This is a genomic window from Nocardioides sp. SYSU D00038 (assembly GCF_016924665.1).
GTDB lineage: Bacteria > Actinomycetota > Actinomycetes > Propionibacteriales > Nocardioidaceae > Nocardioides.
On sequence record NZ_JAFFJT010000016.1, the window covers coordinates 171,695 to 228,650 of the forward strand.

At 74.2% G+C, this 56,956-nt stretch carries 50 protein-coding genes (2 of these 50 cut by a window edge); 22 read left to right on the forward strand and 28 right to left on the reverse strand.

Going from position 1 to position 56,956, the window contains the following annotated elements; translation table 11 throughout:
- Together JT721_RS09405 and JT721_RS09410 are read right to left on the reverse strand one after the other, a co-directional pair.
- A protein-coding gene (locus JT721_RS09405; RefSeq protein WP_205472792.1) for a circularly permuted type 2 ATP-grasp protein crosses the window boundary here: on the reverse strand, window positions 1-728 show its start. Its footprint begins 1,765 nt before the window's first position; 728 of the gene's 2,493 nt are visible here — the first part of the coding sequence; the start codon lies at window positions 726-728; its stop codon lies beyond the left edge, outside the window.
- Between the two features lie 48 nt (window positions 729-776).
- Window positions 777-1,064 (reverse strand): DUF1330 domain-containing protein, encoded by a 288-nt coding sequence (locus JT721_RS09410; RefSeq protein ID WP_205472794.1) that lies wholly within the window; start codon window positions 1,062-1,064, stop codon window positions 777-779.
- Between the two features lie 83 nt (window positions 1,065-1,147).
- Here JT721_RS09410 and JT721_RS09415 point away from each other — a divergent pair, with 83 nt between their 5' ends.
- Window positions 1,148-2,725 (forward strand): adenylate/guanylate cyclase domain-containing protein, encoded by a 1,578-nt coding sequence (locus JT721_RS09415; RefSeq protein WP_205472795.1) that lies wholly within the window; start codon window positions 1,148-1,150, stop codon window positions 2,723-2,725.
- Here JT721_RS09415 and JT721_RS09420 read toward each other — a convergent pair.
- The gene (locus JT721_RS09420; RefSeq protein ID WP_205472796.1) at window positions 2,719-3,699 is read right to left on the reverse strand and encodes an aldo/keto reductase; all 981 of its coding nucleotides are present in this window, start codon (window positions 3,697-3,699) and stop codon (window positions 2,719-2,721) included. The two genes, JT721_RS09415 and JT721_RS09420, sit on opposite strands and share 7 nt — an antisense overlap.
- A gap of 9 nt (window positions 3,700-3,708) precedes the next feature.
- A complete protein-coding gene (locus tag JT721_RS09425) occupies window positions 3,709-5,121 on the reverse strand; it encodes an MFS transporter (RefSeq protein WP_205472797.1) in 1,413 nt (470 codons plus the stop codon).
- A 59-nt stretch (window positions 5,122-5,180) separates the two neighbouring features.
- Between JT721_RS09425 and JT721_RS09430 the strand changes: the two genes are divergently transcribed.
- A complete protein-coding gene (locus JT721_RS09430) occupies window positions 5,181-5,642 on the forward strand; it encodes a helix-turn-helix domain-containing protein (RefSeq protein WP_205472798.1) in 462 nt (153 codons plus the stop codon).
- Window positions 5,643-5,665: 23 nt separating this feature from the next.
- Here JT721_RS09430 and hisC read toward each other — a convergent pair whose 3' ends face one another.
- From hisC to JT721_RS09445, 3 genes are read right to left on the reverse strand one after another with little or no spacing between them, the layout of a single operon-like run.
- On the reverse strand, window positions 5,666-6,742 hold the full coding sequence (hisC, locus tag JT721_RS09435) for a histidinol-phosphate transaminase (protein WP_205472799.1): 1,077 nt from the start codon (window positions 6,740-6,742) through the stop codon (window positions 5,666-5,668).
- Window positions 6,739-7,299: a VanZ family protein gene (locus tag JT721_RS09440; RefSeq protein ID WP_205472800.1), complete on the reverse strand. Its 561-nt coding sequence runs from the start codon at window positions 7,297-7,299 to the stop codon at window positions 6,739-6,741. Before JT721_RS09440 ends, hisC begins: the two co-directional genes overlap by 4 nt.
- A gap of 60 nt (window positions 7,300-7,359) precedes the next feature.
- Window positions 7,360-8,262 (reverse strand): dimethylarginine dimethylaminohydrolase family protein, encoded by a 903-nt coding sequence (locus JT721_RS09445; protein ID WP_240340417.1) that lies wholly within the window; start codon window positions 8,260-8,262, stop codon window positions 7,360-7,362.
- A gap of 98 nt (window positions 8,263-8,360) precedes the next feature.
- Between JT721_RS09445 and JT721_RS09450 the strand changes: the two genes are divergently transcribed.
- The 9 genes from JT721_RS09450 to JT721_RS09490 all read left to right on the forward strand — a co-directional run bounded on the left by JT721_RS09450 (window position 8,361) and on the right by JT721_RS09490 (window position 16,627).
- Entirely contained in the window at window positions 8,361-9,044 is a 684-nt protein-coding gene (locus JT721_RS09450; protein ID WP_205472802.1) for a GntR family transcriptional regulator, read from the forward strand.
- Window positions 9,045-9,068: 24 nt separating this feature from the next.
- A complete protein-coding gene (locus JT721_RS09455; RefSeq protein ID WP_205472804.1) occupies window positions 9,069-9,464 on the forward strand; it encodes a phage holin family protein in 396 nt (131 codons plus the stop codon).
- A gap of 44 nt (window positions 9,465-9,508) precedes the next feature.
- Window positions 9,509-9,964, forward strand: a complete 456-nt coding sequence (locus tag JT721_RS09460) for a low molecular weight protein-tyrosine-phosphatase (protein WP_307827972.1) — start codon at window positions 9,509-9,511, stop codon at window positions 9,962-9,964.
- 10 nt (window positions 9,965-9,974) lie between these two features.
- Window positions 9,975-10,844: a fructosamine kinase family protein gene (locus JT721_RS09465; RefSeq protein ID WP_205472805.1), complete on the forward strand. Its 870-nt coding sequence runs from the start codon at window positions 9,975-9,977 to the stop codon at window positions 10,842-10,844.
- A gap of 1,833 nt (window positions 10,845-12,677) precedes the next feature.
- Window positions 12,678-13,379: a response regulator transcription factor gene (locus JT721_RS09470; protein ID WP_205472806.1), complete on the forward strand. Its 702-nt coding sequence runs from the start codon at window positions 12,678-12,680 to the stop codon at window positions 13,377-13,379.
- A 10-nt stretch (window positions 13,380-13,389) separates the two neighbouring features.
- A complete protein-coding gene (locus JT721_RS09475) occupies window positions 13,390-14,793 on the forward strand; it encodes a HAMP domain-containing sensor histidine kinase (RefSeq protein WP_307827973.1) in 1,404 nt (467 codons plus the stop codon).
- Window positions 14,790-15,341, forward strand: a complete 552-nt coding sequence (locus tag JT721_RS21700) for a hypothetical protein (RefSeq protein WP_205472807.1) — start codon at window positions 14,790-14,792, stop codon at window positions 15,339-15,341. Before JT721_RS09475 ends, JT721_RS21700 begins: the two co-directional genes overlap by 4 nt.
- The gene (locus tag JT721_RS21705; protein ID WP_205472808.1) at window positions 15,338-15,733 is read left to right on the forward strand and encodes a DUF6314 family protein; all 396 of its coding nucleotides are present in this window, start codon (window positions 15,338-15,340) and stop codon (window positions 15,731-15,733) included. The genes JT721_RS21700 and JT721_RS21705 overlap by 4 nt, the downstream gene beginning before the upstream one ends.
- A gap of 33 nt (window positions 15,734-15,766) precedes the next feature.
- Window positions 15,767-16,627 carry an acyl-CoA thioesterase domain-containing protein gene (locus JT721_RS09490; protein ID WP_307827974.1) on the forward strand — a complete coding sequence of 287 codons (861 nt, stop codon included), beginning with the start codon at window positions 15,767-15,769 and terminating at the stop codon, window positions 16,625-16,627.
- An 18-nt stretch (window positions 16,628-16,645) separates the two neighbouring features.
- On the opposite strand, the gene zwf is transcribed toward JT721_RS09490, so the two are convergent.
- The 3 genes from zwf to JT721_RS09505 form a co-directional block, all read right to left on the reverse strand.
- Window positions 16,646-18,112, reverse strand: a complete 1,467-nt coding sequence (gene zwf / locus JT721_RS09495; RefSeq protein ID WP_240340419.1) for a glucose-6-phosphate dehydrogenase — start codon at window positions 18,110-18,112, stop codon at window positions 16,646-16,648.
- A gap of 760 nt (window positions 18,113-18,872) precedes the next feature.
- Window positions 18,873-20,150 (reverse strand): anthranilate synthase component I family protein, encoded by a 1,278-nt coding sequence (locus tag JT721_RS09500; protein WP_205472809.1) that lies wholly within the window; start codon window positions 20,148-20,150, stop codon window positions 18,873-18,875.
- A complete protein-coding gene (locus JT721_RS09505; protein ID WP_205472811.1) occupies window positions 20,147-20,734 on the reverse strand; it encodes an aminodeoxychorismate/anthranilate synthase component II in 588 nt (195 codons plus the stop codon). The genes JT721_RS09500 and JT721_RS09505 overlap by 4 nt, the downstream gene beginning before the upstream one ends.
- Window positions 20,735-20,847: 113 nt before the next feature.
- Here JT721_RS09505 and JT721_RS09510 point away from each other — a divergent pair, with 113 nt between their 5' ends.
- Window positions 20,848-25,257: a lamin tail domain-containing protein gene (locus JT721_RS09510; RefSeq protein WP_205472812.1), complete on the forward strand. Its 4,410-nt coding sequence runs from the start codon at window positions 20,848-20,850 to the stop codon at window positions 25,255-25,257.
- Window positions 25,258-25,446: 189 nt separating this feature from the next.
- Here the strand turns inward: JT721_RS09510 and JT721_RS09515 are convergent, their stop codons facing one another.
- The 4 genes from JT721_RS09515 to JT721_RS09530 form a co-directional block, all read right to left on the reverse strand.
- Window positions 25,447-27,363: an anthranilate synthase family protein gene (locus JT721_RS09515; protein WP_205472813.1), complete on the reverse strand. Its 1,917-nt coding sequence runs from the start codon at window positions 27,361-27,363 to the stop codon at window positions 25,447-25,449.
- 198 nt (window positions 27,364-27,561) lie between these two features.
- Window positions 27,562-28,854 (reverse strand): hypothetical protein, encoded by a 1,293-nt coding sequence (locus JT721_RS09520; RefSeq protein ID WP_205472814.1) that lies wholly within the window; start codon window positions 28,852-28,854, stop codon window positions 27,562-27,564.
- Window positions 28,855-28,998: 144 nt separating this feature from the next.
- A complete protein-coding gene (locus tag JT721_RS09525; protein WP_205472815.1) occupies window positions 28,999-31,203 on the reverse strand; it encodes a UvrD-helicase domain-containing protein in 2,205 nt (734 codons plus the stop codon).
- Between the two features lie 136 nt (window positions 31,204-31,339).
- A complete protein-coding gene (locus JT721_RS09530) occupies window positions 31,340-31,792 on the reverse strand; it encodes a nuclear transport factor 2 family protein (protein ID WP_205472816.1) in 453 nt (150 codons plus the stop codon).
- 136 nt (window positions 31,793-31,928) lie between these two features.
- On the opposite strand from JT721_RS09530, the gene JT721_RS09535 reads away from it, so the two are divergent.
- The 3 genes from JT721_RS09535 (at window position 31,929) to JT721_RS09545 (ending at window position 35,753) form a co-directional block, all read left to right on the forward strand.
- Entirely contained in the window at window positions 31,929-32,852 is a 924-nt protein-coding gene (locus tag JT721_RS09535) for a hypothetical protein (protein WP_205472817.1), read from the forward strand.
- A gap of 76 nt (window positions 32,853-32,928) precedes the next feature.
- Window positions 32,929-33,387, forward strand: a complete 459-nt coding sequence (locus JT721_RS09540) for an Rrf2 family transcriptional regulator (RefSeq protein WP_205472820.1) — start codon at window positions 32,929-32,931, stop codon at window positions 33,385-33,387.
- Between the two features lie 479 nt (window positions 33,388-33,866).
- Entirely contained in the window at window positions 33,867-35,753 is a 1,887-nt protein-coding gene (locus tag JT721_RS09545) for an acyl-CoA dehydrogenase (RefSeq protein ID WP_205472822.1), read from the forward strand.
- A gap of 69 nt (window positions 35,754-35,822) precedes the next feature.
- Here the strand turns inward: JT721_RS09545 and JT721_RS09550 are convergent, their stop codons facing one another.
- The gene (locus tag JT721_RS09550; protein WP_205472825.1) at window positions 35,823-36,713 is read right to left on the reverse strand and encodes a LysR family transcriptional regulator ArgP; all 891 of its coding nucleotides are present in this window, start codon (window positions 36,711-36,713) and stop codon (window positions 35,823-35,825) included.
- Window positions 36,714-36,803: 90 nt separating this feature from the next.
- Between JT721_RS09550 and JT721_RS09555 the strand changes: the two genes are divergently transcribed.
- The 4 genes from JT721_RS09555 (at window position 36,804) to JT721_RS09570 (ending at window position 40,128) form a co-directional block, all read left to right on the forward strand.
- Window positions 36,804-37,409 (forward strand): LysE/ArgO family amino acid transporter, encoded by a 606-nt coding sequence (locus JT721_RS09555; RefSeq protein ID WP_205472827.1) that lies wholly within the window; start codon window positions 36,804-36,806, stop codon window positions 37,407-37,409.
- Window positions 37,410-37,456: 47 nt separating this feature from the next.
- Window positions 37,457-38,272 carry a maleylpyruvate isomerase family mycothiol-dependent enzyme gene (locus JT721_RS09560; RefSeq protein ID WP_205472829.1) on the forward strand — a complete coding sequence of 272 codons (816 nt, stop codon included), beginning with the start codon at window positions 37,457-37,459 and terminating at the stop codon, window positions 38,270-38,272.
- Complete coding sequence (locus JT721_RS09565; protein WP_205472830.1) at window positions 38,272-39,216, forward strand: oxidoreductase; 945 nt, start codon at window positions 38,272-38,274, stop codon at window positions 39,214-39,216. Before JT721_RS09560 ends, JT721_RS09565 begins: the two co-directional genes overlap by 1 nt.
- Window positions 39,217-39,390: 174 nt before the next feature.
- Window positions 39,391-40,128, forward strand: a complete 738-nt coding sequence (locus tag JT721_RS09570) for a hypothetical protein (RefSeq protein ID WP_205472832.1) — start codon at window positions 39,391-39,393, stop codon at window positions 40,126-40,128.
- Window positions 40,129-40,131: 3 nt separating this feature from the next.
- On the opposite strand, the gene JT721_RS09575 is transcribed toward JT721_RS09570, so the two are convergent.
- Window positions 40,132-40,926: a crotonase/enoyl-CoA hydratase family protein gene (locus JT721_RS09575; RefSeq protein ID WP_205472834.1), complete on the reverse strand. Its 795-nt coding sequence runs from the start codon at window positions 40,924-40,926 to the stop codon at window positions 40,132-40,134.
- Window positions 40,927-40,935: 9 nt separating this feature from the next.
- Entirely contained in the window at window positions 40,936-41,643 is a 708-nt protein-coding gene (locus JT721_RS09580) for a VC0807 family protein (protein WP_205472836.1), read from the reverse strand.
- 128 nt (window positions 41,644-41,771) lie between these two features.
- Here JT721_RS09580 and pgm point away from each other — a divergent pair, with 128 nt between their 5' ends.
- Window positions 41,772-43,412 carry a phosphoglucomutase (alpha-D-glucose-1,6-bisphosphate-dependent) gene (gene pgm, locus JT721_RS09585; protein WP_205472837.1) on the forward strand — a complete coding sequence of 547 codons (1,641 nt, stop codon included), beginning with the start codon at window positions 41,772-41,774 and terminating at the stop codon, window positions 43,410-43,412.
- Between the two features lie 7 nt (window positions 43,413-43,419).
- On the opposite strand, the gene JT721_RS09590 is transcribed toward pgm, so the two are convergent.
- The 4 genes from JT721_RS09590 to JT721_RS09605 all read right to left on the reverse strand — a co-directional run bounded on the left by JT721_RS09590 (window position 43,420) and on the right by JT721_RS09605 (window position 48,186).
- Window positions 43,420-43,815, reverse strand: coding sequence for a hypothetical protein (locus JT721_RS09590; RefSeq protein ID WP_205472838.1), 396 nt, complete (start codon window positions 43,813-43,815; stop codon window positions 43,420-43,422).
- A gap of 155 nt (window positions 43,816-43,970) precedes the next feature.
- Window positions 43,971-45,191 (reverse strand): HNH endonuclease signature motif containing protein, encoded by a 1,221-nt coding sequence (locus JT721_RS09595; RefSeq protein WP_205472839.1) that lies wholly within the window; start codon window positions 45,189-45,191, stop codon window positions 43,971-43,973.
- Between the two features lie 606 nt (window positions 45,192-45,797).
- Window positions 45,798-47,039, reverse strand: a complete 1,242-nt coding sequence (locus JT721_RS09600; RefSeq protein ID WP_205472840.1) for an acyl-CoA desaturase — start codon at window positions 47,037-47,039, stop codon at window positions 45,798-45,800.
- Window positions 47,040-47,070: 31 nt separating this feature from the next.
- Window positions 47,071-48,186, reverse strand: a complete 1,116-nt coding sequence (locus JT721_RS09605; RefSeq protein WP_205472841.1) for a ferredoxin reductase — start codon at window positions 48,184-48,186, stop codon at window positions 47,071-47,073.
- A gap of 95 nt (window positions 48,187-48,281) precedes the next feature.
- Here JT721_RS09605 and JT721_RS09610 point away from each other — a divergent pair, with 95 nt between their 5' ends.
- Both JT721_RS09610 and JT721_RS09615 read left to right on the forward strand, forming a co-directional pair.
- Window positions 48,282-49,484: a CdaR family transcriptional regulator gene (locus tag JT721_RS09610; protein ID WP_205472842.1), complete on the forward strand. Its 1,203-nt coding sequence runs from the start codon at window positions 48,282-48,284 to the stop codon at window positions 49,482-49,484.
- Entirely contained in the window at window positions 49,481-50,425 is a 945-nt protein-coding gene (locus JT721_RS09615; protein ID WP_205472844.1) for an SGNH/GDSL hydrolase family protein, read from the forward strand. The genes JT721_RS09610 and JT721_RS09615 overlap by 4 nt, the downstream gene beginning before the upstream one ends.
- A 25-nt stretch (window positions 50,426-50,450) precedes the next feature.
- Here JT721_RS09615 and JT721_RS09620 read toward each other — a convergent pair whose 3' ends face one another.
- From JT721_RS09620 to JT721_RS09650, 7 genes are all read right to left on the reverse strand, one after another.
- Entirely contained in the window at window positions 50,451-51,230 is a 780-nt protein-coding gene (locus JT721_RS09620; RefSeq protein WP_205472846.1) for a glucosamine-6-phosphate deaminase, read from the reverse strand.
- Entirely contained in the window at window positions 51,230-52,360 is a 1,131-nt protein-coding gene (gene nagA / locus JT721_RS09625; protein WP_205472848.1) for an N-acetylglucosamine-6-phosphate deacetylase, read from the reverse strand. The genes JT721_RS09620 and nagA overlap by 1 nt, the downstream gene beginning before the upstream one ends.
- A complete protein-coding gene (locus tag JT721_RS09630) occupies window positions 52,357-53,289 on the reverse strand; it encodes an ROK family protein (RefSeq protein WP_205472850.1) in 933 nt (310 codons plus the stop codon). Before JT721_RS09630 ends, nagA begins: the two co-directional genes overlap by 4 nt.
- On the reverse strand, window positions 53,277-54,701 hold the full coding sequence (locus JT721_RS09635) for a glycoside hydrolase family 3 protein (RefSeq protein ID WP_205472852.1): 1,425 nt from the start codon (window positions 54,699-54,701) through the stop codon (window positions 53,277-53,279). Before JT721_RS09635 ends, JT721_RS09630 begins: the two co-directional genes overlap by 13 nt.
- On the reverse strand, window positions 54,698-55,537 hold the full coding sequence (locus JT721_RS09640; protein WP_205472854.1) for a carbohydrate ABC transporter permease: 840 nt from the start codon (window positions 55,535-55,537) through the stop codon (window positions 54,698-54,700). Before JT721_RS09640 ends, JT721_RS09635 begins: the two co-directional genes overlap by 4 nt.
- A complete protein-coding gene (locus tag JT721_RS21710; RefSeq protein WP_205472856.1) occupies window positions 55,537-56,526 on the reverse strand; it encodes a carbohydrate ABC transporter permease in 990 nt (329 codons plus the stop codon). Before JT721_RS21710 ends, JT721_RS09640 begins: the two co-directional genes overlap by 1 nt.
- Before the next feature lie 149 nt (window positions 56,527-56,675).
- Window positions 56,676-56,956, reverse strand: partial view of an extracellular solute-binding protein gene (locus JT721_RS09650; protein ID WP_205472857.1) — the 3' end only. It continues 1,006 nt past the right edge of the window; the window shows 281 of its 1,287 coding nt (coding positions 1,007-1,287); its start codon lies off the right edge, out of view; the stop codon is at window positions 56,676-56,678.

Here is a 56,956-nt window from a genome sequence, read left to right on the forward strand (position 1 = left end):
GAGTGGGTGCCCGGGGTCAGCACCACGACCCGCGGGTCGGCGAGGTCGGCGGGTGCCGACTGCAGCAGGGCCGAGCGCAGCGCCCACAGGTACGGCTCCGCCCGGTGCAGCCCCGCGCGGCGGTAGAGCTCGGGCAGCACCCGGCTGACCACCCGGCGGTTCTCCACCGCCCAGCCCAGCCCCGACGGGGCCTGGGCCCGGTCGCCCAGCACCCGCCAGGCCCCGTCGTGGTCACGGCCCAGGTCGGTCGCGGTCAGCAGCAGCGGGCGCGGGTCGACGGCGCTGGCGCGGGCGACCACCCGGGTGAAGCCGGGGTGCGCCAGCACGACGGGCGCCGGGACCACGCCCTCGGCGAGCAGCCGCTGCTCGCCGTAGAGGTCGACCAGGAGGGCGTTGAGCAGCTCGGCCCGCTGGGCGAGGCCGACCTCGAGCGGCGCCCACGACTCGGCGTCGACCACCAGCGGCACCGGGTCGAGGCGCCACGGCTCGACCCGCCCGCCGGGGAGGGTGCGGGTCACGCCGTCGTCGGCGAGGAGGGAGGTGATGTCGCCGTCGACCCGGCGCAGGTCGGCGGCGGTCAGCGCCACCGCGGTCTCGGCCAGCCCGCGCCAGGCCGGCCGCAGCGAGCCGTCGGGGCCGACCACCTCGTCGTGGCGCTGCACCTCCGGCGCCCCGCCCGGTAGCGGCGGCTGGCTCAGCGTCGCGACGTAGTCGCGCAGCACGGTCACGACTCGGCGCTCCGGGTCTGCTTCGGGTCCGGGGGGGCGCGGGGCGGGTCAGGCCCCGGGCACGATCCGCAGGTCGCGCACCGCCCCGCCGTCGAGCGCGGCGAGCGCGGCGGCGTAGGCCTCGCCGTCGTGGGCGGCGACCGCGGCCTCGACCGAGGGGAACTCGATCACCACGGTGCGGGTGGCCCGGCCGGCCTCGTAGACCTGCTCCGGCAGCCCGCGGGCGAGGAAGCGGCCGCCGGCCCCGGTGAGCGCGGGGGCGGCCAGCTCGGCGTAGGCGCGGAGCTTCTCCTCGTCGGTGACCTCGACGTAGGTGCTGATCCAGTAGGCAGGCATGGGCACATCGTGCCGCACCCGGCCCGGTCGCGGAGGGGCGGTTCGCGATAGGTTCGCGCTGCCCCGCCGAAGGAGCCCGCCCGATGCTGCCCACCCCCGAACAGCGCGTCTTCGGGTCGTGGCTGCTCGGGCCGGCCGACCAGACCGGGCAGCGGCTGCGGGTGCGCGTGCAGACGCTGCTGACGGTGATGATCACGCTCACCAACATCATCGGCGCGGTCGTGGTGCTGCTGATCTCGCTGTTCGTCGACCCCAACCCGATCGCCGACGACGACCTCGAGCTGGCGCTGGCGATCTCGGTGCCGGTCTACGTCGTGGTGGCGGTCGTCGTCGGCACGGTGTGGGGCACCACCACCTCGCTGCGGGCGATGCGCTGGGCGGTCGACGGCAGCGAGCCCACCGACGAGGAGCGGCGCACGGTGCTGCGGGTGCCGTGGCGGCTGACCCGGATCTCGGCCGGCTTCTGGTTCCTCGCGGCCGCGATCTTCGGGACCCTGAGCCTGGTCTTCCAGCCGGAGCGCGCGATCCCGAGCGCCTACACGGTCGCCCTCGCCGGTGTGGTGGTGGGCGGGATCGCCTACCTGCTCTCGGAGTTCGCGCTCCGCCCGATCGCTGCCCGGGCGCTGGCCGGCGGCACCCCCGACCAGACCGACGGCTTTGGCCTGCGCCCGCGGATGGTCCTCTTCTGGGTAGTCGGCACCGCCGTCCCCGTGCTCGGCCTGATGACCTCGGCGCTCTTCGCGCTCACCGTCCGCGACGTCAGCTCCACCCGGCTCGCCGTGGTGATGCTGACCATCGGCGGGATCGTGCTGCTCTTCGGCTGGTTCATCACCTGGCTCAACGCCCGCGCGGTCGTGGCGCCCATCGAGTCGGTGCGCGACGCGCTGCAGAAGGTGCAGGACGGCGACTACGGCGTCACCGTGCCCGTCTACGACGGCACCGAGCTCGGCATGCTCCAGGCCGGGTTCAACGACATGTCCACCGGGCTGGCCGAGCGCGAGCGGCTGCGCGACCTGTTCGGCCGCCACGTCGGCCACGAGGTAGCTGCCGCGGCGGCCGACAGCGACGTCCGGCTCGGGGGCGAGGCCCGCGAGGTCAGCGTGCTGTTCGTCGACATCGTCGGCTCCACCGGCTACGCCGCCCACCACGACCCCGCCAAGGTCGTCTCGGTGCTCAACGAGTTCTTCGCGGTGGTGGTCGACGCGGTCGACGAGCAGCACGGGCTGGTCAACAAGTTCGTCGGCGACGCCGCGCTCGCGATCTTCGGCGCGCCCGTCGAGCAGCCCGACCACGCCACCCGCGCACTGGCCGCGGCCCGCGTCATGGCCCGCAACCTGGCCGAGCAGGTGCCCGACGTCGCCGCCGGCATCGGCGTCGCCACCGGCTGGGCGGTGGCGGGCTACGTCGGCGACGAGTCGCGCTACGAGTACACCGTGATCGGCGACGCGGTGAACTCCGCCTCCCGCCTCACCGACCTGGCGAAGGAGGCTCCCGGCCGGGTGCTGGTCGCGGCCACCACGGTCGAGGCCGCCGACGCCGAGCAGGCCCGGCACTGGCGCGCCCACGACGACGTGGTGCTGCGCGGCCGGGACGAGGCCACCCGCACCTGCGTGCTCGCCGAGCTCCCCGCCGAGCCGGCCACCAGCGAGCCGGGTCAGTAGCGGGCGCCGGCCACCTGGGCCGCCAGCGTGTCGAGCCGGGACAGCTCGGCCTGGTCGAGCACCAGCCCGACGGCACCGGCGTTCTGCTCCAGGTACGAGGGGCGCTTGGTGCCCGGGATCGGCACGACCGCGAGCCCGTCGTCGGCCTGCGCGTGCACCCAGGCCAGCGCGACCTGGCCGGGCAGCGCGCCGCGGGCGGCGGCGACGTCGCGGACCTCGTCGACCAAGGCCTGGTTGACCGCCAGGTTGGCCGCGGAGAAGCGGGGCAGCCGGGTGCGGGAGTCGCCCGCGCCGAAGGTCTGGCTCGACACCGTGCCGGTGAGGAAGCCGCGGCCCAGTGGCGAGAACGGCACCAGGCCGACGCCGAGGCGGCGCGCGGCCGGCACGACCGACTCCTCCACGCCGCGCTCCCACAGCGACCACTCGCTCTGCACCGCGGTGATCGGGTGCACGGCGCAGGCCCGCTCGAGCTCGTCGGCGGTCACCTCCGAGAGGCCGAGGTGGCGCACCTTGCCGGCCGCGACCAGCTCGGCCATCGCACCCACCGTCTCCTCGACCGGCACCTCGGGGTCGACCCGGTGGAGGTAGTAGAGGTCGACGTGGTCGACGCCGAGCCGCTGCAGCGAGGCGTCGCAGGCCGACCGCACGTACGCCGGCGACCCGTCGAGCTCGAAGCGGATCGCCCCCTCGCGCGCGATGCCCCTGATGCCGACCTTGGTGGCCAGCTGCACCCGGTCGCGGCGGCCCACGAGCGCCTTCGCGAGCAGCCGCTCGTTGGCGCCGAAGCCGCCCGGGCCGGCGTCGCCGTAGACGTCGGCGGTGTCCCAGAACGTGACGCCGAGGTCGAGCGCGCGGTCGAGGGTGGCGTAGGAGGTGGCGTCGTCGGCGACGCCGTAGGACTGGCTCATCCCCATGCACCCCAGCCCCTGGGCCGAGACGACGAGACCCTGGCTGCCGAGGGCGACGGTGTGCATGCCCCGAAACTAGCCGACCGGCACGGCTCCCGGCCGGGTCGCGCGGGTGCGCATCCCGGTCGCGGCCGCGGCCGCCGCCACCAGCACCACCGCTGCGACCACCCAGGTCTGCCGGAACCCGTCGACGGCAGGCACACCCACCGCGTCGCCCACGAGCGCGAACAGCACGCTGACGCCGACCACGAATCCGAGCTGGCGGGCCATCGTCACCACGCCGCTGCCGGTGGCGGCCATCGACGGCGGCAGGTCGTGGGTCGAGCCGGCCATCAGGTTCGGCAGCGCGAGGCCGACACCGATCCCGCCGACCACCCAGGCGGGCAGGTACGCCGTGGCGTACGCCGGCGACTCGCCCATGCCGGCCGCGGCCACCAGGCAGCCCAGCGCGCAGACCAGCGACCCGGCCGTGACCAGCCGGCTCGGCGAGGCGGTGGGCAGCACCCGCTGCACCACGGCAGCGGTCAGCGGCACCAGGAGCGGGCCGACCGCGACCGCGAGCCCGGCGCGGAGCACGCCGTAGCCCCACACCTGCTGGAGCCACAGCACGCCCACGAGCAGGTTCGCGGCGAAGCTGACGTTGAACAGCAGCATCGCCAGCACCGACCAGCGGAAGGTGCGCACCCGCAGCAGCGCCGGGTCGATCACCGGGGTGTGGTGGCGCGCCGAGCGCCGGGCGAACGCCAGCGCCAGCACGACGGCACCGGCCAGGGCTGCCCAGGTGGCGCCCGCCGACCAGCCCCACTCGTGGCTCTTGACCAGGCCCAGGGCGAGCAGGCCGGCCGACCCGGCCACCAGGGCGGCGCCCACCAGATCCGGGGTCGGGGCGTCGTCGGCCACCCGGTCGTCGGCGACCGCGCGCACGGCGACGAGCAGCATCGCGACCCCCACGGGCACGTTGATGAGGAAGACCCAGCGCCACGACAGCTCGGTGAGCAGGCCCCCGACGGTGGGCCCGATGGCGGCCGCGACGGCGCCGACGGCCGCCCACACCCGGACGCCGACCAGGCGCCGCTCGGGCGGCAGGGCGGCCAGCAGGATGCCGAGGCTGGTCGGGGTCATCGCCGCCGCGCCGACCGCCTGCGCGGCCCGGAACCCGACGAGCACCCACACGTCGCCGCTCAGCGCGCAGGCCGCGCTCGCGAGGGTGAAGACGGCGACGCCGAGCAGGAAGAGCCGCCGGCGGCCGTAGCGGTCGGCGAGCCGGCCGAACGGGACCAGCAGCGCCGCGACCACGACGGCGTAGGCGTTGAGCACCCAGCTGAGGTCGCCGGCGGTCGGGCCGCCCGGGCTGCCAACCCCCAGGTCGCGACCGATCTCGTCGAAGGCGACGTTGACCACGAACAGGTCGAGGCTGGAGAGGAACGCGGCGCCGACGGTGACGAGGAGAACCGCCCGCACCGCCGCCGGCTGGCTCTGGGTTGGCATAGCCAGGCAGGCTAGCGTCTGGCTATGGGATCGGCAAGCCAGGGGCGTAGACTGGCGCCATGCCCCTGCGCCTCGCCGGACGTCTCCCCCGCCGCCGCGGACCCGTCGGCGACGCCTGCCCGATCGACCGCACCCTCCAGGTGGTCGGCACCCGGTCGGCGTTCCTGCTGCTGCGCGAGGCGTTCTACGGCGCCACCCGGTTCGACGACCTGGTGCGGCTGACCGGGTTCACCGAGGCGGTTGCGGCCTCCCGGCTCAAGGAGCTGGTTGGCGCCGGGCTGCTGGAGCGCCGGCCCTACCGCGAGCCGGGCCAGCGCACCCGCCAGGAGTACGTGCTCACCGACCGCGGCCGCGACCTGCTGCCGGTGCTCGTCGCGCTGGGCGAGTGGAGCCGCACCCACTCCCCCGAGCTGGGCGGGCCCACGCTGAGCCACGACGGCTGCGAGGCCGACGTGCGGCTGACCCTGCGTTGCGCCGCCGGCCACGACGTCACCGAGGACGAGCTGGTCGTCACCGGCTGACCGCGCGGCCGCCCGCGACCGGGTCAGCGCCCGGGCGGAAACCACGCCGCGAGCCCGAGCAGCCGGTCGTTGGCCTCGGGCTCTCCGATCGAGACCCGCGCGCCCTCGCCGGCGAACGGCCGCACCACGATGCCGAGCTCGTCCGCGGCGGCTGCGAGCTCGCCGGTGCGCTCGCCGACCTCGAGCCAGACGAAGTTGCCCTGCGGGTCGGGCACCCGCCAGCCCGCGGCGGCCAGGCCGAGGACCACCCGGTCACGCTCGGCGACCAGCGCGTCGACCCGCTCCAGCAGCTCGGCCTCGGCGGCGAGCGAGGCGACCGCCGCCGCCTGGGCGACCGCCGAGACGCCGAACGGCAGCGAGACCGCGCGCAGCGCCGCGGCGACCGGCGCCTGCGCGACGGCGTACCCCACCCGGAAGCCGGCCAGCCCGTAGGCCTTGGAGAAGGTGCGGAAGAGCACCACGTTGGGGTGGCGCCGGTAGGTCGCCAGGCCGTCGACGGGATCCGCCATCCGCACGAACTCCAGGTAGGCCTCGTCGACGACCACCACCACGTGCTCCGGCACCCGGGCCAGGAACCCGTCGAGCTCGGCCTGCGTCACCGCCGGCCCGGTGGGGTTGTTGGGCGTGCAGACCAGCACCACCCGGGTGCGGTCGGTGACGGCCGCGGCCATCGCCATCAGGTCGTGGCGACCGTCGGCCAGCACCGGCACCGGCACCGAGGTCGCGGCCGCGGTCGTGACCGCGATGGGGTAGGCCTCGAACGAGCGCCAGGCGTGCACCACCTCATCGCCCGGCTCGCACCAGGCCGCGAGCAGCTGGTAGATCAGCGCGACCGATCCGGTGGCCACCGCCAGGTCGTCTCGGGGCACGCCGAGGCGCGCGGCGAGGGCGTCGTAGAGGGCCGCGCTGCCCATGTCGGGGTAGCGGTTCATCGCCTCGACCGCGCGGGTCGCGGCGGCCACCACGCCGGGCAGCGGCGGGTAGGGGTTCTCGTTCGACGACAGCTTGTACGACGTGGTGCCCGGCCGCACCGTCGGCGGCTTCCCCGGCACGTAGGCGGGGATCGCGGCGACGTTGGGACGGGGCGTGGGCGACGTCATGGCCTCACGCTACGACGGCGCCAGGGCCGCACCAGCGGCAGCAGCGCCACCCCGAGGCCGACGCCGAGCACCGCCCCCGCGACGTTGTCGACGACGTCGGTGACGTCGCAGGCCCGGTCGAGGCGGGCCAGCTCGAGCTGGGTCACCTCGATGCCGAGCGAGTACGCCGCGAGCAGGGCCAGCCCCAGCGGTACCAGCCACCAGCCGGCGCGCCACCGCGCGGCGACCAGCACCAGCAGCGCGCCGGAGGGCACGAAGACCACCAGGTTGAGCAGCCGCTGGGTGCCGGGCAGGATCCAGAACCCGTCGGGCGCGGGGCCGCCGATGTCCCACGAGCAGCTGGTCAGGCGACCCTCGGCCGACACCACGCCCGGCGCGCCGTTGGCGGGGATGAGCGTCAGCACGCCGATGCACACCAGCGACCAGGCGAGGCCGGCCACGCACACCGCCCAGACCGCGCCGTGCCGGGGCGCGAGCACGCTCGCCAGGGCCACCGCCAGCCCCGCGGAGACCAGGACCAGCAGCAGCATCACCTCGACGCCACCGACCGGGAACACCCCGTCGAAACTACCGAGGCGAAACCACCCGGCCGAGACCACCCGGCGAGTTGGGGGCGGTCAGCCCCGGGGCAGCAGCACCTCGCCACCCGGCACGATGGGGAGATCGCGGCCGAGCACCACGTCGACGGGGTTGGTCAGGCAGCGCACCGACCCGCCGCCCTTGTGCAGCTCCGATACGTCGACCACCACGACGTCGAAGCCCCACGCCTCGAGCCGGCCCCGCACCCGGTCGGGGCAGGCCGGCATCACCACGGTCGAGCCGACCACCACCGAGTTGGCGCAGAACGTCGTGAGCGCCTCCTCCTCGGTGAGGACCAGCGGCTCGGGCACCAGCGCGAGCAGCGCCGCCGCCGAGGGGTCGTCGAGCGCCGCCGGGCAGACCAGGGCCCGGCGGTCGTCGAGCGGGCAGAACGCCAGGTCGAGGTGGTACATGCCCGGGTGGGTGATCCGCAGCCCCCGCACCCGCACGCCCAGCTCCACGGCCAGGTGCTTGAGGGCGAGCTCGTCGGTGCGCGGGCCGTGCCCGACCACCAGCGCGTCGCCGAACGCGAACGCGTCGCCGGCCTCGAGGTGCGCGCCGACGCCGTCGCGGCCGACGTATGTCGTCGCCCAGCCGCGCTCGGCGAACCACGCCGCCGCGGTGGGCGTCTCCATCCGCCGCTGGGGGTGGCGCATGTGCGAGAGCACCACCCGGCGGTCACCGCCGGGGCCGGCGACGGCGAGGCCGAGGTTCATCGCGTACACCATGTCGGGGGCATCCGGTCGCTGCGGCAGCACGTCGACGGTGGCGCCGAGCCCGCGCAGCGTCGCAACCAGGTGGTGCCACTGGTCGAGCGCCCGCCGCGGATCGGGCTGGTCGGCGACGTCCATGAACGGGTTGATCTCGTAGTCGACCCGGAAGTGGGTCGGCTCGACCGCGACGTAGTGACGGCCCCAGCTCAACGACCTGCCCAGCATCATGGCACCTCCTCGATGATTGTCAGACAATCTGACGATCCGCAGTGTGGGGCACGAGCGGGCCGCGGGGCAAGCCGGCGGCCGTACCGCAGAATGGACCCATGGCCCAGCCCTACGACTCGCTGACGCTCGAGCACTCCTCGACCGTCGACCGGGTCGTCGACGAGCTGCGCCGGGCGGTGTTCGCCGGCGAGCTCGAGTCGGGCACGCCGCTGCGGGAGGTCGCGCTCGCCGGCTCGCTGGGGGTCAGCCGGCCCACGGTGCGCGAGGCGCTCACCGTGCTGGTGGCCGAGGGCCTGGCCACCCGCGAGCCGCACCGCGGGGTGTCGGTGACCAGCCCCGAGGCCGGCTCGGTGCGCGACGTGTGCCGGGCGCGGCTGGTGCTCGAGGGCGCCGGGGTGCTGGAGTGGTCGAGCGCCACCGATGCTCAGCGCGACCGGGTGCGGGAGACGTTGACGGCGTACATCGGGGCGATCCGGACCGACGGGCCCTACCGGCTCCTCAACGAGCTCCACCTCGACTTCCACGTCTCGCTGGTCGGCCTCACCGGGTCGCCGAGGCTGGTCGCGATGGCCGAGAACCTGGTGCTCGAGCTCAAGCTCGCGCTGGCCCAGGTCGAGCGGATCCGGCGCAACGCCCACGACCAGGCCGAGACCCACGCCCAGCTGGTGGGCCTGCTCGAGGCCGGCGACACCGTGGCCGCCCACGCGTTCCTGCGCCGCCACCTCGACGACGCCGCCGCCGAGATCGTCGAGGCACTCGGACTCGAGGTCGACGGCCGGTAGGCCCGACCTGCCACCATGTGACCCATGCGGTTCGTCACCTGGCTCGTCACCACCGCCCTCGGCGTCGCCGCGGCCGCGTGGCTGGTCGAGGGCATCGCCTTCTCCGGCCCCTCCTCGGGCCGCGCCGAGATCGAGGAGAAGATCCTCCCGCTGCTGCTGGTGGCGGTGATCCTGGGCGTCGTCACCTCGCTGGTGAAGCCGGTGCTCACGGTCCTGTCGTTCCCGCTGATCATCGTGACCCTGGGCCTGTTCCTCGTCGTGATCAACGCCGCGATGCTGCGGCTGACCGCGTGGCTCGCCGACGAGCTGGGCGTCGGGTTCCGCGTCGACGGCTGGTGGCCGGCGATCTTCGGTGCCGTGGTGGTCACGCTCACCACCTGGGTGGTCGACTCGCTGATCGGCCCGGAGAAGCGGCGCTGACCGCGCCCGAGCTGCCCGAGCCGCGCACCCCCGGCCGCTACGCCGTGGGGCTCGTCTGCCTGGGCAACATCTGCCGGTCGCCGATGGCGGACGTCGTGCTCGCCCAACGGGTCGACGACGCCGGTCTCGCGGGCGTGATCGAGGTCGCCAGCTGCGGCACCGGCGGCTGGCACGTCGGCCAACCGATGGACCCGCGGGCCGCCGCCACCCTGGCCGCGGAGGGCTACGACCCCGAGCGGCACCGCGCCCAGCAGTACGACGCCACCTGGCCCGACCGCTTCGACCTGCTGCTCGCGATGGACGACGACAACCTCGCCGACATCGGCGGGCCGGGCGAGCGGGTGCGGCTGTTCCGCGACTTCGACCCGGTCGGTCCCGGCCCGGTGCCCGACCCCTACTACGGCGGCCCCTCCGGCTTCGACGAGGTGCTGCAGATGGTGGAGCGCACGGCGGCCGCGCTGGTCACCGCTCTGGCCGCCAGGCTGGCGCCGCCGTACTAACGTGGGCGCCGTGACCCGTCAGCCGGTGGTGGCCCGCCACGCCGAGGACCTCCTCGGCTCCGCCGTGGTCGCCACGGCGCCGGTCGCCGGCGGTGACACCGCGACCGCCACCAAGCTGCGGCTGAGCAACGGCACCACCGCACTGATGAAGACGCTCACCAACGCGCCGGAGGGCTTCTTCGAGGCCGAGGCCCGGGGGCTGCGCTGGCTCGGCGAGGTCGAGGGCGTGCACGTGCCGCCGGTGCTGGCAGTCGACCAGGGCTGCCTGATCGTGGGCTGGGTCGAGTCGGGCCGGACCACCCCCGACGCCGCCGTCGAGCTCGGCCGCTCGCTCGCCGCCCTCCACACGGCCGGCGCCCCCGCCTACGGCGCCGAGCAGGACGGCTTCATCGGCCGGCTCCCGCTCCCCAACCGCACCGCCGCCACCTGGGCGGAGTTCTACGCCGTCCGCCGGGTGCTGCCGTACCTCAAGCTGGCCCGCGACCGCGGCCACGTCAGCGACACCGACGCCGCCACCATCGAGTCGATCATCGGCCGGCTGCCTGACCTGCTCCCCGAGGAGGGCCCCGCCCGCCTGCACGGCGACCTCTGGAACGGCAACGTGCTCTGGGGCCAGGACGGCCACGCCTGGCTGATCGACCCGGCGGCGTACGGCGGCCACCGCGAGGCCGACCTCGCCATGCTCGCCCTCTTCGGCAGCCCCCACCTCCCCCGCGTCATCGAGGCCTACTGCGAGGTGACCCCCCTCGCCGACGACTGGGAGGACCGGGTGCCCCTCCTCCAGCTCTTCCCCCTCCTCGTCCACGCCGCCCTCTTCGGCGGCGGCTACGGCCCCCGCGCGGCCGAGGCCGCCTCCCGCTTCACCGGCGGCGCTGGCTGAACAAGTTGCCCTGGCGACTGTCTCGAAACCCCCGCCGACCAACGGTGGTTGAGGAAGTCGCGCTGGCGACTGTCTCGAAACCCCAGACGGCCGAACGACCTGCGGTGCCCGCCGTTGGTTGAGGTGCGAGCGGAGCGAGCCTCGAAACCCCCGCCGGCCGAACGCCCTCCGGTGGGAACGGGAGGGCTTCCGCCTCACCGGGTCTCGAGGCTCGTCGCCAGGGCTCCTCGCACCTCGACCGGCGCCACCCACCGCTGGTTGAGGTGCGAGCGAAGCGAGCCTCGAAACCCCCGCGCCCCGAACGCCCTCCGGTGGGAACGGGAGGGCTTCCGTCTCACCGGGTCTCGAGGCTCAGGCCTAGCGGCCTTCGCACCTCGACCAGCGCGCAAGCCGGCGTGCCGCGCCGCGCGGCGCGGAGGCGGCGGAGCGACGGGCGGCGTTCGGCACGTCAACGCCCGATGTGGCGCCGACACGAACACCGGGGAACAGCAGGGCAGAGTCCGGCGACACGGCAACGAGTGCCGAACGACGTCCGGCGCGCAGCAGCCGCAGTGCCCCACCCGCGCGGCACCCCACACCCACCCCCACCCACAGTCAGCCCCATCCGAGCCTCATCCCCGGAGTCGCCACGCACGGGAGGGCGTTCGGCTCACCGGGTTTCGAGACAGGACTTCGTCCTTCCTCAACCAGCGAACTGCCGCGCCGCCGGCACGGAGGCGGCGGAGCGACGGGCGGCGTTCGGCACGTCAACGGCGGCGTGGCGCCGCAGCGAACACCGGGGAACAGCAGGACAGAGCCCGGCGACACGGCAACGAGTGCCGAACGACGTCCGGCGCGCAGCAGCCGCAGTGCCCCACCCGCGCGGCACCGCGCACCCCCCGGCAGTCAGCAACCACCCGAGCCCCATCCCCGGAGTCGCCACGCACGGGAGGGCGTTCGCCTCACCGGGTTTCGAGACAGGACTTCGTCCTTCCTCAACCAGCGGTGGCCGCAGGGACTCGCTGCTCGACCAAACGGTGCCCGCCCCGACCAACCCCCGGGATGCCGCGCCGCACGGCACGGAGGCGGCGGAGCGACGGGCGGCGTTCGGCACGTCAACGGCGGCGTGGCGCCGCAGCGAACACCGGGGAACAGCAGGACAGAGCCCGGCGACACGGCAACGAGTGCCGAACGACGTCCGGCGCGCAGCAGCCGCAGTGCCCCACCCGCGCGGCACCGCGCACCCCCCGGCAGTCAGCAACCACCCGAGCCCCGTCCGCGGAGTCGCCACGCACGGGAGGGCGTTCGCCTCACCGGTTTCGAGACAGGACTTCGTCCTTCCTCAACCAGCGGTGGCCGCTGGGGCTCGCTGCTCGACCAAACGGTGCCCGCCCCAACCAACCCCCGGGATGCCGCGCCGCACGGCACGGAGGCGGCGGAGCGACGGGCGACGTTCGGCACGTAGACGGCGGCGTGGCGCCGACGCGAACGCCGGGGGACCGCAGGGCAGAGTCCGGCGACACGGCAACGAGTGCCGAACGACGTCCGGCGCGCAGCCGCCGCAGTGCCCACCCACGCGCGGCACCCCGCACCCACCCACCCACAGTCACCACCCGCACGGAGCACGCAAGCCGGAGTCAGCACCCTGCCCGAGCCCCCTCCGCGGGGTCGCCACGTACGGGAGGGCGTTCGGCTCACCGGGTCTCGAGGCTCAGGCCTAGCGGCCTTCGCACCTCGACCAACGCCGGCGTTCGGCTCACCGGGTCTCGACGACGCTCGCTGGCGCTCGCTGCTCCACCAGCGGTTGGCGCGCGCTCTCAGCGGCGACTCAGGGGCTGCTGGCAACATGGGGCGGTGACCTCCGTCAGCCCGAAGCCTCGCGTGCTGGTCGTCGACGACGACAAGGCGGTGCGCGAGTCGCTGCGCCGGTCGCTCGAGTTCAACGGCTACGACGTCGCGCTGGCCGGCGACGGCGCGGAGGCGCTGGCCGGGATCGGGGCGGTCGGGCCGGACGTCGTCGTGATGGACGTGATGATGCCGCGGCTCGACGGCATCGAGGCGACCAAGGCGCTGCGGGCGGCCGGCAACGACGTGCCGATCCTGGTGCTGACCGCGCGCGACGCGGTGGGCGACCGGGTCGAGGGGCTCGACGCCGGCGCCGACGACTACCTCACCAAGCCGTTCGCACTCCAGGAGCTGCTGGCCCGGCTGCGGGCGCTGCTGCGACGGGCGGTGCCCAGCGACGACGAGGCCGAGGAGGTGCTGGCCTTCGGCGACCTCACCATGAACACGGCGACCCGCGAGGTCGTGCGCGGCGGGCGCCGGATCGAGCTGACCCGCACCGAGTTCACGCTGCTGGAGATGTTCCTGCGCCGACCGCGACGGGTGCTGGAGCGGGCGTTCATCCTCGAGGAGGTGTGGGGCTACGACTTCCCCACGACCGCCAACTCCCTCGAGGTCTACGTCGGCTACCTGCGCCGCAAGACCGAGGCCGAGGGCGAGTCGCGGCTGATCCACACCGTGCGCGGCGTCGGCTACGTGCTGAAGTCCGAGTAGGCCCGGCTGCGTGAAGCTCAACCCACCCACCGCCGAGACCCCCGTCGACAGCCGCTGGCACTACCGCCGCTCGCTGGCCAGCCGGGTCACGCTGCTGACCACGATGGCGGTCGGCTTATCGGTGGCGTTCGTGGCGATCGGCGCCTACGTCACCGTGCGGATGCAGCTGAGCAGCACCCTCGACGAGACGCTGCTCGACCGCGCCCACCAGACCGCCAAGGCGCCGACCCTGGTCAACCTCCCCACCGGAGACGAGGTGCCAGCGTGGGCGCTGGTCGCCACCGACCTGCGGATCGCGCTGGTCTTCTCCGACGGGCGGGTCTACGAGCCGGGCCAGACCAAGGGGGTGCCGCGGATGAGTGGCACCGAGCTCGAGGTCGCGGCCGGCAAGGCGCCGCAGAGCCTGCGCACGGTGCGCACGGCCGGGTACGACTACCGGGTCGTCGCGGTGCCGTACGGCGACGACCAGGCGCTCGTGATCGCCCAGTCGCTGGAGTCGCAGGAGAAGGTGCTGACCCGCCTCGGGCTGGTGACGCTGCTGTTCGGGCTGGCCGGCATCATCGCCGCGGGCGTGGCCGGCTGGGGCGTGGCCCGCAACGGCCTGCGCCCCGTGCGCAAGCTGAGCAGCGCGGTCGAGGAGATCGCGCGCACCGAGGACCTGCGCCCGCTGCCGGTCGAGGGCGACGACGAGATCGCGCGGCTCGCGACGGCGTTCAACCAGATGCTCACCTCGCTGGCGGCCTCCCGCGACCGGCAGCGCCGGCTGGTCGCCGACGCCGGCCACGAGCTGCGCACCCCGCTGACGTCGCTGCGCACCAACATCGACCTGCTCACCATGGCCAGCCCGGAGAACGCGCTGCCGCCGGAGGCCCACGACGAGCTGCTCGCCGACGTCCGCGCCCAGATCGAGGAGCTCACCACCCTGGTCGGCGACCTGGTGGAGCTGGCGCGCGACGAGCCGCTGACCCACGTGGTCGGCCAGGTCGAGGTGCACGAGGCGCTCGAGCAGGCCGTGGCGCGCGTACGCCGCCGCGCGGGCGACGTGCGGATCGCGCTCGACAACGCCTCCTGGTTCGTGGTCGGCGAGGCCGGCTCGATCGAGCGGGCGCTGACGAACCTGCTCGACAACGCGGTCAAGTGGAGCCCGCCCGGTGCGGAGGTGCGGGTGCGGATGGACTCCGGCGTGGTGACCGTCGACGACGACGGGCCCGGCATCCCCGACGAGGACCTGCCCCACGTGTTCGAGCGCTTCTACCGGTCGGAGGCGTCGCGCTCGATGCCCGGCTCCGGCCTCGGCCTCTCGATCGTCCACCAGATCGTGGAGCGGCACGCCGGCACCGTCGAGGCGCAGCGCCGCCCCGAGGGCGGCACCCGGATGGTGCTGCGCCTGCCCGGCTCGGCGGTGCGGCCGTGAGGCGGCCGGTGCGGGCGGCCGCCGTGCTGGCGCTGCTGGCCGCGGCCGCGCTGGCCGGGTGCTCCGACGACGAGCCCGGCGCCACCACGCCGGAGCACACCCTGCCCAGCACGCCGGCCGAGCCGGCGTGGAACCCGTGCGACGCCCTCGACCCCGCGCCGGTCTCGCGCGCGCTCGGCGCGGAGGTGACGCTCGAGGCCGGCACCCCGGAGGCCCCGCGCTGCAGCCTGCTCCCGGTCGAGCCCGGCGGCCCCACCCTCAACGTCACCTACGCCTGGACCCAGGTGGGCCTCGCCGAGACCATCGACCAGCTGCAGCTGCCCGAGGGCGTCGACGTCCGCACCCCCGAGGTGGCCGGGGCCGACGACGCCCGGCTGGTCGTCAACGTCCGGGACGACGCTGCCGCGGTCACCGGCTTCGTCGACGACGGCGACCTGGTGCAGACCGTCAACGCGCTCGACCTCGCGCCCCACGACGCCGCCACGCTGGTCGCCGCCACCACCGAGGTGGTGCGGCAGCTGTCGGCGGCCGCCCCGGAGGAGCCGTGACCCCGCCCGACCTCCTCGGCACCTGGCGGATGGAGCGCACCGTCGACGACCGGGTCGCCGGGCGGCGGCTCGCGCTCACCGCGACGCTGACGCTCACCGACGAGCCCGACGGCCGGGTGCGCTGGCACGAGGCGGGCACGGTCGACTGGTGGGGCGACCCGGCACCGTTCACCCGCACGCTCTTCGCCGAGCAGCGACCCGACGGCTGGTGGCTGACCTTCGACGACGGCCGCGACTTCGTGCCGTGGGTGCCGGGAGAGCGGGTCGACCACCCGTGCGGCGCCGACCACTACGCCGGCCTGCTCGAGCCGCTGGCCGACGGCTGGTCGGTGCGGTGGGAGGTTGCCGGGCCCGCCAAGGACTACACGATGGTGAGCCGGCTGACCCGCTGAGCCGGCGGCCCGCCTGGCCGGGAGAATGGCCGGGTGGCCGACGACCTCTCCTTCTTCACCGCGCAGCCCGACGACGCCGACACCCTGGTGCCCACCCACATGGCCGCGAGCATGTGGAACGACGACCAGATGCACGGCGTCGCGCTGAGCGGGGCGCTGGCCCGGGCCGCCGAGCGGCGGCTGGCCGCGCTCGGCCGCGACGACCTGCGCGGCGCGCGCTTCGACGTCGACCTCTTCAAGCAGGGCCGGATGCAGCCCACCCGGTTCGAGACCACGGTGGTGCGCGAGGGCCGGCGGATCTGCCTGGTCGACGTGGTCGCCGTCCAGGTCGACGGCCCGGTCGCGCGCGGCACGGCGACGTTCGTCAAGCCCACCGAGAGTGCCCCCGGGGAGGCGTGGTCGCCGGCCGAGCGGTTCGCGCCCCCGCCGCCCGAGGTCGCCCCGGAGAGCGACGAGCCGCGGGTGCCGTTCGTGCGCAGCGACGTCGCCTGGTCGCAGAACTTCCTCGAGCACCAGAACGCCGGACGCAAGCAGACCTGGACGACCGCGATCCCCGTGGTGCCGGGCGACCCGGGCGGGCCGTTCGCGTGGGCGGCCTCCGTCGCCGACGGCGCCAGCATGGTCGCGAACTGGGGCACCCGGGGCGTGCAGTACATCAACACCGACATCATGGTCGGCCTGGCCCGGCTCCCGGTGAGCCAGGAGATCGGGCTGGGGGCGCTCGACCGGGTCGAGGCCGACGGCATCGCGGTCGGCACCGCCGCGATCTACGACCGGCAGGGCCCGCTCGGCTCGGTCGTGGTCACCGGCATCAGCAACTCCCGGCGCACCGTCGACTTCGCCACGGTCGAGTACGACGACGACGGGACCCGCCGCGCGGTCCCGCGGGCCTGATCGCTCCGGGCCTGACCGCTACGGCCGGGACGGCTGGGCGGGGTCGCGCCAGACCCGCTCGAACGGCAGCCGCCAGGCGTGCGGGGCGATCAGCTGGTGGATCGCGTTGGGTCCCCAGCTGCCCGGCGCGTAGCTGCGCACCGGCGGCGGGTCGTCGAGCAGGCGCTGGGACTTCTCCCAGAGGGTCTCGATGCCGTCGGCGGTCGTGAACAGCGTGTGGTCGCCGCGCATCGCGTCGTGGATCAGCCGCTGGTAGGCCTCGAGCACCGCCTCCGAGCCGCCGGTCTCGTGGGTCGCGAACTGCATCGACAGCTTCTCGAGCTTCATCCCGGGCCCCGGTCGCTTGCCGTAGAACGACAGCGACATCCGCGACTGGTCGGCGAGGTCGAAGGTCAGGTGGTCGGGCCCCTGGGTGCCGGCGTTGCTGCCGGCCGGGAACATCGAGAGCGGCGGCTCCTTGAACGCGATCGAGATGATCCGCGCCCCCTCCGCGAGCTTCTTGCCGGTGCGCAGGAAGAACGGCACCCCCGCCCAGCGCCAGTTGTCGATCTCCACCTTGAGCGCCACGAAGGTCTCGGTGTCGGAGGAGTCGGAGACCTCCTCCTTGCCGCGGTAGCCCGTGTACTGGCCGCGCACGACGTCGTGCGGCTCCAACGGCCGCATCGACCGGAACACCTTGAGCTTCTCGTCGCTGATCGGTCCCGGCGTCAGCGAGGTGGGCGGCTCCATCGCCATGAACGCCAGCACCTGCATCAGGTGGGTGACCACCATGTCGCGGTAGGCCCCGGTGGTCTCGTAGAACGCCGTGCGCCCCTCGAGCCCGAGCGTCTCGGGCACGTCGATCTGCACGTGGTCGATGAAGTTGCGGTTCCAGATCGGCTCGAACAGGCCGTTGGCGAAGCGGAACGCCAGGATGTTCTGCGCCGCCTCCTTGCCGAGGAAGTGGTCGATGCGGAAGACCTGCTCCTCGTCGAAGACCGCGTGCACCCGGGCGTTGAGCTTCTTGGCCGAGGCGAGGTCGGTGCCGAACGGCTTCTCCATCACCACCCGCGACCGCTCCACCAGCCCCGCCTCGTCGAGCTGGTGGATCACGTCGAGGGCGGCCTTGGGCGGGACGCTCAGGTAGTGCAGGCGGCGTACGTCGGCCGGGTCGACCCCGAGCGACGCCTCCGCCTCGCGCACCGCCTCGGCGAGCGCGTGCGGCCCGGCGGTCTGCGGGACGTAGCGGAGCATGGCCCCGAACGGCGCCCACCGCTCGTCGTCGAGCCCCTTCGGCCCGAACTCCTCGCACGCGTCGCGGGCCAGCTTGGCGAACCGCTCGTCGTCGAGGTCCTCCAGCGAGGTGCCGACGATCCGCGACTCCTCGAGGAGCCCCGCCTCGAACAGCCGCAGCAGCCCGGGCAGCAGCTTGCGCCGGGCCAGGTCGCCCGTGGCCCCGAACAGCACGATGACGTGCGCGTGCTCCATGTCGTCGACGGTACTCATGATGGATTGCCACGGTATTACGGGAACCCTGACGGCACGAGACCAGCGCGGCACCGCTGGTTGAGGAAGTCGCGCTGGCGACTGTCTCGAAAACCCCAGACGGCCGAACACCCTCCGGTGGGAACGGGAGCGCTTCCGTCTCGCCGGGTCTCGACGACGCTCGCTGGCGCGCGCGGGGGGGGCCCCGCGGGCCCCCCGGGGGGGCCCCCACCCAGCCCCCCCGCGGGGCGCCGCCCCGCCCGGGGGGCGGCGGCTCGCCCCCCCCCCCCCGGGGGGCCCCCCCGCGACGAGCCCCAGCGAGGCGCGCCCGTCGAGACCCCCGCCGGCCAAGCGCCCTCCGATGGGAACGGGACAGCTCTCGTCGTACTGGGTTTCGAGACGGGACTTCGTCCCTCCTCAACCAGCGCACGCCGGCGTGCCGCGCCGCCGGCACGGAGGCGGCGGAGCGACGGGCGGCGTTCGGCACGTCAACGGCGGCGTGGCGCCGAAGACCACGCCGGGGCACCGCAGGGCAGGGTCCGGCGACACGGCAACGAGTGCCGAACGACGTCCGGCGCGCAGCGGCCGCAGTGCCCCCCACGCGCGGCACCCCGCACCCCACACCCACAGTCAGCACCGGCTCGGATCACACGACAGGGAGTCAGCTCCCGCCCGAGCCCCGTCCGCGGAGTCGGCCGTTACAGGGAGGGCGTTCGGCTCACCGGGTCTCGAGGCTCGTCGCCAGGGCTCCTCGCACCTCGACCAGCGCCCGGCGTTCGGCTCACCGGGTCTCGACGCCGCTCGCTGGCGCTCGCTGCTCGACCACCGGTGCGTCGAAGACGGCCAGCAGCCGCGCGGCCTTGAGCTCGGCCTCGGCCCACTCCTCGGCGACGTCGGACTGCACGGTGATGCCGCCGCCGGTGCCGAGGCGCCAGGTGCCGTCGCCGGTCGTGGTCAGGGAGCGGATCACGACGCCGAGGTCGGCGCGGCCGTCGGCGGAGAGCCAGCCGAGGGCGCCGGCGTAGGCGCCGCGGGGGGTGTCCTCGACCTCGTCGATCACCTGCATCGTGCGCAGCTTCGGGGCCCCGGTCATCGACCCGGCCGGGAACAGCGCGCGCAGGGCACCGACCGTCGTCACGTCGGACCGCAGCCGGCCGCGCACGGTCGAGACCAGCTGGTGCACGGTCTCGTACGACTCCACCGCCATCAGGGCCGGCACCTCCACCGAGCCCGGCTCGCACACCGTCGCCAGGTCGTTGCGGAGCAGGTCGACGATCATCAGGTTCTCGGCGCGGTACTTCGCGTCGGCGGCCAGCCGTCCACGGTTCGTCTCGTCCACCTCGCGGTCCACCGCCCGGGGCGTGGTGCCCTTGATCGGCTTGGTCTCGATGGTGCGGTCGGGGTCCACCAGCGCGTAGCGCTCGGGCGACGACGACAGCAGCCAGCCGCGGGCGCCGTCGACGTCGTGCTGGAGGAACCCGGCGTACGGCGCGGGGTTGAGCTCGCGGAGCCGGAGGTACGCCGCCACCGGGTCGAGCGGCGAGTCGACCTCGACCCGGTGGGTGAGGTTGACCTCGTAGGTGTTGCCGGCGTGGAGGTGCTCCTGCACCCGGGCGAAGGCGTCGCGGTAGCGCGCGGGCACCACCCCCGCAGGATCGACGCCGGGGACGCCGGCGCCGCGGGCCGCCACGGGGTCGTGGTCGAAGAGCCGGACGTGCGAGGGCCGCATCCACACGGCGTCCGGCAGGTCGGTCGAGGCCCGGGCCGGGAGGTCGGGGCGGGCGGCGTAGCCGAGGTAGCCGAACCACTGGTCGCCCGGCTCCCCGGCCGCGAGCTCGGCCTCGAGGACGGCGAACACGTCGGTGCCGACCGGCTCCGACCGGCCGTCGGCGTGGCGGGTCACCACCCCGCCGGCCAGCGTCAGCGAGACGTCGTCGGACTCGAGCCAGCCCACCAGCGAGCGGCGGCCCGACCACTCCCGGGCGCCGCCCCCGTCGAGCCAGAAGCAGCGCGGGTGCGCGGCAGCGACCTCGGCGAAGACCTGCTCGGGCCCGGTCACCGCACCCCCAGGAAGCTCGCGACCATCGCAGCGCCGTGCTCGGAGAGCACCGACTCGGGGTGGAACTGCACGCCCTCCAGCGGCAGCGTCCGGTGCCGCACGCCCATCGTGACCCAGGGGTCGTCCGGCGCCGGGCCGGGACAGGCCGCGCTCGCCTCGAGCTCGTCGGGCAGCTCCAGCGCGGCCAGCGAGTGGTAGCGCACCGCGCGGAAGTGCTGGGGCAGGCCGCGGAAGACGCCCTGCCCGTCGTGGCTGATCCGGGCGACCAGGCCGTGGGCCGGCACCTCGCGGCCCACCCGGCCGCCGTACGCCGCCACCAGGCCCTGCATGCCCAGGCAGACGCCGAGCACCGGCCGGGTCGCGGCCCGCAGCACCTCGCGGCCCACCGCGAAGTCGCCCGGCTCGTCGGGGTGGCCGGGGCCGGGCGAGAGCACGACGTGGGAGTGTCGCAGCACCTCGTCGGGCTCGACCTCGTCGTGCTGCACCACCGCCGGCAGCACCCCGGTCACCGCGGCCACGAGGTGCACCAGGTTCCAGGTGTAGGAGTCGTGGTGGTCGACCACGACCACGTCGGGCGTGGCCACCGCGCCAAGGTAGCCCCCGCGGGTGGCGCCCCCGCCCAGTGTTCACGCCCGGGACACCCGGGGCGGGGTCCGCCGTCACCGGGCGGTCCCCCCGGGGTCATGGGGTGGGCGGCGTGAAGCACAAGATCTCGGGAGGCATCGCCCTCGCGCTGCTCGCTCCCGTCCTCGCCGTCCTGTCCACCTCACCGCCCGCCGCGGCCGCCCCGAACGAGCCGATCGCACCCTCGACGGTGCTGATCAGCGAGATCGCGAACGGCGGTGCGGGCGCCACCTCCAACGCCAACCGGGTCTCCGCCGACAACTTCATGGAGATCCGCAACTACGGCGACCAGCCGGTCGACGTCTCCGGCTGGCGGCTGCTGCGCTGCGGCCAGACCGGTGACGCCTACGGTCCCCAGAAGGTCTTCCCCGAGGGCACCGTGCTGGCGCCCGGGGACACCTGGACCGTGACCGGCCCGACCGCCAACGCCGCGATCCCCCGCGACGCCGTCTACGACGAGACGGGGTCGAACCTCCACGACTTCGGGTTCGGCGCCTGGCTCGAGACCGAGGACTACACCGTCGTCGACCGGGTGGGCTTCTACCACCCGTCGGTCCACAGCGACTGCGGTCAGGGCGATCGGGTGCTGACCCGGCCGCTCGACCACCGGCTCAACGAGAGCCACCAGCGGGTGGCCGCCACCGGCAACGTCGAGACCGACTGGATCGTCGCGACCCGCACCCCCGACGCTGCCAACGCGACCACCCCCGCCGACAAGCTGGTCGAGACCGGCCTGCGGATCACCGAGGTCGCCAACGGCAGCCCCACCGCCGACGCCGACCAGTACGTCGAGCTGACCAACCAGGGCTCGTCCCCGCTCGACATCAGCGGCTGGAAGCTCTACCGCTGCGGCGAGAACGGCACGGCGTACGTGCAGAACACCGGCCTGCCCGCCGGCTCCGTCGTCCAGCCCGGTGGCACCTACGTCATCTCCCACACCGCCGCGGCGGCGAGCATCCCGCGGCAGGCGACCTACGCCACCGGCATGCACTGGCGCGACTTCGGCGCGATGATCGTGCGTCCGGACGAGAAGATCGCCGACCGGGTCGGCTTCTACGAGAACCGCAACAGCATCTGCACCGCCGGCTCGCCGCAGACCGCGAACTCCGACGCGCTGCAGTCCGAGAGCTACCACCGGGTCTCCGACACCGGTGACAACGCGGTCGACTTCCGGCTCGCCCAGGAGCGCAGCCCCGGCACCGTCTCGACCGCGGCGCAGCTGACCGCGCCCGCGCCGTTCGCGCACCGGGCCGTGCGGATCAGCGAGATCGTAGGAGCCGGCCCCGCCGGCGGCGCCGACGAGTTCGTCGAGATCGGCAACTACGGCGACGCCCCGGTCAACCTCGCCGGCTGGTCGATGGTCCGCTGCGAGGGCACCGGCAAGGGCAACGCCGGCACCCAGGTCGCCGACCTCGGTGACGTCACCCTGGCCCCCGGCCAGGCCTACCTGATGGTCGACGACAGCGCGCCCGCGTCGCTGCGCGAGGCCGCCGACGCGCTCTACGTCACCGGCCTCAACGAGAGCGAGGGCTACGGCGCCTACCTGCGCGACCCGCAGGGCGACCTGGTCGACGCGGTCGGCGTCTACGAGACGGTCGACTACAGCCCGTGCGTGCCGTTCGGGTCCGAGCTGCGCCGCTACACCAAGAACGACCACGGCGAGTCCTACCAGCGTGCCCGCACCACCGGCGACAACGAGGAGGACTTCATGAAGACGCCGGGTCGCACGCCCGGGGTCCTCGCCGACGTGGCCTGGATCGACCCCACCGAGCCGCTCGAGGGCGAGCTCGACCCGGTCGAGCTCGAGCAGGTCACCGTGCCCGGCACGCCGACCGTCGTCGGCACGGCTGCCGCCGGCGGCTACACCGCGACCGTCACCACCGACGACGCCGACGGCGGCGACCTCCAGGTCGGCGTACGAACTGCCGACCCGGTCGCGACCGACGGCACCACCATCTGGGCCGGCTCGACCGCCCGCGCCGTGCCGCCGCGGCTGTCGATCGTCGGCGAGCGGCGGGTCGCCACCGCCCCCGCCCTCACCACCGAGGCCGGCGCGACGGCGTACCCCTTCCAGCGCTTCCGGGTGCCCGTGGCCGGCACGCCGGCCCCGATGGAGTTCACCTGGACCGGTCGCACCTCGGGCCGCAACGAGGTGCAGCTCTACGCCTGGCAGGGCAGCGAGTGGGAGCTGGTCACGGCCGGCACCGCGAGCGCCGACGGCGACCTGACCCTCGTCGGCTCGGTGACCCCCGCCCACGTGGTCGACGGCGCGCTCAACACGCTGGTCGTCGACGGCCCGCGCAGCTCCGGCGGCGCGGTGGACGAGATCGGCGTCGAGGACCGCGCGTTCCTCGACCCCGACCAGTACGACGTCGCGATCAACCACGCCACCGACACCCAGTTCCTGTCGGAGGGCTTCCGCGACGTGTTCCGGCAGATGCTGACCTGGGTCGCGGCCAACGCCGACGCCCGCAAGATCGGCTACTCGACCAACAGCGGCGACATCATCGAGAACTGGATCGGCGGCAACGCCGACCCGGTGCGGGCCCGCAAGGAGTTCGCGGCGGCCAAGAAGATCCACCAGATCCTCAACGACGCCGACGTGCCCAACGGAGTGCTGCCCGGCAACCACGACAACTTCTGGGGCCGCAACAACGACCTCTACAACGAGTACTTCGGCCCGGAGATGTACCGGGACGAGTCGTGGTGGGGCGACTCCTGGAAGCCGGGCGACAACAGCGCCCACTACGACTTCGTCGAGGCCGACGGGCTGAAGTTCCTCATGCTCAACCTGCCCTACCGCCCGACCCAGGCGCAGATCGACTGGGCGCGCGAGGTCGCGGCGGCGTACCCCGACCGCAACGTCGTCCTCTACACGCACTCCTACCTCACCACCGAGCGGGAGATCGAGAACCGCTCGAACCGCTACACCGCCCGCGGTGAGGACATCTGGAGCGACCTGGTCGCGCCGAGCGACAACATCTTCCTCGTCCTCGGCGGTCACTACCACGGCGTTGCCACCAAGTACGGCGACCCGGTGACCGGCGAGCAGGTCGACGCCATCGAGATCGCCGACGACGCGGTGGCGGTGCGCAACACCGGCGCCACCGGTCGCACGGTGGTGCAGATGCTGGCCGACTACCAGGGCTACCGCTCCACCCAGCCGCAGCCGCGGGGCGACACCCTCGACCGCGACACCGGCTTCCAGCGGCTGCTGCAGATCGACGCCGACTCCGAGCTGATGGCGGTCAACACCTACTCGCCGCACCTGCAGTCGTTCGACGCCCACACCTACGACGAGGCGCCCTACCGCGGCGACCAGGCGCGCTACGACGCCACCGACGACGAGTTCGTGGCCAAGATCGACCTGCTGGTCGACCGGACCCTGGCCACCTCGACGTGGGGGCTGACCACCGCGTCGACCCAGGCCGGCGCCGCGACCGTCGCAGCCGGCGCTCCGGCGCAGGTGGCCGTGGCCGGAGTGACCGGCGGCGAGGTGCTGCACGCCGTGGTCACCGACCCCACCGGGCGGGTGGTCCGCTCGACGCCGCTGACCGTCTCCCTCGAGGAGGTGCCGGCCACCGCCACCGCCACCGCGCTGACGACCAGCCGGACCAGCCAGCGGGCCGGCGCCGCCGACGACGACCGGGCCCTGCTCACCGTCGCGGTCTCGGCCGACCAGGGCGCCCCCGCGGGCACCGTCGAGCTGCTCGACGGCGCGGCGGTGCTCGGCACGGTCGCGCTCGCCGACGGCGAGGCGACCTGGCGGCTGCCCGACCTGGCGGTCGGCGCCCACCAGCTGACGGCCCGGTTCGTGCCGTCGGACCCGGCGGCGTTCGCGGGGTCGACCTCGGCGCCGGTCACCGTGACGGTCACCGCGCCGCCGGCCGGCACCTCGGCCACCGCGCTCTCGGTCTCGCGCACCACGCAGGCCTACGGCGCCGCGCCGGCCGACCGGGTGCGGCTCACCGCCGACGTGGTCGCCACCGGCGCGGTCAGCGGCACCGTGGAGTTCCGTCGCGGGGACGTCGTGGTGGCGACCGCAGCGGTCGCCGACGGCACCGCCTCGACCGTGCTGCCCGGCACGCTGGCGGTGGGTAGCCACCAGCTGGTGGCGGCGTACGTGCCCGACGACGCCTCGGTCGTCACCGGGTCGACGTCGCGCCCGGTGACGGTCACGGTCGGCCGCGCCGTCGCCACCGCCACCGCGCGGCTGGCCAGGGCGACCGTGAAGCCGAGCCGTCGTGGCCGGCTGACGGTCCGGGTGGCCGCCGCCGGCGTCACCCCGACCGGGCAGGTCACCGTCACGGTCCGCGGCAACGGCCGCACCCGCACCGTGACCGGCACGCTCGTCGCCGGCAAGGTCGTGGTGACGCTGCCCAAGCTGGGCCGCGGCAGCTACGCCGTCACCGCCCGCTACGCCGGCTCGTCGCTGGTGGCACCCGACGCCGCACCGCGGGTGACGCTGCGGGTCAGGAAGTAGTCCCTCCCCTCCCCCCCGAAGAGAGCCGACGCCCGTCGCGACCTGGTCGCGGCGGGCGTCGGTGCGTCCGGGACCGACCGGACAAGCAGGCGGTCCGACGGCGCTGGGGGGCAACACCGCCGGACCTGTCCCCATGATCCCACGAGACCGGGCTCCGGCCCAGTCCGGCACCGCGGACGGGAGCCGAGCTCAGTCGAGCAGCAGCCCGCTCACCAGGTCGTGCAGCAGGTCGTAGCCCCGCTGGGTGAGGATCGACTCGGCGTGGAACTGGATGCCGCGGTAGTGCGGCCCGGTCAGCAGGTGCACGTCGCCGGACTCGGGATCGGCCTCGACCGCCACGCCATCGGGCAGCACGGTGTCGTCGCCGACCCGCGCCACGAACGTGTTGTAGAAGCCCACCCGCTCGGTGCGGCCCTCGATGCTCACCGGCGACTGGGTGCCCTGGAAGACGATGTCCTTGTAGGCCAGGGGGATCCCGAGCTGGTGGCAGAGCGACTGGTGGCCCAGGCACACCGCGAGGAACGGCCGCTGTTGGGCGAGCAGCGCCGAGACCGCCTGGCGGAGCCGCGCCATCTTGGGCTCGGCGTCGTCGCGCGGGTCGCCCGGGCCGGGCCCCACGACCACCAGGTCGTAGCCGTCGAGCGCGCCCTCGGCGTAGTCCTCGTGGCGGATCACCTCGCTGGTCATGCCGAGCACGCCGAGGACGTGGCGCAGCATGTTCACGAAGTCGTCCTCGCCGTCGAGGATCACCACGCGCCTGCCAGCCAGCCGCGGGTCCGGCGGCGAACCGGCCTGGTCGGTGAGCCAGAACGGCGACAGCCGGCGGTTGCGGGCGTTCATCGCCAGCAGCACGTCCTCGTCGTTGACGAGCTCGGCGACGTTGACGTCGGGTACCGGCGCCCGCTCGACCAGGCCGAACGCGCTGAGGATGCCACCGGCCTTGGCGTGGGTCTCGGCGACCTCGTAGGCGGGGTCGGAGTCGCGCACCAGGGTCGCGCCCGCGGTCACCGTGAGCCGGCCCTCGAGGTCGACCGAGGCGGTGCGGATCACGATCGGGCTGTCGACCACCGGGCCGCCCTCGTCGTCGCGGCCCAGGATCGCGAGGGCGGCGCCGTAGTAGCCGCGGCCCTCGGTCTCGTACTGCTTGATCAGCCGGCAGGCGTTCTCGACCGGCGAGCCGGTGACGGTCGCGGCGTACATGGTGTCGCGCAGCACCTCGCGCGGGTCGCGGTCGGTGCGGCCGGCGAGGAGGTACTCGGTGTGCACGAGGTGGCTCATCGGCTTGAGGAACGGCCCGAGCACCTGCCCGCCCTCGTGGCAGATGTCGCACATCATCTTCAGCTCCTCGTCGACGACCATGAAGAGCTCGAAGATCTCCTTCTCGTCGCGCAGGAACTCCAGCAGCCGCGGCTTGAGCGGTCGGTCGTCGCCGCCGGGGGGCCGGAGCCGGAAGGTGCCGCTGATCGGGTTCATCCGGACGTCGCCGCCGTGGATCGACACGTGCCGCTCCGGGCTGGCGCCGACGAGGTAGCGGTCGCCGGTGAAGAAGACGAAGGTCCAGTACGCGCCGCGCTCGCGCTCGAGCAGCCGGCGGAAGACGGCCAGCGCCTTGTCGGCGCCCCAGTCGGCGACGGTCGCGCGGTAGTGACGACCCACCACGAGGTTCGCGCCCTCTCCCTGCCCGATCTCGTCGGTGATGATCGTCTGCACCAGCTTGGCGTAGGCGTCGTCGTCGATGTCGAAGCCGCCGCGGTCGGCGAGCTCGACCGGCACGTCGTCGATGGCGGCCACGACCTCCTCGACCGAGAACTCCAGCTCGGTCTCGACGTCGACGACCACGAGCGGCGCGCCGTCGTCGTGGGCCTCGAAGCCGCGCTCGCGCACCTGCCGGAACGGCACCGCCAGCAGCCGGTCGGCGACGTGCCCGTCCTCGGGCACGCCGTCGGACAGCGGCACGTCCATGATCGACTCGACCACGCTGCGCCGTCCGCCCACCAGGCCGACGGTGTCCCGGTCACCCGCCCGGGTCGACCGCCGGATGATCGCCCAGGCCTCGTGCCCCTGGAGCGCGGCGATGGCGTCCCGGGCGGTGAGGTTCTCAGGCATGCCGGTCATCGTAGGTGGCCGTCCCGGGCGGGGTCGTGGGGTTATCGGTGGGTGGGCGGGGGAGGTTTCCCCGGTTCACCGGGGAAACCGCGACTTGTCGGCCGGAACTCTGGCCGAGAGGTCGAGGTTCTGGCCGAGAGGTCCGGGCGCTGGGGGTCGCAGAAGGTGGGGTCCCCCAGTGGACCGTCGGGGGAGGGCTCAGGCGCCGGTGCTGATCCGGGCGGCCAGGCAGTCGTCCCAGCGGGTCGAGACCAGCCGCGCCCACACGCCCTCGCCCGAGGTGGTGGGGTGCACGCCGTCGACCAGCAGGCCGGGCCGCTGCCGGGCCGCGGCCTCCCAGTCGGCCACGCAGGTCAGCGGACGCACCGAGGCCAGCTGGCGCATCCAGGAGGCGTACGACGCCACCCGGCTCACCCGGCGGGCGGGGTTGAGCCGCGGGTCGCGCCACGGCAGCACGAACAGGATCGGGGTCGAGGCCGGCACCCGGTCGACGAGCGCGAGGAAGTCGTCGTGGGTGAAGCCGACCCGCGGGTTCGTGCCCAGCGCGAACACCAGGCCGGCGGGCTCGCCGTGCACCGCCCGCACCGTGGCCAGCCGCGAGGCGGCCTCGTCGATCATCCGGCCGGTGACGCCGTCGACGACCCAGTCGGGACGCAGCCGGGCCAGCTCGTTGGTGCCGCGCCAGGTGATCGAGTCGCCGATCACCGCGATCCGGTGGCTGAACGCCGGGCCGCGGTCGGTGCCGACGCAGCGCTGGCCGCGCCACACCGAGCGCGGCCGCCAGGCGCACTGCACCCGCGAGCGCTCGGCGGCCACCGCAGCGAGGCCGCGGCCGGTGCGCGCCGCGATCCGCCGCAGCTCCGCCACCCGCGACCGCGACAAGCACTCGTCGTAGAAGCCCTCGCGCTCGCTCAGCTGGACGTAGGTGCGCCCGCGCACCGCGCACTGCCGGGCGTCCGGCACCGCCCGGTGGCTGCGCACCGGGTCGGAGACGCAGAAGTTGAGGGGGTTGACCCAGACCCGGCCGAGCGCGCGGCAGCGGCGCTCCTCGATCTCCACCCCGAACGAGCGGCCGTGCCGACCGCCGATCCGGCAGGTCTCGGCGTTGCGGCCGGTCTTGGCGTAGTGGCGCGGGTTGATGCAGGCGAACCGGCTGCAACCGCGCGCCCACCTCCGCCCCAGCAAGGTGCAGGCGGTGCGCCCGATCCGGGGGTCGATGCGCGAGGTCCGGGCCGGCGCCTCGGCGTCGGTCGTCGCCGGCGCGGCGGGCGCCGCCTGCGCGCCGCCGTTGGCCCGGGGGACGTCGGCGACCGACGCGACCAGGCTGCCGGTGGGGCCGTCGTCGGCCGTGGTCTCGGTGTCGACCGCGGCCAGCAGCCCGCACACCACCATGAGCGCGAGCAGCGCACCGGCGACGAGTCGTCGCGGGCGGTCGGTCAGCATCAGGGCGGGCTCGCTAGCGTCGTCGGCCGGGTGGGGGGTGCCGGTCATGGCGCGCCCCACGACCCGGGAACGGGGCGGGGGCACCGCCGATGATCCGTGACGGCCCGGTGGCAGGTCAAACGGGCACGCCCGGACTCGCACTCCTCGGCGGGCCGCCCGGTCAGGACACCGCTCGGTCAGGACACCGCTCGGTCAGGACACCGTGGTCAGCAGCTGGGTCGCGCGGGTGAGCACGACGTAGAGCGTGGCGGTGCCGGTGGCCGACTCGTCCTCGATCTCCTGCGGGCGCACGACCACGATGCCGTCGAACTCCAGCCCCTTGGTGTCGAGGCCGGTCAGCACCACCACCCGGTCCTCGCCCGACGGCGGCACCGAGGAGTCGACCGCGGCGGCCGCGCCCGGGGCGTCATGTGCCAGCTCGGGCCACGACGCGAGCCAGGCGTTGACCTCCGAGCGCCGCGCGACCGGCACCACGACGCCCACCGTGCCGCTCACCGCGCCGGCCAGCTCGGTGACCGCCTCGCGGGTCGCGGCCTCGAGGTCGGTGACCCCGGTGACCACCCTCGGCGCCACCCCGGTGGAGCGGACGGCGGTCGGCAGGTCGGCGTCGAGGCCCACCCGCTCGGCGTACGCCGCGGCGTGCTCGTAGATCTCGGCGCTGTTGCGGTAGTTGGTGGAGAGGTGGAACTCGTGCACCGGCTTGCCCTCGAGCGCCTCGGCGCGCGCGGCGGCCGACTCGGCCGGCACCGGCCACGACGACTGGGCGGGGTCGCCGACGATCGTCCACGACGCCGTGCGGCCACGGCGCCCGACCATCCGCCACTGCATGGGGGTGAGGTCCTGGGCCTCGTCGACCAGCACGTGGGCGTAGGGGTCGTCCTCGATCCGGTGGGTGGGCGGCGCCCAGACCCGGCCGCGCGGCGCGTACTCGCGGTCGGCCGCGGTGAACAGCTCCTGGAGGTCCTGGCCGCCCTCGAGCAGGCCGGTCTCATCGAGGTCGCGCTCGTCGTCGGTGCGCGCCGGCACGTCGCCGATCGCGTAGCGCAGCTCGTCGAGCAGCGGCACGTCCTCGACCGACAGGCTGATCGGGCCGGTGTCGTTGCCGCTCCACGACTTCAGCAGCAGCCGCTGGTCCTCGGGTCCGAGGACGCCGTCGGCGACCCGCGCCAGCAGGTCGGGGTCGCGCAGCCAGCCGAGCACCTCGGCGGCGTCGACCGGCGGCCACCAGGCCAGCACGAAGTCGAGGAACTCCTGGTGCGCCAGCAGCTCCTCGTCGAAGGCCTCCCGGCCCCGCTCGCGGCCGCGCTCGCCGCGCACCTGGCGCCACAGCACGTCGAGCAGCGCGCCGGCCACCCGCGGCAGCTGGCGGTTGCGACGGCCCTGCGACATCAGCTGGCGGCGCACCCGGCCGAGGCTGCCGCGGTCGAGGGTCAGCACGTCGTCGCGCCAGAACACCCGGAACGAGGTGGGGCTGCCCGGCGCCTGCTGGCGGGCCAGGCGACGCAGCACCTCCACCATCCGCGCCGAGCCCTTCACGTCGGCCACCGACGGCTCGTCGTGGCGGGTCGCCCGGACGCCGTCGACGACCTCGCCGAGCGAGCGCAGCGCGACCGCGGTCTCGCCGAGGCTGGGCAGCACCCGCTCGATGTAGCGCATGAAGACGCCGCTGGGGCCGACGATCAGCACGCCGCCGGACTCGTAGCGGCGCCGGTCGTTGTAGAGCAGGTACGCCGCTCGGTGCAGCGCCACCACCGTCTTGCCGGTGCCGGGGCCGCCGGAGATCGTGACCACGCCCTTGCCGGGCGCCCGGATCGCGCGGTCCTGCTCGGCCTGGATGGTCGCGACGATCGAGTGCATCGACCGGTCGCGAGCCCGGGAGAGCTGGGCGATGAGCGCGCCCTCGCCGATGATCGGCAGGTCGGCCTCGGCCGCCTCGAGCGCCTCGGCGTCGAGCAGCTCGTCCTCGACGCCGACCACCCGCTGCCCGCTCGAGCGGAGCACCCGGCGTCGGATCACGCCCTGTGGGGTGGCGGCGGTGGCCTGGTAGAACACCCCCGCCGCTGGCGCTCGCCAGTCGATCAGCAGTGAGTCGCGGTTGGCGTCGCGCAACCCGATCCGCCCGATGTAGCGGGGCTCGGGGTCGACGTCGGCGGTGAGGTCGAGCCGCCCGAAGACCAGTCCCTCGTGCGCGGCGTCGAGCTGGGCGATCCGCCGGGCGGCCTGGAAGACCATCGCGTCGCGCTCGACCAGCCCGCCCTCGTGCCCGAGCCGGCCCCGCTGGTGGCCCTCGCGCGCCAGCTCGCGCGCGGACCGGGTCGAGTCCTCGAGCTGCCGGTGCACCCGGTCGACGAACTCCTGCTCCCGAGCGATCTCCCGCTCGACCAGCTGGTCACTCATGTGGTGTGTCCCCTTGCACCTGCTGCCATGCCCCAATGCACCGAGCCCCGCGCGCGGCCGTGGCCGGCGCGGCAAGAGAACTAGCCTACCCGCGCCGGCTGGCCGGCGGGGGCGGGTCCCACGGGTGCGTCGGGCGTCAGGCGGGGGTGAAGCTGGCCATCGTCCGCTCGGGCTCCCAGAACGCCTTCATCGACGCCACCCGGCCGTCGTCGTCGACGACGTAGACCATCACCAGGTGCGTGGTCGTGTGGGAGCCGTCGGGGAACGACGTGCGGATCCGCCCGACGTTGGCGCAGGTGTTGCTGCCGGGGTTGGCGAAGGACTCGTCGATCTCGAACTCGAAGGTCGCGATCGGAGCGATCGCCTTCTCCCAGAACGCCGCGATGCCCTCGTGCCCGTGGTGCCCGCGACCCTCGGGGTCGAACATCGAGGGGCCGACCGGGTCCTCGAGCACGGCGTCCTCGGCGTAGACGGTCAGCCACTCGGCGAGGTCGCCCTTGGCCACGGCCGAGTAGGAGCGCTGCGAGGCCGCGCGCGCCGGGTGGTCGTCGTTCGCCGCGTTCCAGGTGATGGCGTCGCTGGTGATCATGCGGGCATGGTAGGCCGGAACTGGAACACGTTCTAGTGTCCGGCCGGAGGGGGTGCCGCCCGCCGTTCACCCGGCGCACGCCCCGGCGTCGACACGTCGTCGGCACGGCGTCGACCGCGGGCGCCACGGTGGCGCCATGGCGCAGAGGTTGGCGTACGTCCCCGTGGGGCTGCCGCACAGCGGCTCCGACCTGCTCGCCGCGGCGGCCGAGCGGCACCGCGCGGCGTTCGCCGACGCCGGCGTCCGGCTGCCGGCGGGTTCGGCCGACGAGATGTTCCGTGCCGCCGTCGAGCTGCGCCGCGACCACCGCTCGTGGGGCTTGCGCCGCAAGGACGTCGAGGGCGTCTGGGCCGCGGTCTGCCGGCGCGCCCACCGCGGGCGCGACCACGTGATGGTCGGCCACGACCTGCTCGCTGGCTGCACGCCCGACCAGGTAGCCCTGCTCGTCGACGGGCTCGCCGGCTTCGAGGTGCACGTCGTGGTGACCGCGACCGCCCCCGACCCCCGGGTCACGCTCTTCCCCGAGGACCACGACCTCCTCGGCGTGCTGGACCGCTGGTCGGCCGCGGTCTCCGCGCCCGACCGGATCCACGTGGTGGTGGCGGGGAGCCACGAACGCGACGACCCGGCGTCCGCCTGGCGGGCCCTGGGTCGGGTGGTCGGCGTGGCCACCGACGGCCTGGTGCTGCCCGACCCGGCGACCCTGCGCCGGCGTGCGGATCCCACCGCGCTGCGCCTGATGGCCGAGGCGACCGGCGCGATGGCGTCGGCCGACGACCTGCGCCGGCTCGGTGAGCGGTGGGCGGTGGAGCTGGCCGGATCGGGTCACGACGTGCACGGCGACCCGGCCGCGCTGGTGCCCGCACCGTCCCCGACCCCGCCCGGCAGCGGTGCCGAGCCCCACCTCGCCGGCGTCACCGAGGCGCTGAGCGCCACGCTCAGCGAGACCCTGGCCGAGGTGACCCGGCTGCGCGAGCGCAACCGCGAGCTCGAGGAGCGGACCGCCCGCCTGGAGCGCAAGCGGAACCGGCTCAAGCGGCGGCTCGCCGAGGCCGGCTGAACCGCCCTCGGGAGGGGGCTCGCGACGCCCCGCTAAGGTCGAGTGACCCGATCGACACATCTGACACACTGGTTCCATGCGAGTTTCCGCGAAGTCCGACTACGCCTTGCGAGCCCTCATCGAGATGGCGTCGCGCGAGGACGGTCGCGCGGTGAGCGCCGAGGAGCTCGGCCGCCTCCAGGAGATCCCCCACGGCTTCCTCCAGGCGATCCTGGCCGACCTGCGCCGCGCGGGCATCGTGATGTCGCAGCGCGGCCAGTCCGGGGGTTGGCGGATGGGTCGTGAGGCCGCCAGCGTCTCGGTGGCCGACGTGATCCGCGCGGTCGACGGCCCGCTGGTCTCCGTCTACGGGCTGCGCCCGGAGGCCGTCACCTACAACGAGCGCGCCGACGTGCTGCAGCACGTCTGGATCGCCGCGCGCAGCTCGCTGCGCGACGTGTTCGAGCAGGTCTCGATCCAGCAGCTGTCCGACGCCAAGCTGCCGCGCGCGGTCACCAGCCGGACGGCCGACGAGGACGCCTGGCAGCCGCACTGACCGGCGCCTTGCCACCCACCGTCGTCGCCCGCGCCACGAGGCACGACCCGGCGGGGGTGCGTCCGCCGGGTCGTGCCGATCGTGGGTCACGCCCCTGGGGCGTGAGGGGACGGGCCACGGCGACCTGGCCGGGCGCCATAAAAGCCTTATCCCTAGTGGAATAGTAGACAAGGTGGCGTTGGCGGTCAATCCGGCCGCACGGGCGCATTGCGGGCGGCGGTGAGCAGGCCGCCGTTCCTCCCCGCCCGACGGGGGCTCACGCACCGCCACCCTGCCGGCCACCCAGGCAGCGGTGAGCAGGCCGCCGTTCCTCCCCGCTTCAACGAGGCTCACGCACCCCCACCCTGCCGGCCCGTGTGGCGACCACCACCCCGCCGAGGCCAGGCGTGTGACCCCCGACGCTTGCGCGGGCCAGCACCCCCACCTACCATTAAGTTACCCGTCAGTAACGCAGGACCGCACACAGAACGGTGAAGCACGTGAGCCACTACAAGTCCAACCTCCGCGACATCGAGTTCAACCTCTTCGAGGTGCTCGGCAGCGACGCGGTGCTCGGCACCGGACCGTTCGCCGAGGTCGACACCGACACCGCGCGCGAGATCCTCGCCGAGGTCGACCGGCTCTCCCGCGAGGAGCTCGCGGCGTCGTACGTCGAGAGCGACCGCAACCCGCCGGTCTTCGACCCGGCGACGCACACCGCACCGATCGGCGAGTCGTTCAAGAAGAGCTACCAGGCGTGGATGGACGCGGAGTACTGGCGGCTGCAGATCCCGGAGTCCCTCGGCGGGACGCCGGCGCCGGCCACCCTCAACTGGGCGATCGCGGAGATGGTGCTGGGAGCCAACGCCCCGATCTGGATGTACGCCGCCGGCCCGGCGTTCGCGTCCGTCGTCGACCGCAACGGCAACGACCGCGACAAGCGCATCGCGCAGATCATGGTCGAGCGCCAGTGGGGCTGCACGATGGTGCTCACCGAGCCCGACGCCGGCTCCGACGTCGGCGCGGGCCGCGCCAAGGCGATGCTGCAGGACGACGGCTCGTGGCACATCGAGGGCGTCAAGCGGTTCATCACCTCGGGCGAGCACGACATGAGCGAGAACATCATGCACCTCGTGCTGGCCCGCCCGGTCGGCATCGAGGGCGTGGGCGGCCCGGGCACCAAGGGCCTGTCGCTGTTCCTCGTACCGAAGATCCACTTCGACCACGAGAGCGGCGAGCTGACCGGTGAGCGCAACGGCGTCTACGTCACCAACGTCGAGCACAAGATGGGCATCAAGGTCTCCAACACCTGCGAGGTCACCTTCGGCGACCCGTCGGTCGGCGGCGGCGAGCCCGCCAAGGGCTGGCTGCTCGGCGAGGTGCACAACGGCATCGCGCAGATGTTCCAGGTCATCGAGAACGCCCGGATGATGGTGGGCTCCAAGGCCATCGCGACCCTTTCGACCGGCTACCTCAACGCGCTCGAGTACGCCAAGACCCGCGTGCAGGGCGCCGACCTCACCGAGTCGGGCGACAAGACCGCCCCGCGCGTCACGATCACCCACCACCCCGACGTGCGCCGCTCGTTGATGGTGCAGAAGGCGTTCTCGGAGGCGATGCGCGCGCTGGTGCTCTACACCGCCTCGTGGCAGGACAAGGTGATGATCGCCGAGCACGAGGGCAAGGCCGACACCGACGAGGCCCGCCTCGCCGCCGCGGTCAACGACCTGCTGCTCCCGATCGTCAAGGGCTACGGCTCGGAGCGCTCGTGGGTGCTGCTCGGCACCGAGTCGCTGCAGACCTTCGGCGGCTCCGGCTTCCTGCAGGAGTACCCGATCGAGCAGTACGTCCGCGACGCCAAGATCGACACCCTCTACGAGGGCACCACCGCGATCCAGGGCCAGGACTTCTTCTTCCGCAAGATCGTCAAGGACCAGGGCAAGGCGCTGGGCCACCTGGCCGCCGAGATCCAGGCCTTCGTCGACAGCGAGGCCGGCAACGGCCGGCTCAAGGTCGAGCGCGAGCTGCTGGCGACCGCGCTCAACGAGGCCAACGAGCTGGTCGGCCACATGATCAACGACCTGATGTCGGCGCAGGAGGAGCTGCGCAACATCTACAAGGTCGGGCTGAACACCACCCGGGTGCTGATGGCGCTCGGCGACGTGGTGTGCGGCTGGCTGCTGCTCCGCCAGGCCGAGGTCGCTCTCGGCAAGCTGGGCGGCGACGGCTCCGGTGCGCTGGGCGGCAAGGACCAGGCCTTCTACGAGGGCAAGGTCGCGGCCGCGCAGTTCTTCGCCCAGACCAACCTGCCCCGCATCTCCGCCGAGGTCGCGATCGCGAAGGCCACCGACCTCTCGCTGATGGACCTCTCCGAGGACGCGTTCTGATCCTCGGCTGTTCCACCCTCGACGCCCCGCCGGCGGCTGCCGGCGGGGCGTCGTCGCGTCCTGGCCCGGTCAGGCGGGGCGCAGGTGGCCGCGCGCGGTGCGGCGTACGGCGTCGGTGAGCCGCTCGAGCGCCGGGGAGTCGAGGCGCCAGCGCTGCCAGTGGAGGCTCACGTCGACGTGGGCGCGGCCGCCGAGCGCCACCACCCGGCCGTCGCGGACGTCGGGGAGGAGCTGCGGCTCGGGGAGCATCGCCCAGCCGAGCCCGAGGCGCACCGCCTCGTGCATGTCGGCGCTGGTCGGCACCCGGTGGACCACCGGCGGCTCGGTGACGCCGCGCTCGCGCAGGAACGCGTGCTGGAGGTCGTCCTTGGCGTTGAAGACCACCATCGGCGCCCGGGCCCAGTCGAGGCCGCGCGAGTCGCCGCGGCCGCCGTGCCAGCGCTCCGCCAGGGCGGGCGCCGCCGCGGGTCGGTAGCGGAGCCGGCCGAGCGGCTCGACCGAGCAGCCCTGCACCGGCACCGGGTCGCTGGTCACGGCCGCGAGCGCGTCACCGGCCCGGAGCAGGTTGCTGGAGAAGGCCTGGTCCTCGACCGAGAGGCGTAGCGCCGTGCCCTCCCAGCCGGCCGCCTCGGCGATCACCTCGCGGAACCAGGTCGCGAGCGAGTCGGCGTTCACGGCCACCGGGAGCGTGAGCGCGGTGTGCGCCCCGTCGAGCGTCGCGCGGGCCTCGTCGTGGAGCAGCCGGGTCTGCCGGCCCAGGCGCACCAGCGCCTCCCCCGCCTCGGTGGCGCGGCAGGGCGACGACCGGGTGACGAGCACCCGCCCAACCGCCGCCTCGAGGGCCCGGATCCGCTGGCTGACCGCGCTCGGCGTGACGTGCAGCGCCCGGGCCGCGGCGTCGAAGGTGCCGTGGTCGGCGATGGCGACCAGCGCGTCGAGCTGGGCGGGGTTGAGCTCCATGCGGCGACCCTAGCCCGACATTAGTCGTGCTACATCTCGTGCAGGAACATTCGCTGGCCTTCAGATGGCCCCGCGCCTAGCGTCGCTATCGTGCTCGACTCAGCCGCCACCGGTCTCGTCACCGGTCTCTCCCTCATCGTCGCGATCGGCGCCCAGAACGCGTTCGTGCTGCGGCAGGGACTCGCGCGCGAGCACCTGCTGCCGGTGGTGGCGATCTGCGCGCTCTCCGACCTGATGCTGATCCTCGCCGGGGTCGCCGGCATCGGCACCCTGGTCGAGCGGGCCGGCTGGGTGATCGACGCGGTGCGCTGGTTCGGCGTCGCCTTCCTCACCTGGTACGGCGTGGCGTCGCTGCTGCGCGCCAGGCGGGCGTCCTCGCTGGACGCCGCGGGGCCGGAGCCGCTGTCGCGCCGTTCGGCGGTGCTGCGGGTGACCGCGCTGACCTGGCTCAACCCCCACGTCTACCTCGACACCGTGCTGCTGCTCGGCTCGATCGCCACCACCCACGGGCCGTCGGGGCGCTGGTGGTTCGCCGCGGGCGCGTCGCTGGGCAGCCTGCTCTGGTTCGCCGGGCTGGGGTGGGGCGCCCGGCTGGCCTCGCCGTTGCTGCGCCGCCGCCGCGCGTGGCAGGTGCTCGACGTGCTGATCGGCCTCACCATGCTCGCGATCGCGGCGATGCTGGCGCTGGGTGCGTGACGCGGGTCACGTCGGTGCCGCAGCCGCGGCGCATAGGGTGGCCGACCATGAGCGACCGCGAGCTCCTCTCCGGCTACGTCGAGGTCTGGCGCAGCGCCGTCGACGACTTCACCGCCCTGCTCGAGCAGGTGCCCGACGAGCAGTGGAGCACCCCCACGGACCTGCCCGGCTGGGACGTCCGGGCCGTGGCGTCGCACACCGCGCACCTCGAGCGGGTGCTGGCGACCGGGGTGGAGGAGCAGGCGGACGTCGGCGAGCCGCCCCACGTCACCGGGCTGATGGGCCTCTACACCGAGATCGGCGTGGTCAACCGGCGCGACGCCGCCCCGGCGCAGATCATCGCCGAGATCCGCGAGGCGGCCGCCGCCCGGCACGCCGAGCTGCTGGCCGACCCGCCCGACGACGGCGCCGCCCGGCCGCCGCGGGTCTTCGGCGGGGTGCCGTGGGACTGGCGCACGCTCCTGCGCAACCGGCCGCTGGACATCTGGATGCACGAGCAGGACGTCCGACGGGCGGTGGGCCTCCCCGGCGGCACCGACACCGCGGCCGCCGTGCACACCGCCGACTACCTCGCGGAGGCGTTCGGCTTCGTGCTGGCCAAGAAGGCCGGGGCCCCCGCGGGCACCACCGCCGTGCTGCGCGTCGACGGCCACCCGCCGTACGCCTTCACCGTCAACGACGCCGGCCGCGGCGAGCGGCTGGCCGAGGTGCCGCCGACGGCGGACGTGGTGCTGTCGATGGACCGGGAGAGCTTCATCCGCCAGGCCGGCGGCCGGTGCGCGGCCGAGCCGGGCGCGATCCGCATCGACGGGGACCAGGCCCTCGGTGCCCGCCTCGTCGCGTCGATGGCGACGACCCCCTGATGCCCGCCGACCGCTGGGACGTGCACGACATCCCCGACCAGGCCGGCCGCACCGTGCTGGTCACGGGACCCTCGGTGGGCGGGCTGGGCCACCACACCGCGCTCGAGCTGGCCCGCCGCGGCGCCCGGGTGGTGCTCGCCGGTCGCAGCCCGGCCAAGGTCGGCGAGACCGCGGCCGCGCTGCGGGAGGAGGTGCCGGCCGCCGAGGTCGTGGAGCTTCAGCTCGACCTGGCCGACCTCACCTCCGTGCGCCGGGCCGCCGCCGAGGCGGCCACGCTGGGTCCGCTGCACGTGCTGGTCAACAACGCCGGCGTGATGGGCACGCCGCCCGGGCGGACCGTCGACGGCCTCGACCTCCAGCTCGGCACCAACCACTACGGCCCGTTCCTGCTGACCGGGCTGCTCTGGCCCCAGCTGGTGGCCGCAGGATCCCAGGGCGAGGCCGCCCGGGTCGTGGCGGTGTCGTCGACGATGCACCGGATCGCCCGCTCCGCGCCGTTGCGCGACCCCCGCTCCACCGAGGGCCGCTACCGCAAGTGGCAGGTCTACGGGCAGAGCAAGCTCGCCAACCTGCTGTTCACCCACGAGCTCGAGCGCCGCTCGGTCGCCGCCGGCACCCCGGTGCGGGCGATGGCCGCCCACCCCGGCTTCGCCGGCACCCACCTGGCGGCCAACGGCCAGTACGGCCGCGCGCGCGGCGGGCGCGCCACGATCCTCGACGCCACCATCCGCGCCGTCAGCCAGTCCGCCGCCGCCGGCGCCTGGCCGACGCTGATGGCCGCCACCGCCGACCTCCCCGGTGGCACGTACGTCGGCCCCGGCGGCCCCGGCGAGATGGCCGGCCCGCCTCGTGTCACCACCGGCACCCGCCTCTCCCGCGACGAGGACGCCGCCCGTCGGCTGTGGGAGCTGAGCGAGGAGGTCACGGGGGTGCGGTTCCCCTGACCCCGTGGGGCGGGCGGGGGCGGCCGGGGGAATCCCCGGTCGACCGGGGATTCCCCGAGTCGGGCAGTGCAACGGCCGGCAACACTCGGACGAGGCCCACAGTCCGACCAAAGTCAGCCGGCGACCGACCCGAGGCCGATGCCGGGGACCGGTGCCCGCTCGTAGGTTCGCACCATGGCAGTCGATCCCCCGCAGGTCTGGGAGCAGACCGTCGACGGCCGCTCCCACCGGGTGGAGGCGAGCGGGTCGGTGTCGCACCGGGTCGAGTGGTGGGTCGACGGCGAGAAGGTCGCCGAGAAGAAGGCGATGGAGGACCGGCTCCGCCTCGAGCACGGCGAGGACGGCGAGCACGGGCGGCTGCTGGTGGTGTTCTCCGGGCTGGGCAGACCGCGGCGCGCCACCGTCTTCGGACCCGGCGAGGACGCCCAGGCGATGACCGGGCTCGGCGGCACCGACCTGGCGCCCGAGGTGGGCTCGCCGGCGGCGGCGTACGAGGAGAAGGTGCTGGCGCACCCGCGCCGCTACGCCGCCGTGCAGACCCTCGGCGGGGTCGCGAAGGTCGTGGTGCCGATCGTCCTGGCGCTGCTCGCCGCCCGGATCGCGATCAACGTCCCCTGGCCCGACGTCGACCTGCCGTCGATCCCGTTCCCCGACCTGCCGAGCATCCCCTGGCCGAGCATCCCGTGGCCCGACCTGCCGAGGCCGAACCTGCCCGACGTCTCGCTGCCCGACTGGGTGCGCTGGCTGCTCGACAAGGTGAAGTACGTCTGGCCGGTGGTGCTCGCCTTCGTGCTGGCCCGCGGCGAGGTCAACCGGCGGCGCAAGCAGCAGGAGCTGCGCGCCGAGCAGGCCGCCGCCCGCGACGGCCACCGGTCCACCGATCCCGACGACCCCGACGCCGACGGACGGTAGGCCTCAGCGCCGGCGCGGACCGAAGACCGGCGTCGCCCTGGCCAGCGCGGCCTCCCGCGCCACCTTGGTGTTGTGCGCGGCCAGCAGGAACGCCTGCTCCACCCGCTCCCGGGCGAAGGTACGCCGGGCGCTGGCGGTCCAGGTGTCGTCGAAGAGTCGCTTGGCGGCGGCGAGCTGGTCGGGCGAGCGGACGAGCAGCGACTCGGCGAACCGGGTGGCGGCGGCCACCGGGTCGGCGTCGAGCTCGGTCACGAGGCCGAGGTCGAAGGCGTCCTTGCCGCTGACGACCTCGGCGGTCATCGTGAGCCGCTTGGCGGTGTCGATGCCGACCAGCTGGGCCAGGCTGCGCACGCCCGACATGTCGGGGATGATCCCCCACCTGCCCTCGAGCACCGACCACTGCGAGTCGGGCGTGGCGAAGCGGAAGTCCGCGGCGAGCGCGATCTGGAGCCCGCCGCCGAGGCAGTGGCCGTGCACCGCCGCCACCACGGGCACCGGCAGCCGCCGCCACGCCCAGCACGCCTCCTGGAAGGTGTTGGTGCCGCGCCACGGCCGGGGCACGAACGCGGTGACGATCCGGGCGGGCTGGCGCAGCACCGAGGCGAAGTCGAGGCCGGCGCAGAACGCGTCACCCTCGCCGGCCACCACCACCGCGCGCAGCGTGCGGTCGCGGCGCAGCGACCGGGCCGTGGCGACGAGGTCGTCGAGCAGGTCGAGGGTCAGCGCGTTGAGCTTGTCGGGCCGGTCCAGCCGGACCTGGGCGATCCCGCCCTCGACGGTGCAGGAGACGAGCGACATGGCCTCAGGCTAGGACGTCGCCGCTAGCGCCGGCGCCGGGCCCAGCAGGCCCTCCTTGCGCCCCACCACCACGGCGGCGCCGATGGTGGCGACGGCGGCGAGGGAGTTGAGCGTCGGCGCGGAGATGCTGGTGACCGTCACGAAGGTCTCGAGCGTCTGCGACTCCAGCAGCCAGAGGGTCGCGATCGCCTTGCCGGCGCTGAGCACCGCCCAGAAGACCGTCAGGCCGGTGAACAACCGGCAGATCCGCGGCCGCACCGACAGCTCGTGGTCCATGGGGTAGAAGTCGCCGGCCAGTCGGGCCACCATCGACCGCGCGGTCGCCAGCGAGAGCAGGAACGCCCCCGCGACGACGCCGTCGCTGATGATCGGCTGGAGGAAGTAGAGGTAGGTGCTGTCTGAGACCAGCGCGATGCCGGTGCGGCCGGTGAGCACGATCGCGCAGAGGATCAGCAGCCCCGACGTACGCCGGCCGGTGACCGCCCGGAACGCGATGGCGCCGTAGGACCAGCCCAGCGCGGCGAGGATCGCGACCCAGACGTCGGCGACCTGGAACAGCGACCAGAACAGCGCCGCCGGCACCACGCAGGCGATGAGGAGGCTGAGCGCGACCCGCCCGACGATGGCGCGCAACCGCGGCCGGTCCGGGTGGTCGGGTCGCTCCCCGAGGTGAGCCGGAGCGAGTGCGAGCCCGGCGGAGGCGGCGGTGGAGGTCATAGGAGTCGGACCCTACGCGGGGTTGCTGGGAGATCGCAGTCGTCGTCCACAGGTCTGCCCGACCGGGGCACCGCCCATGGCCCGAACGGGCGCCGGCGCGCGACCGGCGGGTGGGCACAATGGCCCGCATGGCCGATCCCCGCGCCGGACTCCCGGCGGAGCCCCGCGACCTCGTCGATCTCTCCCACCTCGTGACCTCCTACTACGCCCTGGTACCCGATCCCGACGACGTCGACCAGCAGGTCGCCTTCGGCACCAGCGGCCACCGCGGGTCGTCGCTGCGCACGTCGTTCAACGAGACCCACATCCGGGCGATCACCCAGGCGATCTGCGACTACCGCGCCACCCAGGGCCACGACGGCCCGCTCTTCCTCGGGCGCGACACCCACGGCCTCTCGGAGCCGGCCTGGGCGACGGCGCTGGAGGTGCTGGCCGCCAACGACGTGACCGTGCTGGTCGACGCCGCCGACGGCTGGACCCCGACCCCGGCGGTCTCCCACGCGATCCTACGGGCCAACGGCGGCCGCACGACCGGCCCGGGCCTCGCCGACGGCATCGTGGTGACGCCGTCGCACAACCCGCCCGCCGACGGCGGGTTCAAGTACAACCCGCCCCACGGCGGGCCCGCCGACACCGACGTCACCTCGTGGATCGCCGAGCGCGCCAACGCCCTGGTGCGGGCCGGGCTGGCCGGGGTGAAGAAGGTGCCGTTCGCCCGGGCCCGCGCGCACGCCCAGCCCTACGACTTCCTCGGCACCTACGTCGACGACCTGCCCGCCGTCGTCGACCTCGCCGTGATCCGCGACGCCGGCGTGCGGATCGGCGCCGACCCGCTCGGCGGCGCCTCGGCCGACTACTGGGGCGCGATCGCCGAGCGCCACGGTCTCGCCCTCGAGGTGGTCAACCCGCTGGTCGACGCCACCTGGCGGTTCATGACCCTCGACTGGGACGGGAAGATCCGGATGGACTGCTCCTCGCCGTCCGCGATGGCCTCGCTGGTCGCCCGCAAGGACTCCTACGACGTCGCCACCGGCAACGACGCCGACGCAGACCGGCACGGCATCGTCACCCCCGATGCCGGGCTGATGAACCCCAACCACTACCTCGCCGTCGCCATCCAGCACCTGTTCGGCGGCGCCCGCCCCGGCTGGCCCGAGGGCGCCCGGATCGGCAAGACGCTGGTCTCCTCCTCGATGATCGACCGGGTCGCCACCGGGCTGGGACGGCCGCTGGTGGAGGTGCCGGTCGGGTTCAAGTGGTTCGTGCCCGGCCTGCTCGACGGCTCGTTCGGCTTCGGCGGCGAGGAGTCGGCCGGGGCGTCGTTCCTGCGCACCGACGGCAGCCCCTGGACCACCGACAAGGACGGCCTGATCCTCTGCCTGCTCGCCGCCGAGATCATCGCCACCACCGGGCGGACCCCGAGCGAGCACTACGCCGACCTCGTCCGCCAGCACGGCGAGCCGGCGTACGCCCGCATCGACGCGCCCGCCACCCGGGAGCAGAAGGCGGCGCTCGCGGGCCTGTCCCCCGAGGCCGTCACCGCCACCGAGCTCGCGGGCGAGCCGATCACCGCGCGCCTCACCGAGGCACCCGGCAACGGCGCGCGGATCGACGGGCTCAAGGTGACGACCGAGTCGGCGTGGTTCGCGGCGCGCCCGTCGGGCACCGAGGACGTCTACAAGATCTACGCCGAGTCGTTCCGCGGGCCCGAGCACCTCGCCCGGGTGCAGGAGGAGGCGCGCGAGGTGGTCTCGGCCGCGCTCGGCTGACCCGCTGCTAGAGGTGGTCGGGCACGACCAGCGCGTCCGGGTCGGCCCGCGGCGGCAGGTGCTGGAGCGCCAGCTCGACCAGCGCGACCTGGCCCTTGACCTGCACCGCGCGCCGTACCCCCTTGCCCTCGCCGAGCCGCTCCTCGACCGCCGCGGTCACCTGCTCCCGCGTGAACGTCGCCCGCTCACCGGGTCGCACCTCCACGTCCGGCAGCGCCACCAGCACCGGCAGCAGCTGGTCACCGAGGCCGTCGAGCAGCTGCCACCGCCGGTAGCGCGACAGCTCCTCCCACGCCTCGTCGACGGTGCGCTGCCCCTTGCGGACGCCCTTGTCCCGCGCCCCGTGGACGGTCTTGGCCACGCCCGTCAGGGCCAGGGTCAGCTCGCGCTCGGTGAACCGCATGGGTCCACCATCCCACCGGCGGTGCACGCTGGTTGAGGAAGGCGTGCCACGCCTGTCTCGAAACCCGGTGAGCCGAGAGCCCTCCGGTGGGGACAGGAGGGTGGTCGTCTTGCGGAGTTTCGAGACAGTTGCTGGCGCAACTTCCTCAACCAACGTCACGTCCGCCTGTGGAACTGCACCTTCCCCGTCGGTAGGTGGGTCGTGTTGTACGCCGGGTCGTGCGCCCGCTGGTGGTGCGACGGGCACAGCAGCACGCCGTCCTTGAGGTCGGTCCTGCCGCCGTCGGTCCAGCGGACTCTGTGGTGGGCCTCGCAGGTGGAGGCGGGGCGGTCGCAGCCCTCGGAGCGGCAGGTCGTCTGCTGCAGGCCGAGTGCGGTGCGTTGCGGGGTGGTGAACAGGAGGCGGGTGCGGCCGAGGTCGAGGACCTGGGACTGTCCGTCGAGCACGGCGGGGATGAGTCCGGCCTCGCAGGCGAGACGTCGCGCGGCGCCGGGACTGAGGCGGGTGCCGGTGTCGAGCTCGCACGCCGCCAGGTGGCCTTCCAGCACGGCGAGCGGGATGGTGACGACGACGGTCGCGTTGACGCCGCCGCGCTGCGGCAACCGGTCTGCGGGGTAGCGCAGGATGTAGTCGCAGAACGCCTGGCCCAGCGTCTGCGAGGTCACCTTCTCGTGGGTGAGCGCGGCGTGCGCGAACAGCGCCTTCCTCAGCGCTTCGGCGTGCATGGTCGGGATCACGAACCGGCCGTAGGTCCGGCCCTCGCCGTCGTCGAGCATGGTGAGCTTGCAGGCCTTCTCGGCCTCGCGCTCCTCGCGAGCCAGGGCCTCGGCTTCGGCTGCTTCGCCGACCTCGGGGCAGACGATGTCGAGGATCCGGTTGCCGAAGACGGTCAGGTCCTTGGCGTCGTGGTGCCGGGCCAGCTCGACCAGCTTGGCCTGGGCCTGCACCCTGATCTCGGCGTCCACGTCGTCGGGGAGCTTGGCGATCGCCCTGGCGATGACCTCGGCCTGCTCCAGCAGCAGATCACCCCGTCCAAGCGCTTGCGCGACGACGGGCATGGTCGCGAGATGCTCCGCCAACCGCAGGGTCCTGCCTGCTTCGCGACGTGTGGCGTGAGTGGCGACGGCGAGCCAGGCCGCGGTGCTGGTGGCGCCGGAGGCGGCTTCGACCTTCTGGGTCTGAGCGTGCTTCGCGACCCTCAGCTTCAGGGCGGCGACTTGGGACTCGAGCTTGGCGATCTCGGTCAGGGTCTCGGCCGCTTCGGGGGCGGGCATGCTCCACAGCGGCAGCTCCCCGACCTCGGACAGCCTGGCCCTTATCTCCGCGACGGCGCGCGAGATGCGGTGCCGTCCGTGGGGTGTGGCCTTCGCTGTCATGCCTCTACCCAAGCACCGACCACCGACAGTCCTGGGCCTGTTTTCGCGTTGTGCACAACGGGATTCGGAGTTGTGACCCGATCGTCAGCTAGGTTGCTGAGCGCTGGGTTTCGAGGCTCGTCGCTAGCGCGCCTCGCACCTCAACCAGCGCCAGCCGTCCCCATCGCTGGTTGAGGAAGTCGCGCTAGCGACTGTCTCGAAACCCCCGCAGGCCGAACTTCCTCCCGTCCCCCAGGTGCTCCTCGGGGTATCGCCGACCCGGCGTTAATTAACGACGGCTCGGCGAAACCTGGGCCGCCCGAGGTGCTTGCGGGAGGGCGTTTGGCTCACCGGGTTTCGAGACACGACTTCGTCGTTCCTCAACCAGCGATACTCAACGCCCGCGCAGGCTGGCGGCGCGAGCTTGCGAGTGCCGGCAGTGCGCCGTCGTACCTGGTCGGGAGAGGCTCGGGGTCAAGGGCGCGAAGCGCCGAAGGGAACCCTTGACGCCGAGACCCGACCAGGTAAGCGCGCGGGCCCCGAGTCACCGGGGTAACCCGGAAAGTGGTCCAGGGAGGGCGTTCGGCTCACCGGGTTTCGAGGCTCGTCGCTGGCGCTCCTCGCACCTCAACCAGCGGAGGCGGCGGCCTTGCGGCGGGCGACCTGCTCGAGGCGGGCCTGGGCGGCGCGGCGGACGCGGGCACCCTTGGTCGACATGGCCCACAGCAGCTTGGTCTGCTCGACGACGTTGGTGCGGTCGGTGGTGGCGAGCCAGCCGTTGGGGAGGGAGAGGCGGACCACGCGGTGCCAGGCGGAGTAGACCTGCTGGGGCAGCGGCGCGGAGTGGTAGTTGAGCTCGTACTTCTCGAAGAGCGCCTGCACCCGCGGGGCGACCTCGGCGTAGCGGTTGGAGGGCAGGTCGGGGAAGAGGTGGTGCTCGATCTGGTGGGAGAGGTTGCCGGTCATCAGGTGCATCGCCTTGGAGCCGGAGATGTTGGCCGAGCCGAGCATCTGCCGCAGGTACCACTGGCCGCGGGTCTCGTCGTCGGGGATCGACTTGCGCTCGAAGGTCTCGACGCCCTCGGGGAAGTGGCCGCACATGATCACCGAGTGCGACCACACGTTGCGCACCAGGTTGGCGGTGAAGTTGGCGGCCAGCGTCGGCAGGAAGCCGCCGAACGGCAGCGCGAGCGCCGGGTTGACGACGTAGTCCTTGGTGGCCTGCTTGCGGATCTTGCCCAGCGTCTTCCTCAGGTCGCTCCTGAACTTCTCCGAGCGCTTCTCCTTCGGCACCCGCAGGTTGCGGCCGAGCTCGAGGTCGTACGCCGCGATGCCGTACTCGAAGAAGCAGGCGTTGATGAAGTTCCACAGCGGCTGGGCGAGGTACATCGGGTGCCAGCGCTGGTCCTCGTCGACGCGCATGATGCCGTAGCCGAGGTCGTTGTCCTTGCCCACGATGTTCGTGTAGGTGTGGTGGACCTCGTTGTGGGCGTGCTTCCAGCCGTCGGCGGTGGAGGCGTTGTCCCACTCCCACGTGGTCGAGTGGATCTTGGGGTCACGCATCCAGTCCCACTGGCCGTGCATGACGTTGTGCCCGATCTCCATGTTCTCGAGGATCTTGGCGACCGACAGGCCCACGGTGCCGAGCACCCACAGCGGCGGTAGCGCCGAGCCGAGGAGGACGGCGCGCGAGCCGAGCTCGAGGCGGCGCTGCACGGTGACCAGGCGCCGGATGTAGCGGGCGTCGCGCTCGCCGCGGTCGTCGAGGACGTCCTGGCGGATCGCGTCGAGCTCGATGCCGATCTGCTCGACGTCCTCCGGGGTGAGGTGAGCGATCGGGCTGACGGGCTGCTTGGTGATGACGGTCATGGGGTCCCTCCCGGGGTGGGCGTTCGGGTGGTCAGTGGTCGAGGTGGCAGGCGCCGGCGGCGGCGCTGATGCAGGTCTGGATCGGTACGCCGCCCGGGCCGGTCTCGCCGGGGACGGCGACCGTGACCGCGCCGTTGCGGAGGTCGCGCACCGCGCCCTCCGTGAGCGGCAGCACGCAGCCCATGCAGATGCCCATCCGGCAGCCACTGGGCATGAGCACGCCGGCCTGCTCGGCGGCGTCGAGGATCGGCGTGGCGCCGTCGGCCTCGACGGTGGGGCCGGAGGCGAAGGCGACGGTGCCGCCCTCGCCGACCTCGCCCAGCACGGTCGGGCGGAACCGCTCGGTGGTGAGCGCCAGGCCGCGCTCGGCGTGGTGGGCCTCGAGCGCGTCGAGGAGCCCGGCCGGGCCGCACGCGTAGGCGAGCCGCTCGTCGAGGTCGGGCACCAGGGTGGGCAGGTCGGCGACGTCGAGGAGCCCGTCGCGGTCGTCGTAGCGCTCGACGAGGGTGATCAGGCCGTCGGCGGCGAACCCGCGCAGCTCGTCGCGGAAGATCGCGCTGTCCTCGGTGACGTTGACGTGCACGAGAACGATGTCGGTGGGGGCCGGGACCCGGCGGGAGAACAGGTTGCGCAGCATGCCGATCACCGGCGTGATGCCGGAGCCTGCGGTCACCAGCAGCAGCTTGCCGGGCAGCGGCTGCGGGAGCGTGAACTCACCCTCGGCCTGGGCCAGCTGCACCATCTCGCCGACCCGGAGGCGGTGGACGAGGTGGCCGGAGACCACGCCGCCCGGGATCGCCTTGACGGTCAGGCTGATGCAGCGGTCGGGGCGGGGGCCGTGGGTCAGCGAGTACGTGCGCCACAGCCGGACGCCGTCGACGTCGACGCCGATCCGCACGTACTGGCCCGGGACGTGCCCGGCCCAGTCGCGGCCGGGCTTGATCACCACGGTCGCCGACTCGGCGGTCTCGGGGACCACCGCGACGACCTTGCCGCGCAGCTCGGCCCCGCGCCGCAGCGGGGAGAAGACGTCGAGGACGTCGTCGAGCTCGAGCGGGGTGACGGCGGCCTCGGCGACCCGGCGCAGCCGGTCGCCCAGCCGGGAGCGGCCGGAGGAGGCCGCCCGAGGCGTCGCGAACGAGGTCATGCTTCCACTGTCCTAGATCAGAGGCGTAAAGTCCTGTGCAGCGCACGTGAACCGAACCCGTGCTTTTGTGCCTGACGAACAAAGAGGGGCTGCCGATGCGCCGCACCGCCCGTCGTACCGCCGGCCACGGCGTCCGGCTCTCCCCCGACGCCGTCGCCGCCATGCGCGCGGAGCTGCCCGACGTGGCCGAGCGCGTGGTGGCCGCGGTGGTCGAGGAGGTGCCGAGCTACACCGAGGCCTTCGACACGACCATGGCCGAGACGATCCGCAGCGCGGTCGAGCTCGCGCTGGCCGGCTTCCTCACGCTGGCCAGCGGACGCCGGGGCACCGACCCCGGCACCCCCCGGGCACCCGCGGTCGAGGGCTCCTACCAGCTCGGCCGCGGCGAGGCCCGCAGCGGCCGCTCGACCGACGCGCTGCTGGCGGCGTTCCGGATCGGGGCCCGGGTGTCGTGGCGGGAGATGTCGACCACCGCGGTGCGCAACGGCGTGGGGAGCGAGGCGCTCGTCGACTTCGCCGACCTGGTCTTCGCCTACATCGACGAGCTCTCGGCGGCCGCGGTGGCCGGCCACACCGACGAGCTGGCGACCACCGGCCGGGTGCGGCAGCGGCTGCTGGAGCGGGTGGCCCGCCACCTGCTCGAGGGCGCCACCGCCGAGGTGGTGCTCGACGCTGCCGCCCGCGCCGACTGGGCGCCGCCGCGCACGCTCACCGCGGTGCTGGTGCCGGAGTCGCAGGTGCGGCCGGTGCTCAACCTGATCTCCCCGGCCACCCTCCAGCTCGGCGAGGTGCCGGGCGTCGACGACTTGGTGCTGCTGCTGGTGCCCGACGCCCACGGGCACCGGCGCCGACCACTGCTGCGTGCGGTGCAGGACCGGTCGGCGGTGGTCGGGCCGGCCAAGCCGTGGCTCGAGGCCCGCCGGTCCCACGAGCGCGCGCTGCGGGCCCTCGACCTCGGCCTGGGCCCCGACACCGACGAGCACCTCACCCACCTGGTGCTCACCGCGGACGCCGACGCGCTGGCCGACCTGCGGGCCCGGGTGCTGGCCCCGCTCGCCGACCTCCGGCCCGGCACCGCCGACAAGCTCGCCGACACCCTGCGCGCCTGGCTGCTCCACCAGGGCCGCCGCGACGAGGTCGCCGCGGCGCTGTTCGTCCACCCCCAGACGGTGCGCTACCGGATGGGCCAGCTGCGCGAGCTCTACGGCGCCCGGCTCGACGACCCCGAGACCGTGCTGGGTCTCACCGTGGCGTTGGGCGCCGGCCGGGGCGTCCCGACCACTACCGTGTCCCCATGACGATCCGTCGCCGCGCGGCCGTGCTCCTGGCCGCGACGGGGCTGCTGGCCTCGGGCTGCACCAGCGGGCCACCCGCCGCCGAGGTGGAGAACACGCCGGAGCCGACCCCGGACGCCCCGCCGTTCGCGACCTACTACGCGCTCGGTGACTCCTACACCGCGGCGCCGTTCGTGCCGTCCACCGACTCCCGCGACCTGTGCCTGCGCTCCTCGGGCAACTACCCCGCGATCATCTCGATCCGGCTGAAGGGCATGAGGATGGTCGACCTGAGCTGCGCCAACGCCAGCACCCAGGCGATCACCGACCCCCAGCGGGTCGGCTCGACGTTCCTCCCCGCCCAGCTCGACGAGGTGCCCGAGGACGCCGACCTGGTGACGGTCGGGATCGGCGGCTCCGACTTCTCGTTCCTCTCCGAGCTGCTCACCGGCTGCGTGCGGGTGGCCAGCCTCGCCGAGGAGGACGACGACGCGCCGTGCCGCGAGTTCAGCCAGGAGCTCGCCGAGACCGAGGGCGCCGACCCGACGCCGATCGAGCAGCTGCCGCGGATCGGCAGCCGGGTGCGCAGGACGCTGCTCGAGGTGAAGGAGAAGGTCCCCGACGCGGTGGTGCTGATGGTGGGCTACCCGCAGCTGGTGCCGGCGAAGGGCACCTGCGACGAGCTGCCGATCGCCGACGGCGACTACCCCTTCGTGCGCAAGGCGATCCGCGACCTCGACAGCCAGCTGCGCCGGGCCGCGCGCCGCGCCGAGGTGCCCTACGTCGGCCTGATGAACGACAGCAAGGGCCACGACATCTGCGCGGGCCGCAAGGCCTGGGTCAACGGCTCGGTCACCGACACGGCGCGGGCACTGGCCTACCACCCGTTCGCCAAGGAGCAGGAGTACGTCGCGACCAAGGTGCTCGAGGCGGCGACCCGCGAGCTGCAGAAGCGCGGAGGGTGACCCGCAGCGCCGGCGGCCGCCGGGCCTAGAGCGTCTGCCAGTCCGGCTTGGCCGCCCAGGTCTCGCGGTAGTAGTCGAGCCGGGTCAGGCCCGTGGCGGCGCCCGAGTCGAGCAGCACGGTCGCGTGGGGGTGCAGCTGGAGCACCGACCCGGGGCACGACGCGGTCACCGGCCCCTCCACGGCGGCGGCGACCGCCTCGGCCTTGCCCGGGCCGGAGGCCAGGAGCAGCAGGTGCCGGGCGCGCAGGATCGTGCCGAGACCCTGGGTCAGCACGTGGCGCGGCACCTCGTGGGGGCCGTCGAAGAAGCGTGCGTTGTCGCGCCGGGTCTGCTCGGTCAGGGTCTTGACCCGGGTCAGCGACGCCAGCGACGAGCCGGGCTCGTTGAACGCCAGGTGGCCGTCGGTGCCGATGCCGAGCACCTGCAGGTCGATCCCGCCGGCCGCGTCGATCGCCTCCTCGTACTCCGCCCCGGCACCGGGGAGCCGGTCGGGATCGGGTCCGAGCACCCGGTCGCGCGGCACGCCGAGCGGGTCGGTCACCTCGCGGTGGATGGTGGCCAGGTAGCGCTGGGGGTGGCCGGGCGGCAGCCCGACGTACTCGTCGAGGGTGAAGCAGCGCACCCGTTCGTACGACGGACCGGTGCCGGCCCGGTGGCGGCGCACCAGCTCGGCGTACGTCGCGAGCGGGCTCGACCCGGTCGCCAGGCCGAGCACCGCGTCCGGGCGGCGACGCACCAGGGCCTCCACGGCGTCGGCGGCCAGCACCGCGGCCTCGGCGGCCGTCGCGAGGGGGACGACCTCCATCAGCCGACCTCCCCGTCGGCGCGGTGGACCACCCGGCCGCCCACGACGGTGGCGCGCACCCGGAGGTCGTCGTCGACGAGCACGAGGTCGCCGCGGCAGCCGGGGGCGAGCGACCCGCGGGTCGCGTCGCCGACCAGGCGGGCGGGGGTCGAGGTGGCGGTCGCGACCGCGTCGGCGAGCGAGCAGCCGGTGGTGGCGCGCAGCACCCGCAGGCAGTCGACCACCGAGGCGGCCGACCCGGCCAGGGTGCCGTCGGCCAGCCGGACGGTGCCGGCGGCCACCACGACGTCCTGGTCGCCGAGCCGGGCCGGGCCGTCGGGGACCCCGAGCGCGGCGGTGGTGTCGGAGACCGCGAGGAACCGCTCGGGGCCGAGCGCGCGCCACGCGGCGGTCAGGAAGGCCGGGTGGAGGTGGTGGCCGTCGGCGATCACCCCACAGGTCACCTCGGAGGCCAGCGCGGCGCCGACCGGTCCGGGCTCGCGGGGCCGCACCGGCGGCATCGCGTTGCCGAGGTGGGTGACGCAGGCGGCGCCCGCCGCGAACGCCGCCTCCACCTGCTCGGCGGTGGCGTCGGTGTGCCCGACCGCGACCACGACGCCGCGGCCGGCGAGCGCGCGCACGACGTCGAGGGCGCGGGGCAGCTCCGGGGCGAGGGTCACCAGCGCGACGCCCGCGTCGCGCGACCAGCCCGCGACCAGGTCGGGCGAGGGGGCGGCCAGCCACGCCTCGGGGTGGGCGCCCTTGCGCGCCGGGGAGATCATCGGGCCCTCCAGGTGGAGGCCGAGCGGCAGCGCGCCCAGCCAGCCGGCGGGCGGGCCGCCGGCGAGGGTGTGCAACGCCGCCTCGCGGGCGGCGGCGTCGGAGGTGATCACGGTGGGGCACCAGGCCGTGACCCCGTGGGCGGCGAGCGCGGTGCCGACCTCCCAGAGGCGGTGCGGCTCGGAGGTGACGTCGACGCCGGCGGCGCCGTTGACCTGGAGGTCGAGGAGCCCCGGCAGCACCCGGAGGCCGGTGGCGTCGAGCACCGGGGCTCCCGGCCCGGGAGCGTGGGCCACCGTGCCGCCGACGACCGCCAGGTCGAGCGGCGCACCGTGGACGTCGGTGCCGCCGCGCACCAGCAGGTCGCTCATCGCACCACCATTGCCGCGCCGACGGCCGCCACGGGGTAGTCGGACGGCACGACGCGCAGCCGACCGGCCAGGTCGAGCGAGGCCAGGAACGGCGAGCCCTTCGCCTGCCGGCGCAGCGCGTCGGCCACGGCCTCGCGCAGCGGCTCGCCGAGCTGGGCGACGCCGCCGCCCAGCACCACCGTGCGCGGGTCGACGGTCAGGCCGAGCACCCGCACCGCGTCGGCCACGCCGGCGGCGAACCGGTCGCGCACGGCGATCGCGCGCCGGTCGCCGGCCGCGGCGGCGTCGAAGAGCGCGACCGCGGGCGGTCCCTCGGTCACCGGCCACGCCGCGGCCAGCGCCGAGCCGGACGCGACGGTCTCGAGGCAGCCGCGCTGGCCGCACTGGCAGGCGACGCCGGTGGGGTCGACCGGCACGTGACCGATCTCGCCGGCCGCGCCGTGCTCGCCGCGCCGCAGCCGGCCGTCGAGCACCAGCCCGGCGGCCAGGCCGGTGCCGATGCTGAGGTAGGCCAGGTCGTCGACCCGGCTCGCCAGAGGGTCGAGCGGGTCGAGGGTGGCGGCGCCGAGGGCGGCGGCGTTGACGTCGTTCTCGACCAGCACCCGCACGCCCAGCCGCTCGGCGAGGTGCTCGCCCAGGGGCAGCCAGTCGCCGTCGACGCCGAGGTTGACCGCGTGCATCACCGCGCCCCGCTCGGGGTCGACCAGGCCCGGGATGCCCACGCCGAGCGGGCCGTCGAGGGGGTCGCCGGTGGCCGTGCGCAGGTCGGCGACCACCCGCTCGGCGGTCGCCACCACCCCCCGCGCCCCGGGCTCGGTGGCCTCCCGGGCCGAGGCCCGGATGCCGCCGGCGTCGTCGAGGACGACCCCCAGGGTCTTGGTCGCGCCGATGTCCAACCCGATGGTCAGCCGGCCGCTCACCGCTCCCACCCCGCCTTCCTCACGATCTCGGTCACTGCGTCCACGCCCGGCCCCGAGGAGCCGTGCGGGCAGATCCTGGGCAGGGCGCCGTCCCACGGCGCCGGCCACCCCCACTCGACGACCACCGCGGGGCGGTCGCCGAGAGTCGCCAGGAGGCCCAGCACGTCGGGACGCCGGTGGGCGTCGCGCACCTGGAGCACCAGCGGGCCCGGTCCGAGGTCGTCGGGCAGGCCGGCGCCCGGCGCCACGACCAGGTCGGGCGGCAGCCCCCACGGCACGTCGCCGACCGCGATGTTGGGCGTCGTGGCGACGCTCACCACCCGGGCGCCGCGCAGGTCCGGCAGCACGCCGTCGACGGTGGTGGCCCGTCGGGCCCCCTCGAGCTGGCGCGCCGGGTCGGGGCTGACCTCGTCGGGCCGGTGCTGGTGGCTGGGGCGCAGCCCCTCGCGCAGCCGGGCGACCCGGGCCGCCGCGGCGCGCAGGCGTTCCTCCGGCAGTCGTCCCTCGGCGACGGCCACGGTCAGCGCGTGCTGCACCTCGCGCACCGAGGCGGCGGACCGCTCCGGCCCGAGGCAGAGCAGGTCGGCGCCGGCCGCGAGCGAGAGCACCGCCGCCTCGGGGATCCCGCGGTCCCCGGAGGCGCCGGCCATGTCGAGCGCGTCGCTGACCACCACGCCGTCGTGGCCGATCCGGTCACGCAGCAGCGCCAGCACCGGCGCGCTCAGCGTGGCCGGCAGGTCGGGGTCGAGCGCCTCGACCACGACGTGCGAGGTCATCACCGCCGCCGCCCCCGCCCGCACGGCCGCGGCGAACGGCACCAGCTCGCGCTCGAGGAGGGTCGTCTCGTCGACGTCGAGGCGGGGCAGCTCGAGGTGGCTGTCCTGGGCGGTGTCGCCGTGACCCGGGAAGTGCTTGGCGCAGGCGGCCACCCCGCCCGCCTGGAGCCCCTCGACCCAGGCGGCGACGTGGTCGGCGACCCGGGCGGGGTCGGTGCCGAAGCTGCGGGTGCCGATCACGGGGTTCTCCGCGCGCGAGTTCACGTCGGCGACCGGGCCCAGGTCGAGGGTGACGCCGACGGCGGCCAGCTCGGCGGCCACGGCGCGCCCGGTGTGGCGGGTGAGCCCGAGGTCGTCGGCCGCGCCGAGGGCGGCCGCGCCGAGCACCGGGCTGAGCCCGGTGGCGTGCAGCCGCGTGACGTCGCCGCCCTCCTCGTCGACGGCCACGACGACCCGCGCCCCGGCCGCCTCGCACAGCGACGCGGTCAGTCGGGCCAGCGCGTCGGGTCCGTCGGCGGTGTTGCTGCCGAACAGGCAGGCGCCGGCCAGGCCCTCGGCCAGCAGCGCGGCGTGGTCGTCGGGCAGCGTGGTGCCGGCGAAGCCCGGCAGCAGCACCCCGAGCGCCAGGCGGTCGAGCTCGCTCATCCCTTGACCGCCCCGGAGGTGAGGCCGGCGACCATCCGGCCCTGCACGGCGAGGAAGAACAGCACGACCGGGATGGCGATCAGCGTCGACCCCGCCATGATCGCGCCCCAGTCGGTGCCGCGGTTGACCTCGGTGAACGACGAGAGCCACAGCGGGAGGGTGCGGCGGTCCTCGCGGGTCATCACCACGACCGCGAGCGTGAACTCGTTCCACGCCTGGATGAACCCGAAGACACCCGTGGCCACCAGCCCCGGCGCGAGCAGGGGGAACGTCACCCGCAGGAACGCCTGGGTGCGCGAGCAGCCGTCGATCATCGCGGCCTCCTCGAGCTCGTAGGGCACGCCGTCGACGAAGCCGCGCAGGGTCCAGACCGTGAAGGGGAGCACCGTCGCGACGTAGACTAGGGTGAGGCCGCCGACGGTGTTGAGCAGGTCGGCGCTCTCGAGCATCTTGTACTGGCTGATGAACAGGCCCTCGACCGGGATCATCTGGATCACCAGCAGGGCCAGGATGAACGACGTGCGGCCCCGGAACCGGAAGCGGGAGACCGCCACCGCCGCGGCGAACGCGAAGAGCACCGCGACCACGACGGTCGAGAGCGTGACCATCAGGCTGGTGGCCAGCGCGTCCCAGAAGGTGCCGCCGCCCAGCACGGTGCGGAAGTTGTCGAGGTCGCCGCCGAACGGCAGCCAGGTCGGCTCCGGCGCCCGGATCTTGTTGCGGGGCAGGAAGGCGCTGTTGACCATCCAGTAGACGGGGAACACCGCGACCAGCGCGGCCAGCAGGCCGACGACGTTGGCGGTGACCCGGAGCGACCGGGGAGCCCGGCGGGCCATCAGCTCTCCTCCTGGCGCAGCATGGCGCGGACGTAGGGGGCGGTCAGCAGCACCGTGAGCGCGAGCATGAAGATCGCGACGGCCGCGGCCATGCCGAAGTCGCCGCCGCCGATGCCGAGCCGGTAGATGTAGGTGCCGAGCAGGTTGGTGTCGCGGGTGGTGCCGCCGGCCTTCTGCAGCACGTAGATCTGGGTGAAGACCCGCAGGTCCCAGATGATCTGGAGCAGGCCGACGACGAGCATCACCGGTCGCAGCGTCGGCAGGATCACGTGCCGCAGCCGCTGCACCGGGCCGGCGCCGTCGATCTCGGCGGCCTCGAGGGTGTCCTCGGAGACCTGGGTGAGCGCGGCGTAGAGCGTGAAGGCGACGAACGGCACGCTCATCCAGACGATGACGACCGTGGCCACCAGGAAGAACGACGCGGGCTCGAGCAGCCAGGCGTGCCCCTCGTAGTCGCCGCCGAGCCGGGTGAGCAGCCAGTTGACGACGCCGTACTGGGTGTCGAAGAGCCACTGCCACACGGTCAGGCTGGCCACCACCGGCATCGCCCAGGCGAGCAGCAGCCCGCTCTGCAGCACCAGCCGCACCGGTCGGGACATGTGGCGCATCAGCAGCGCCAGGCCGGTGCCCACGACCATGGTGGCGCCGGCGTTGACGAGGCAGAAGACCAGCGAGCGGACGGTGACCTTCCACAGGTAGGGGTCGGTGACCAGCTCGCGGTAGTTCTCGAGCCCGACCCACGACGGCGGCCGACCGAACTGCTGGGAGAGCCCGAACTCCTGCATCGAGAGGACCACCTGGCGCACCAAGGGGTAGCCGAGGGCGACGGCCAGGGCGAGCAGCGCCGGGAGCAGCAGCCCGGAGGGCAGCGGCTGCCGGGGCCGGCGGCGCCGGGTCGGCCGGTCGCCGTCGCGCCCGTCGCCGGGGCGGTCGGCCCGTCGCGGCGGTCGCGGGGCGGGTCGCGGGGTGGTGGTGGCCGGTCCGGTCACGTCGCCTCCTCTCGGCGCGGGTGGGTTCATGGTGCCCGGGCGGGGCCGGGCGGGGTCGGACGCGCGGGCAGCGCACGGCCGGGGGCGGCGGCGGTGCCGCCCCCGGCCGTGGGTGCTGCTGCCCTGCTGTCCCTGGTTGCCGGGCCGGGTCAGCCGTTGAGCTGGCTGTTCATCTGCTCGTCGGCCTTGGCGGCGAGCTCCGCGACGTCGCCGCCCTGGGCGATGCCGCTGAACAGGTCCTCCAGGACCCGGGACCCCTCGACCGTGGCCCAGCCCGGCGCGGCCGGGGTGAGCTTGGCGTTCGAGGCCGCCTCGATGGTGGCCTGCGCGAACTCGTCGTCACCGAGCAGCGAGGCCAGCGACTCCTTGGCCGGGGTGAGGTTGTTCTCGGCGAGGATCGTCTGGTACTCGTCGCTGAGCATCAGCGCGA

Bases quoted from the DNA above. Each gene is read 5' to 3' on its own strand.
- JT721_RS09610 (WP_205472842.1), top strand. From the start codon at position 48,282: ATGCGCCGCACCGCCCGTCGTACCGCCGGCCACGGCGTCCGGCTCTCC.
- JT721_RS09535 (WP_205472817.1), top strand. From the start codon at position 31,929: ATGGCGCAGAGGTTGGCGTACGTCCCCGTGGGGCTGCCGCACAGCGGC.
- JT721_RS09550 (WP_205472825.1), bottom strand. From the start codon at position 36,713: ATGGAGCTCAACCCCGCCCAGCTCGACGCGCTGGTCGCCATCGCCGAC.
- JT721_RS09560 (WP_205472829.1), top strand. From the start codon at position 37,457: ATGAGCGACCGCGAGCTCCTCTCCGGCTACGTCGAGGTCTGGCGCAGC.
- JT721_RS09580 (WP_205472836.1), bottom strand. From the start codon at position 41,643: ATGACCTCCACCGCCGCCTCCGCCGGGCTCGCACTCGCTCCGGCTCAC.
- nagA (WP_205472848.1), bottom strand. From the start codon at position 52,360: ATGAGCGACCTGCTGGTGCGCGGCGGCACCGACGTCCACGGTGCGCCG.
- JT721_RS09455 (WP_205472804.1), top strand. From the start codon at position 9,069: ATGCGGTTCGTCACCTGGCTCGTCACCACCGCCCTCGGCGTCGCCGCG.
- JT721_RS09600 (WP_205472840.1), bottom strand. From the start codon at position 47,039: ATGACCGTCATCACCAAGCAGCCCGTCAGCCCGATCGCTCACCTCACC.
- JT721_RS09430 (WP_205472798.1), top strand. From the start codon at position 5,181: ATGCCCCTGCGCCTCGCCGGACGTCTCCCCCGCCGCCGCGGACCCGTC.
- JT721_RS09635 (WP_205472852.1), bottom strand. From the start codon at position 54,701: ATGAGCGAGCTCGACCGCCTGGCGCTCGGGGTGCTGCTGCCGGGCTTC.
- JT721_RS09420 (WP_205472796.1), bottom strand. From the start codon at position 3,699: ATGCACACCGTCGCCCTCGGCAGCCAGGGTCTCGTCGTCTCGGCCCAG.
- JT721_RS09410 (WP_205472794.1), bottom strand. From the start codon at position 1,064: ATGCCTGCCTACTGGATCAGCACCTACGTCGAGGTCACCGACGAGGAG.
- JT721_RS09575 (WP_205472834.1), bottom strand. From the start codon at position 40,926: ATGTCGCTCGTCTCCTGCACCGTCGAGGGCGGGATCGCCCAGGTCCGG.
- JT721_RS09445 (WP_240340417.1), bottom strand. From the start codon at position 8,262: ATGATGCTGGGCAGGTCGTTGAGCTGGGGCCGTCACTACGTCGCGGTC.
- JT721_RS09450 (WP_205472802.1), top strand. From the start codon at position 8,361: ATGGCCCAGCCCTACGACTCGCTGACGCTCGAGCACTCCTCGACCGTC.
- JT721_RS09570 (WP_205472832.1), top strand. From the start codon at position 39,391: ATGGCAGTCGATCCCCCGCAGGTCTGGGAGCAGACCGTCGACGGCCGC.
- JT721_RS09520 (WP_205472814.1), bottom strand. From the start codon at position 28,854: ATGACCGGCACCCCCCACCCGGCCGACGACGCTAGCGAGCCCGCCCTG.
- JT721_RS09590 (WP_205472838.1), bottom strand. From the start codon at position 43,815: ATGCGGTTCACCGAGCGCGAGCTGACCCTGGCCCTGACGGGCGTGGCC.
- JT721_RS09530 (WP_205472816.1), bottom strand. From the start codon at position 31,792: ATGATCACCAGCGACGCCATCACCTGGAACGCGGCGAACGACGACCAC.
- JT721_RS09525 (WP_205472815.1), bottom strand. From the start codon at position 31,203: ATGAGTGACCAGCTGGTCGAGCGGGAGATCGCTCGGGAGCAGGAGTTC.
- zwf (WP_240340419.1), bottom strand. From the start codon at position 18,112: ATGAGTACCGTCGACGACATGGAGCACGCGCACGTCATCGTGCTGTTC.
- JT721_RS09565 (WP_205472830.1), top strand. From the start codon at position 38,272: ATGCCCGCCGACCGCTGGGACGTGCACGACATCCCCGACCAGGCCGGC.
- JT721_RS09415 (WP_205472795.1), top strand. From the start codon at position 1,148: ATGCTGCCCACCCCCGAACAGCGCGTCTTCGGGTCGTGGCTGCTCGGG.
- JT721_RS09615 (WP_205472844.1), top strand. From the start codon at position 49,481: ATGACGATCCGTCGCCGCGCGGCCGTGCTCCTGGCCGCGACGGGGCTG.
- JT721_RS09640 (WP_205472854.1), bottom strand. From the start codon at position 55,537: ATGGCCCGCCGGGCTCCCCGGTCGCTCCGGGTCACCGCCAACGTCGTC.
- JT721_RS09425 (WP_205472797.1), bottom strand. From the start codon at position 5,121: ATGCCAACCCAGAGCCAGCCGGCGGCGGTGCGGGCGGTTCTCCTCGTC.
- JT721_RS09605 (WP_205472841.1), bottom strand. From the start codon at position 48,186: ATGACCTCGTTCGCGACGCCTCGGGCGGCCTCCTCCGGCCGCTCCCGG.
- JT721_RS09540 (WP_205472820.1), top strand. From the start codon at position 32,929: ATGCGAGTTTCCGCGAAGTCCGACTACGCCTTGCGAGCCCTCATCGAG.
- JT721_RS09515 (WP_205472813.1), bottom strand. From the start codon at position 27,363: ATGCCTGAGAACCTCACCGCCCGGGACGCCATCGCCGCGCTCCAGGGG.
- pgm (WP_205472837.1), top strand. From the start codon at position 41,772: ATGGCCGATCCCCGCGCCGGACTCCCGGCGGAGCCCCGCGACCTCGTC.
- JT721_RS09595 (WP_205472839.1), bottom strand. From the start codon at position 45,191: ATGACAGCGAAGGCCACACCCCACGGACGGCACCGCATCTCGCGCGCC.
- JT721_RS09620 (WP_205472846.1), bottom strand. From the start codon at position 51,230: ATGGAGGTCGTCCCCCTCGCGACGGCCGCCGAGGCCGCGGTGCTGGCC.
- hisC (WP_205472799.1), bottom strand. From the start codon at position 6,742: ATGACGTCGCCCACGCCCCGTCCCAACGTCGCCGCGATCCCCGCCTAC.